The sequence below is a fragment of the Natranaeroarchaeum aerophilus genome, assembly GCF_023638055.1.
GTDB classification, from domain to species: Archaea; Halobacteriota; Halobacteria; order Halobacteriales; family Natronoarchaeaceae; genus Natranaeroarchaeum; species Natranaeroarchaeum aerophilum.
In genome coordinates this window covers 1-56,443 of sequence record NZ_JAKRVY010000004.1, presented here as the reverse complement: position 1 = coordinate 56,443, position 56,443 = coordinate 1, and the positions used below count along the sequence as shown (strand labels likewise).

53 protein-coding genes and 1 tRNA gene (1 of these 54 cut by a window edge) are annotated in these 56,443 nt (G+C 60.4%); 25 read left to right on the top strand and 29 right to left on the bottom strand.

Translation table 11 applies throughout. From position 1 onward, the window contains the following. Positions 1–1,068: the 5' portion of a type I restriction-modification system subunit M gene (locus AArcSt11_RS08845; RefSeq protein WP_250596397.1), read on the bottom strand. It extends 438 nt beyond the left edge of the window; the window shows 1,068 of its 1,506 coding nt (coding positions 1–1,068); its start codon is at positions 1,066–1,068; its stop codon lies off the left edge, out of view. A gap of 309 nt (positions 1,069–1,377) precedes the next feature. On the opposite strand from AArcSt11_RS08845, the gene AArcSt11_RS08840 reads away from it, so the two are divergent. Then, the gene (locus AArcSt11_RS08840) at positions 1,378–1,527 is read left to right on the top strand and encodes a DUF7563 family protein (protein WP_250596395.1); all 150 of its coding nucleotides are present in this window, start codon (positions 1,378–1,380) and stop codon (positions 1,525–1,527) included. Here AArcSt11_RS08840 and AArcSt11_RS08835 read toward each other — a convergent pair whose 3' ends face one another. The 6 genes from AArcSt11_RS08835 to AArcSt11_RS08810 all read right to left on the bottom strand — a co-directional run bounded on the left by AArcSt11_RS08835 (position 1,528) and on the right by AArcSt11_RS08810 (position 11,551). Further along, positions 1,528–1,824: a PadR family transcriptional regulator gene (locus AArcSt11_RS08835; protein WP_250596394.1), complete on the bottom strand. Its 297-nt coding sequence runs from the start codon at positions 1,822–1,824 to the stop codon at positions 1,528–1,530. It lies immediately after the preceding gene. 268 nt (positions 1,825–2,092) lie between these two features. Further along, positions 2,093–3,580, bottom strand: a complete 1,488-nt coding sequence (gene malQ / locus AArcSt11_RS08830; RefSeq protein WP_250596393.1) for a 4-alpha-glucanotransferase — start codon at positions 3,578–3,580, stop codon at positions 2,093–2,095. A gap of 71 nt (positions 3,581–3,651) precedes the next feature. Next, positions 3,652–8,136, bottom strand: a complete 4,485-nt coding sequence (locus AArcSt11_RS08825; RefSeq protein WP_250596392.1) for a DUF7997 domain-containing protein — start codon at positions 8,134–8,136, stop codon at positions 3,652–3,654. Between the two features lie 142 nt (positions 8,137–8,278). Continuing rightward, positions 8,279–9,283 carry a TIGR04024 family LLM class F420-dependent oxidoreductase gene (locus AArcSt11_RS08820; RefSeq protein ID WP_250596391.1) on the bottom strand — a complete coding sequence of 335 codons (1,005 nt, stop codon included), beginning with the start codon at positions 9,281–9,283 and terminating at the stop codon, positions 8,279–8,281. Beyond that, the gene (locus AArcSt11_RS08815; protein WP_250596390.1) at positions 9,280–10,056 is read right to left on the bottom strand and encodes an SDR family NAD(P)-dependent oxidoreductase; all 777 of its coding nucleotides are present in this window, start codon (positions 10,054–10,056) and stop codon (positions 9,280–9,282) included. Before AArcSt11_RS08815 ends, AArcSt11_RS08820 begins: the two co-directional genes overlap by 4 nt. Before the next feature lie 91 nt (positions 10,057–10,147). Next, on the bottom strand, positions 10,148–11,551 hold the full coding sequence (locus AArcSt11_RS08810; protein ID WP_250596389.1) for a hypothetical protein: 1,404 nt from the start codon (positions 11,549–11,551) through the stop codon (positions 10,148–10,150). A gap of 169 nt (positions 11,552–11,720) precedes the next feature. Here AArcSt11_RS08810 and priS point away from each other — a divergent pair, with 169 nt between their 5' ends. The 7 genes from priS (at position 11,721) to rbcL (ending at position 19,805) form a co-directional block, all read left to right on the top strand. After that, positions 11,721–12,929 (top strand): DNA primase small subunit PriS, encoded by a 1,209-nt coding sequence (gene priS, locus AArcSt11_RS08805; protein WP_250596387.1) that lies wholly within the window; start codon positions 11,721–11,723, stop codon positions 12,927–12,929. After that, complete coding sequence (locus AArcSt11_RS08800; RefSeq protein ID WP_250596385.1) at positions 12,926–13,873, top strand: DNA replication complex subunit Gins51; 948 nt, start codon at positions 12,926–12,928, stop codon at positions 13,871–13,873. Before priS ends, AArcSt11_RS08800 begins: the two co-directional genes overlap by 4 nt. A 61-nt stretch (positions 13,874–13,934) precedes the next feature. Beyond that, positions 13,935–14,384 (top strand): thioredoxin-dependent thiol peroxidase, encoded by a 450-nt coding sequence (bcp, locus tag AArcSt11_RS08795; protein ID WP_250596383.1) that lies wholly within the window; start codon positions 13,935–13,937, stop codon positions 14,382–14,384. Between the two features lie 97 nt (positions 14,385–14,481). Next, positions 14,482–16,083: a sensor histidine kinase gene (locus AArcSt11_RS08790; protein ID WP_250596381.1), complete on the top strand. Its 1,602-nt coding sequence runs from the start codon at positions 14,482–14,484 to the stop codon at positions 16,081–16,083. Between the two features lie 73 nt (positions 16,084–16,156). Then, the gene (trmB, locus tag AArcSt11_RS08785) at positions 16,157–17,221 is read left to right on the top strand and encodes an HTH-type sugar sensing transcriptional regulator TrmB (protein ID WP_250596378.1); all 1,065 of its coding nucleotides are present in this window, start codon (positions 16,157–16,159) and stop codon (positions 17,219–17,221) included. A 180-nt stretch (positions 17,222–17,401) separates the two neighbouring features. Continuing rightward, positions 17,402–18,487, top strand: coding sequence for a TrmB family transcriptional regulator (locus tag AArcSt11_RS08780; RefSeq protein ID WP_250596372.1), 1,086 nt, complete (start codon positions 17,402–17,404; stop codon positions 18,485–18,487). Between the two features lie 70 nt (positions 18,488–18,557). Beyond that, the gene (gene rbcL, locus AArcSt11_RS08775) at positions 18,558–19,805 is read left to right on the top strand and encodes a type III ribulose-bisphosphate carboxylase (RefSeq protein ID WP_250596370.1); all 1,248 of its coding nucleotides are present in this window, start codon (positions 18,558–18,560) and stop codon (positions 19,803–19,805) included. Between the two features lie 26 nt (positions 19,806–19,831). On the opposite strand, the gene AArcSt11_RS08770 is transcribed toward rbcL, so the two are convergent. Continuing rightward, positions 19,832–20,461, bottom strand: a complete 630-nt coding sequence (locus AArcSt11_RS08770) for a fibrillarin-like rRNA/tRNA 2'-O-methyltransferase (protein WP_250596367.1) — start codon at positions 20,459–20,461, stop codon at positions 19,832–19,834. Next, positions 20,458–21,297, bottom strand: a complete 840-nt coding sequence (locus AArcSt11_RS08765) for an NOP5/NOP56 family protein (protein ID WP_250596366.1) — start codon at positions 21,295–21,297, stop codon at positions 20,458–20,460. Before AArcSt11_RS08765 ends, AArcSt11_RS08770 begins: the two co-directional genes overlap by 4 nt. Positions 21,298–21,418: 121 nt before the next feature. Here AArcSt11_RS08765 and AArcSt11_RS08760 point away from each other — a divergent pair, with 121 nt between their 5' ends. The 3 genes from AArcSt11_RS08760 to gdhB all read left to right on the top strand — a co-directional run bounded on the left by AArcSt11_RS08760 (position 21,419) and on the right by gdhB (position 25,924). Beyond that, positions 21,419–24,262 (top strand): bacterio-opsin activator domain-containing protein, encoded by a 2,844-nt coding sequence (locus tag AArcSt11_RS08760; RefSeq protein ID WP_250596365.1) that lies wholly within the window; start codon positions 21,419–21,421, stop codon positions 24,260–24,262. Between the two features lie 178 nt (positions 24,263–24,440). After that, complete coding sequence (locus tag AArcSt11_RS08755; protein WP_434803497.1) at positions 24,441–24,623, top strand: rubrerythrin-like domain-containing protein; 183 nt, start codon at positions 24,441–24,443, stop codon at positions 24,621–24,623. A gap of 2 nt (positions 24,624–24,625) precedes the next feature. Beyond that, entirely contained in the window at positions 24,626–25,924 is a 1,299-nt protein-coding gene (gene gdhB / locus AArcSt11_RS08750; protein WP_250596363.1) for a glutamate dehydrogenase GdhB, read from the top strand. Between the two features lie 11 nt (positions 25,925–25,935). Here the strand turns inward: gdhB and AArcSt11_RS08745 are convergent, their stop codons facing one another. Then, positions 25,936–27,165: an MFS transporter gene (locus AArcSt11_RS08745; protein ID WP_250596362.1), complete on the bottom strand. Its 1,230-nt coding sequence runs from the start codon at positions 27,163–27,165 to the stop codon at positions 25,936–25,938. A 151-nt stretch (positions 27,166–27,316) separates the two neighbouring features. On the opposite strand from AArcSt11_RS08745, the gene AArcSt11_RS08740 reads away from it, so the two are divergent. The 5 genes from AArcSt11_RS08740 to AArcSt11_RS08720 all read left to right on the top strand — a co-directional run bounded on the left by AArcSt11_RS08740 (position 27,317) and on the right by AArcSt11_RS08720 (position 31,360). Next, positions 27,317–28,054 (top strand): ABC transporter ATP-binding protein, encoded by a 738-nt coding sequence (locus AArcSt11_RS08740; RefSeq protein ID WP_250596720.1) that lies wholly within the window; start codon positions 27,317–27,319, stop codon positions 28,052–28,054. A 2-nt stretch (positions 28,055–28,056) separates the two neighbouring features. After that, positions 28,057–29,490 (top strand): hypothetical protein, encoded by a 1,434-nt coding sequence (locus AArcSt11_RS08735; protein ID WP_250596360.1) that lies wholly within the window; start codon positions 28,057–28,059, stop codon positions 29,488–29,490. A gap of 102 nt (positions 29,491–29,592) precedes the next feature. Continuing rightward, entirely contained in the window at positions 29,593–30,321 is a 729-nt protein-coding gene (locus AArcSt11_RS08730; protein WP_250596357.1) for a GNAT family N-acetyltransferase, read from the top strand. 59 nt (positions 30,322–30,380) lie between these two features. Beyond that, complete coding sequence (locus AArcSt11_RS08725; protein WP_250596355.1) at positions 30,381–30,941, top strand: DUF420 domain-containing protein; 561 nt, start codon at positions 30,381–30,383, stop codon at positions 30,939–30,941. 74 nt (positions 30,942–31,015) lie between these two features. Continuing rightward, positions 31,016–31,360, top strand: a complete 345-nt coding sequence (locus AArcSt11_RS08720; protein WP_250596353.1) for a DUF3006 domain-containing protein — start codon at positions 31,016–31,018, stop codon at positions 31,358–31,360. Here AArcSt11_RS08720 and purF read toward each other — a convergent pair. The 5 genes from purF to AArcSt11_RS08695 form a co-directional block, all read right to left on the bottom strand. After that, entirely contained in the window at positions 31,357–32,799 is a 1,443-nt protein-coding gene (gene purF / locus AArcSt11_RS08715; protein ID WP_250596718.1) for an amidophosphoribosyltransferase, read from the bottom strand. The genes AArcSt11_RS08720 and purF overlap by 4 nt on opposite strands. 195 nt (positions 32,800–32,994) lie before the next feature. Next, complete coding sequence (locus tag AArcSt11_RS08710) at positions 32,995–33,171, bottom strand: 50S ribosomal protein L37e (RefSeq protein ID WP_238479897.1); 177 nt, start codon at positions 33,169–33,171, stop codon at positions 32,995–32,997. Then, positions 33,168–33,404: an LSM domain-containing protein gene (locus AArcSt11_RS08705; protein WP_250596351.1), complete on the bottom strand. Its 237-nt coding sequence runs from the start codon at positions 33,402–33,404 to the stop codon at positions 33,168–33,170. Before AArcSt11_RS08705 ends, AArcSt11_RS08710 begins: the two co-directional genes overlap by 4 nt. A gap of 81 nt (positions 33,405–33,485) precedes the next feature. Beyond that, entirely contained in the window at positions 33,486–33,668 is a 183-nt protein-coding gene (locus AArcSt11_RS08700) for a hypothetical protein (protein WP_250596349.1), read from the bottom strand. A gap of 114 nt (positions 33,669–33,782) precedes the next feature. After that, complete coding sequence (locus tag AArcSt11_RS08695; protein WP_250596347.1) at positions 33,783–34,838, bottom strand: M20/M25/M40 family metallo-hydrolase; 1,056 nt, start codon at positions 34,836–34,838, stop codon at positions 33,783–33,785. Positions 34,839–34,951: 113 nt separating this feature from the next. Between AArcSt11_RS08695 and AArcSt11_RS08690 the strand changes: the two genes are divergently transcribed. Next, a complete protein-coding gene (locus AArcSt11_RS08690) occupies positions 34,952–35,263 on the top strand; it encodes a hypothetical protein (protein WP_250596345.1) in 312 nt (103 codons plus the stop codon). Here the strand turns inward: AArcSt11_RS08690 and AArcSt11_RS08685 are convergent, their stop codons facing one another. Together AArcSt11_RS08685 and AArcSt11_RS08680 are read right to left on the bottom strand one after the other, a co-directional pair. Further along, positions 35,264–37,648 (bottom strand): heavy metal translocating P-type ATPase, encoded by a 2,385-nt coding sequence (locus AArcSt11_RS08685; protein ID WP_250596343.1) that lies wholly within the window; start codon positions 37,646–37,648, stop codon positions 35,264–35,266. A gap of 100 nt (positions 37,649–37,748) precedes the next feature. Beyond that, positions 37,749–38,492, bottom strand: coding sequence for a helix-turn-helix domain-containing protein (locus tag AArcSt11_RS08680; protein ID WP_250596342.1), 744 nt, complete (start codon positions 38,490–38,492; stop codon positions 37,749–37,751). A 95-nt stretch (positions 38,493–38,587) separates the two neighbouring features. Here AArcSt11_RS08680 and AArcSt11_RS08675 point away from each other — a divergent pair, with 95 nt between their 5' ends. Next, positions 38,588–39,541, top strand: a complete 954-nt coding sequence (locus AArcSt11_RS08675; protein WP_250596341.1) for a zinc-dependent metalloprotease — start codon at positions 38,588–38,590, stop codon at positions 39,539–39,541. On the opposite strand, the gene AArcSt11_RS08670 is transcribed toward AArcSt11_RS08675, so the two are convergent. The 4 genes from AArcSt11_RS08670 to purM all read right to left on the bottom strand — a co-directional run bounded on the left by AArcSt11_RS08670 (position 39,531) and on the right by purM (position 41,772). Continuing rightward, positions 39,531–39,737 (bottom strand): DUF8527 family protein, encoded by a 207-nt coding sequence (locus AArcSt11_RS08670; RefSeq protein WP_250596340.1) that lies wholly within the window; start codon positions 39,735–39,737, stop codon positions 39,531–39,533. The genes AArcSt11_RS08675 and AArcSt11_RS08670 overlap by 11 nt on opposite strands. After that, on the bottom strand, positions 39,737–40,111 hold the full coding sequence (locus AArcSt11_RS08665; RefSeq protein ID WP_250596339.1) for a nuclear transport factor 2 family protein: 375 nt from the start codon (positions 40,109–40,111) through the stop codon (positions 39,737–39,739). Before AArcSt11_RS08665 ends, AArcSt11_RS08670 begins: the two co-directional genes overlap by 1 nt. A gap of 61 nt (positions 40,112–40,172) precedes the next feature. Further along, entirely contained in the window at positions 40,173–40,724 is a 552-nt protein-coding gene (locus AArcSt11_RS08660) for a hypothetical protein (RefSeq protein ID WP_250596338.1), read from the bottom strand. Positions 40,725–40,800: 76 nt separating this feature from the next. After that, the gene (purM, locus tag AArcSt11_RS08655) at positions 40,801–41,772 is read right to left on the bottom strand and encodes a phosphoribosylformylglycinamidine cyclo-ligase (protein WP_250596336.1); all 972 of its coding nucleotides are present in this window, start codon (positions 41,770–41,772) and stop codon (positions 40,801–40,803) included. A 119-nt stretch (positions 41,773–41,891) separates the two neighbouring features. On the opposite strand from purM, the gene AArcSt11_RS08650 reads away from it, so the two are divergent. From AArcSt11_RS08650 to AArcSt11_RS08635, 4 genes are all read left to right on the top strand, one after another. Then, positions 41,892–43,046 (top strand): thiolase family protein, encoded by a 1,155-nt coding sequence (locus tag AArcSt11_RS08650; RefSeq protein WP_250596334.1) that lies wholly within the window; start codon positions 41,892–41,894, stop codon positions 43,044–43,046. Then, positions 43,043–43,420: a Zn-ribbon domain-containing OB-fold protein gene (locus tag AArcSt11_RS08645; RefSeq protein ID WP_250596333.1), complete on the top strand. Its 378-nt coding sequence runs from the start codon at positions 43,043–43,045 to the stop codon at positions 43,418–43,420. The genes AArcSt11_RS08650 and AArcSt11_RS08645 overlap by 4 nt, the downstream gene beginning before the upstream one ends. A gap of 108 nt (positions 43,421–43,528) precedes the next feature. After that, positions 43,529–43,603, top strand: a tRNA-Glu gene (locus AArcSt11_RS08640). A 219-nt stretch (positions 43,604–43,822) separates the two neighbouring features. Continuing rightward, a complete protein-coding gene (locus tag AArcSt11_RS08635) occupies positions 43,823–44,950 on the top strand; it encodes a tyrosine-type recombinase/integrase (RefSeq protein WP_250596332.1) in 1,128 nt (375 codons plus the stop codon). Here AArcSt11_RS08635 and AArcSt11_RS08630 read toward each other — a convergent pair. Continuing rightward, on the bottom strand, positions 44,947–45,852 hold the full coding sequence (locus AArcSt11_RS08630; RefSeq protein WP_250596331.1) for a tyrosine-type recombinase/integrase: 906 nt from the start codon (positions 45,850–45,852) through the stop codon (positions 44,947–44,949). The genes AArcSt11_RS08635 and AArcSt11_RS08630 overlap by 4 nt on opposite strands. A gap of 94 nt (positions 45,853–45,946) precedes the next feature. Further along, positions 45,947–46,327: a hypothetical protein gene (locus AArcSt11_RS08625; RefSeq protein WP_250596330.1), complete on the bottom strand. Its 381-nt coding sequence runs from the start codon at positions 46,325–46,327 to the stop codon at positions 45,947–45,949. A 438-nt stretch (positions 46,328–46,765) separates the two neighbouring features. On the opposite strand from AArcSt11_RS08625, the gene AArcSt11_RS08620 reads away from it, so the two are divergent. Beyond that, the gene (locus AArcSt11_RS08620; protein WP_250596329.1) at positions 46,766–47,401 is read left to right on the top strand and encodes an HNH endonuclease; all 636 of its coding nucleotides are present in this window, start codon (positions 46,766–46,768) and stop codon (positions 47,399–47,401) included. 723 nt (positions 47,402–48,124) lie between these two features. Continuing rightward, positions 48,125–50,338, top strand: a complete 2,214-nt coding sequence (locus tag AArcSt11_RS08615) for a DUF7983 family protein (protein ID WP_250596327.1) — start codon at positions 48,125–48,127, stop codon at positions 50,336–50,338. Positions 50,339–50,594: 256 nt separating this feature from the next. On the opposite strand, the gene AArcSt11_RS08610 is transcribed toward AArcSt11_RS08615, so the two are convergent. From AArcSt11_RS08610 to AArcSt11_RS08595, 4 genes are all read right to left on the bottom strand, one after another. Continuing rightward, positions 50,595–51,515: a metallophosphoesterase gene (locus AArcSt11_RS08610; protein WP_250596326.1), complete on the bottom strand. Its 921-nt coding sequence runs from the start codon at positions 51,513–51,515 to the stop codon at positions 50,595–50,597. 55 nt (positions 51,516–51,570) lie between these two features. Next, positions 51,571–51,786, bottom strand: a complete 216-nt coding sequence (locus tag AArcSt11_RS08605; protein ID WP_250596325.1) for an exodeoxyribonuclease VII small subunit — start codon at positions 51,784–51,786, stop codon at positions 51,571–51,573. A 47-nt stretch (positions 51,787–51,833) separates the two neighbouring features. Next, the gene (xseA, locus tag AArcSt11_RS08600; RefSeq protein ID WP_250596324.1) at positions 51,834–53,210 is read right to left on the bottom strand and encodes an exodeoxyribonuclease VII large subunit; all 1,377 of its coding nucleotides are present in this window, start codon (positions 53,208–53,210) and stop codon (positions 51,834–51,836) included. 141 nt (positions 53,211–53,351) lie between these two features. Next, entirely contained in the window at positions 53,352–54,602 is a 1,251-nt protein-coding gene (locus tag AArcSt11_RS08595; protein ID WP_250596323.1) for an RNA-guided endonuclease InsQ/TnpB family protein, read from the bottom strand. Positions 54,603–54,798: 196 nt separating this feature from the next. On the opposite strand from AArcSt11_RS08595, the gene AArcSt11_RS08590 reads away from it, so the two are divergent. Beyond that, positions 54,799–54,945 carry a hypothetical protein gene (locus AArcSt11_RS08590; RefSeq protein WP_250596322.1) on the top strand — a complete coding sequence of 49 codons (147 nt, stop codon included), beginning with the start codon at positions 54,799–54,801 and terminating at the stop codon, positions 54,943–54,945. Between the two features lie 181 nt (positions 54,946–55,126). Here AArcSt11_RS08590 and AArcSt11_RS08585 read toward each other — a convergent pair whose 3' ends face one another. Continuing rightward, on the bottom strand, positions 55,127–55,639 hold the full coding sequence (locus AArcSt11_RS08585; protein WP_250596321.1) for a PIN domain-containing protein: 513 nt from the start codon (positions 55,637–55,639) through the stop codon (positions 55,127–55,129). Then, positions 55,640–55,942 carry a hypothetical protein gene (locus tag AArcSt11_RS08580; RefSeq protein ID WP_250596319.1) on the bottom strand — a complete coding sequence of 101 codons (303 nt, stop codon included), beginning with the start codon at positions 55,940–55,942 and terminating at the stop codon, positions 55,640–55,642. It lies immediately after the preceding gene. Positions 55,943–56,443 lie beyond the last annotated feature (501 nt).

The following is a 56,443-nucleotide window of genomic DNA, read 5'->3' as shown; positions in this document are numbered from 1 at the left end:
CAGCATCGGCTTTCGGTATCGCCCCTCGTGCTTGCGGAACAGCACGCCGTGTGGAATGACGATCGCCGCCTTCCCGCCCTCGCCGTCTTTCTCTGGCGTTTTCAACTGCTTCGCGATGTGCATGATGAACGCGTAGTCACCCCGGTCGGCGCGTGGGAGCTTCTCGTGCCAGTCGAAGCGCTCGTAGGGGTCGTCTTGCAGTTCGTCTTTCGCCCAGTCCGCCGAGAACGGGAAGTTGGCGAGAACCCTGTTGAACCGCGTTAGCTCGTTCTGGTCTTCGTCGGTAAACGCCGGACTCGACAGCGAGTCCTCACGCTCGATCGAGCCGTGAAGGCCGTGGATCGAGAGGTTCATCTTCGCGATGGCCGCGATGTCCGGGTTGATCTCCTGGCCCGTGAAGCGGAGCTTGGAGGGGTCACCGCCGAGTTCCTCGCGGTAGTAGCGCGCGGCCTCGATGAGCATCCCACCGGAGCCGACTGTCGGGTCGTGGAACGTGTCGCCGTCCTCGAACTCGTCAACGAGTCGGACACAGAGTTCGACGATGTGTGGCGGCGTGAAGAACTGCCCGCCGGACTTGCCCTCTTCTTCGGCGAACTGGCGCACGAGGTCCATGTACGCCTCACCGAGCATGTCCGGGGGGATGCTGTCGCGATCGAGATCGTGGGTAGAGAGGTGTTCGACGAGTTTACCGAGCCGATCGTCATCCAGCGCGTCGGCATCGATGTAGTCCGCGCGGAAGACACCCGTGAGTTCGGGGTTCTCGTCGGTTACAGCGTCGAACGCTTCGTTGAGTGCCTCGTCTACGTTGTCGCTGACTGCTCGGAGATCTTCCCAGAGATAGCCTTCGGGGACGACGGGTACGTCATAGAGGCTGGGGTTCCGTGCCAGCTCCTCGTCGCCGTACTCTTCGACGTTCTGTTCATACTGCTTCTCGAACTCGTCGGAGATCGCCTTGTAGTAGACTAACGGCAGGATGAACTCCTTGTAGTCGGTCGGGTCGACTGCATCGCGAATGATGTCCGCGCATTTGAACAGATGAGAGTCCAGGTCTTCGAGGGAGAGCGTCATGCTCGCTACCATCCGTCGAGAGAAGTTATCTTCTGCGGTGTGTCGTCAGGACTGACTGTCGCTACAGTCGTGTCTCGCGGTCTCGATAAGTTCGGATTACCCCGTTCACACCACACGAGACTGCCACTGGCGCATGGTGGCGACGGTGAGGGTACTCACCGAACACCGGCAGCTTGATCGCACAGGCCGAAAATACTTGGATGAAACCCCATCGTAACCGGTTACCGGAGTGCGGTGTTTCGAACCGTTCAGAATCGTTCGTTCATACCCGGTTAGTAACTAAGCGGGTTACACGGCAAACGACCGAGTATGCCAACGTGCAACAACTGTGGGGCGTTCGTGACCCGAGACTTCGCTCGCGTGTTCGGTGACAACCAGGAGAACGTCAGCGGCTGTGTCGAGTGTACGACGGGGAGAGATCTCAAGTCGGGCGGGGCGACCGAAGCGGCAACGCAGTGATCAGTTCGCCGTAACCGACACCGACTCGTCGACGTACTCGGCCTCCCACTCGCGGCGCGCTTCGATCTCACGGCTACCGCGAGCGGTGAGCGAGTAGAAGTTCGTCCGTCGGTCGAGTTCCCCTTTTTCGGCGAGTCCTTTCTCGACCAGCGTGTCGAGGTTCGGGTAGAGTCGGCCATGGTGGATCTCGCTTTCGTAGTACTCTTCGAGTTCGTCTTTGATCGCCAGCCCATGGGGATCATCGAGTCCGGCAATGACGTACAGCAGGTCGCGCTGGAATCCGGTCAGATCGTACATGTGAATGTAGGGTAATAGTTCCCGTATCATGTTAAGTCTAACGCTCCGACACACACGAATCGCCATGTGTGTCTGCCGATCATCGCTCATGTGGCCGGTATGTGTAATATACCCGATTCGGGTGGAGAAAATATATTCGGGGTGGGACAGACCAAGCTATCAGCGTGGCTAAATACACCCTACATATCAGTGGTTTAATAGACATCCGGAGACGGTATCTGTCGAACTCTTTCAGCAGGAGACGGACCTGTACAATCCGCTCGGGAGCCTACCGACCCGCTTCGTCGGTGATCGTCCGCAGGCGGTCGGTCGGGAACGCCTCAAGTAGCTCGTCGGTACAGCGCCAGTCCCAGTTGCCGCTCTCGGTTCCCGGCGTATTGAACCGCGCTTCGGCACCGAGACCGTACAGGTCCTGTAGCGGGACGACCGCCAGCGAGGAGGCAGTGTGCCAGGCGCGTTCGATCATGTCCCAGTGGATCTCGCTGCCGTCGCTCCCGAGGTAGTAGTGAAGGCAGTCGACCTGCTCGTTGTCCAGCGCTTCGTACCATCCTCGAACCGTGTTCGTGTCGTGGGTGCCGGGATACGCGACGGTGTCCTCTTCGTAGGTGTGTGGAAGGTAGATGTGGTCTTCGGAACACCAGTCGGCGTACTGCATCACTTTCATCCCGGGTGCGTCGATATCGCGGCGAAGCTGGGTGATCTCCTCGGTGATGAAGCCGATGTCCTCGGCGATAAAGGGAAGCTCGCCGAGTTCCGCTTCGATCCGATCGAAAAAGTCGATTCCGGGTCCGTCTCGCCATTCGCCCTCGTCTCCGTCACCATCGGCGGGAATGGCGTAGTACTCCTTGAAGCCACGGAAGTGGTCGAGCCGTACGATATCGGCGAGTTCGAGCTGCCGTTCGAGTCGGGCGATCCACCACTCGTAGCCCGAGGCCTCGTGTTCGGCCCAGTCGTAAACTGGCGGCCCCCACTTCTGTGCGGGGTTGACCTCGTCCGCTGGGACGCCCGAGACGTCCTTCGGCGTGCCGTCCTCGTCGAGTTCGAACAGTTCGGGGTTGGCCCAGACGTCGGCGCTATCCTGTGCGACGTAGATCGGGAGGTCTCCGACTACCTGGACGCCGCGTTGCTCGGCGTGAGCTCTGAGTCGGTCCCACTGCCGGGCGGCGACAAACTGCAGAAACGCCCGATAGCGGATCTCGTCAGCCAGTTCCTCGCGGTACTCGTCGAGGGCGTCGGGCTCGCGTAGCGCGACTGGCTCGGGCCAGTCGGTCCAGGCCTCTCCGTCGAACTCGCGTTTCAGCGCGCGAAACAGCGCGTAATTCTCCAGCCAGCCCGTCTCCTCGCGGAAGCGCTCGAACGCGTCCCACAGTTCGTCGGGGCGATCATCGTCGAACCGGTCGAACGCCGTCCGGAGAAGTGGATATTTGAACTCACGGACAGCATCATAGTCGACGTACTCATCCGAGAACGGCTCGGCAGGTGTCGCTTCCTGGGGTGTGAGTAGTTCCTCTTCGACCAGCACGTCGAGGTCAATCAGGAGCGGTTCGATGGCGAATGCGGAGTACGCCTGGTACGGCGAGTTGCCGTGGATACTGGAGATCGGTCCGAGTGGGCACAGTTGCCAGAGCGACTGATCGGCTTCGGCGAGCGTGTCAATGAACTCCCGGGATGGCTGTCCGATCGATCCGATACCGTGAGTACTGGGCAGCGATGTCGGGTGCGCGAACACCCCGCTTTGACGTGAAAACCGGCTCATAGAATTACTTTCAGAGGCGAGTGTAGTAAACGTGGTGCAACCGTCTCGTCAGTGAGACGGAGTCACACCTGTCAGATGCCGACCGTCGTGAGCGTCGTACCGACCTGTTCGAGTTCGTCGGCGTCGGTCGCCGCGATGACAGTCACCGACTCGGTACTTGGGCCGACCTCGACGGTACCCTCGAAGTCACCGTCGCCGACGGAATACAGCTGCGTATCGTCGTGGGTCCAGAGGACGACGCTGTCGCCACGTGTCGTTCCGGTGACAGTCGCCGTCTCGTTCTCGATCGTGATCTCGTCGACCGCCAGCGGCGGGCCGTCCGGATCGTGCACGGTGTATCGCTCTTGCACGAACGTTGGCGTTTCAACTGGCGTGCCAGCGTCGATGCCGTCGGCGAGCCGAATGAATTGTGCCATACTCCACGCCAGCGGCGTGGCAGCGCCGGTTCCCTCGCCGAACTCCCACCCGTACTCGGTCGGGTACTCACGGTCCCAGACCTGTTCGGGAATCATCCGCGCGGAGTTTGCGAACTGCTGCATCGTTTCGAGCAGCCGCTGGGGATCCTCCTCGCCGCCATCGGTGCCGGCGAGTAGTTCGTATTCGGCGCGTTCGCCGGTGAAGATCGGCCAGAGCCGACCGGCTCCCTGTCGGTCGAGTGCCCACGGGCCACCCTCGTCCGGTTCTACCTCGCTCATTTCACCGTAGCAGTCTCCGTTGTACCGGTACCAGCCGGGGCCGTTCGGTGTCTCGACGCGAATCGTGTCGTCGGCGACCTCGATCGAGTTCTCGATGAGCTCGTAGTCGGGTTCGCGGATACCAAGCCTGACGAGTTCGAGGAATCCACCGTCGATGATATCCCGTTCGTCCAGCGTTGGCCCGTTGTTCGCCAGTTCGCGTTTGACGCCGCTGTCGGGATCCCCGTTTCGGGAGACACGAATGTAGTACGGCACATCGCCGTGTCGTTCGGTCCCCTCGTAGGTCGCACACCAGCGGTCGACGCCGGTTCGCCAGTAGTCGGCAAAACCGAGGTACGCAAGCGCGTCTGCGCGCTTGCCTTCCGCGTCCGCTAACGGTGCCGCACAGGCGATCCCGGCGATCTCGGCGGCGATCGTCGACGGCGAGTAGCCCGCTTCCTCCTCCCAGCGCTCCTGGCCGCTTCGTGGCCCCGAGCGGAGCATATACTCGACGGATCGGCGGACGTGATCGTACTCGTAGACGACGTCGTCGAACTCGATGCCGTGGTCAGCGTAGAGCTGATAGGCCATCACCGACGGGAACGCCACGTTGTCGAGTTGTTCGCCGCCCCACCGGATCCGTCCGTCGAGGTAGGTGTTCTGCGAGATGAACCCGTTCGGTCGCTGCTGGTAATCGTAGATGTACTCGGTCGCCTCGATGGCGCTTTCGAGGTCGCCGATCGCCTCCAGCGCGGTGAACACCTGATAGAGGTCACGGGACCAGGTGAAGTTGTAACCGAAGTCCATCGGGTTCTCCGCGTCGACGTTGACGCCCCACGGCACCGACGGACTGGCGATCCCAGCGCCGACGAACGTCTTGTCCTCGACGGCTTTGAGCACCATCGCGGCTGCACGGTACTGGTTCGCGAGCACCGGGCTAGACTGTACGGACTCCGGAAGCTCGATCGAATCGGTGTAGGATTGCCAGCTATCGACGTACTCGCTTCTGACGCCGACGTAGCCCCGCGAAAGTGCACGCTGGGCTTCGGTAAACGCGCGTTCGGTATCCGCGTTCTCCGCGAAGCCAAGCGCGATCGTGTCCGCGATCGATCCGGTCCGTTCACCCACCCGCCCGACGAGCACGCCGTGGCCGGGATCTGCGTGTTCGACGGATTCGATCGTCTCCCCGTCTGCGAACAGACGAGCGAGATGCTCCTGTCCCGCGCGGCCGACGGTCGCCCAGTCGAAGGATCGATGCGAGGCAAGCGCGGCAGCCACCTGGTACGGCTCGCCGTTCGGATCGACGAAGGCGGGGTCTTCCGCCGCCTCGACGTCCCACGCAGTCAGCGCGTAGCCGTCGGTATCCTCGACGAGTTCGGTCTCCGTGCCCTGCATGTAGCCCGAGAGCGCGGCGTCACCGACGACGTAGATATCGTACTGGTTGCTGTCGGTCGCGGTAAAGCCGAAGTCCATCAGGATCGTCTCTGTCTCCGGATCGGTGATGTACTCGACGACGATCTCCCAGCCGTGACCGTTCGATCCGGTCTCGGTGATGGTCTGTCGGTAGACCAGCGAGTCGGAGCCGACCATTTCGGTTTCACGCTCGATCGTCTCCAGCGAGTCGTCGGTCCGACTCTCGTTGTGGGTTCGCGCGGTATAGGTCGACTCCTCGTCGGCGTCGACGACGAGGAAATCGAGCGTCCGGAAGTTCATCAGGTCGGCCCGCGGGAAGCGTGGCTCGGTAAGTGCCCCCTCTGTCAGCGTGAACCAGACCCGCGAGGGTGATTCAGTGCCGTGGTCTGCAGCCGTCCCGATTCCGTACTTTTCGCCAGTGGTCCACGTGGATGCCACTGCCGGGCCGACCGGCTGCGTCGTCTGCGAGGTCGTACTGAACCCACCGACCTTCTGTAGCGTCGCGATCGTCCCCGATCGTTTCGCGTGTGACCATGCCAGTGGCGTCGCGCTGTCGGCACGTCCGTCATCGAACACCTGCTCGGAGAGATACCCGGACTCGCCGACAAGCTGTCCCTCCGACTCGACGGCGGCGAGCAGCTCTCTGGACCACTCGAACATCTGCTCTTCCCACTCCTCGTCCTCGACGAGGCCGCCCAGCGCCGCGAGGGCCTCGGCCCCCCAGATCGTCGCGAGGGGCCACACCTTCTCCCCGTCCTGTCCACGCTGGCGGAATTCATCGCCCTCGAACCGACAGAGGCCGAAGAGATCGCCGGTATCGTCAGTCCGTGTGAGCCGCTCGATGGTCATGTCGACGTGTGAGGCGAGCTGATCGAGCCGGGTATCGTCGACGTCGCCGACGCCGTGAGCATACTCACGGTGTGCTTCGACGAGCGCAAGCGTGCTCGCGTCGGCGGTCGTGTCGCCGGGTTTTCGCTCGAAGATGCCCTCCTCGGTGTACCGATCGTCGAGACCCTCGTAGATCGCTTTGGCCCGTGCCGATGCCGCTTCGGTCAACTCCTGGTCGATCGGTGCGCGTGCGATGGCCGAAAAGGCGAGCAGTTCCATCGCGGCCGTGTGAGTAAACCGACCGGTATCGCCCTCCCAGAGGTCCAGACACGGCTCCGGAAGCCCGTCCTTGTCGAGGAGGTCGGTCAGTCCTTCGAACCCTGCCCGGATCGTCTCTTCAACCCGGGCAAACAGATCGGTCTCGGGAGAGCCCTGTCGCAGGTAGGTCGCGAGATACGCCAGCACGCTTGCGGTTCCGTCCGCGGCGTACTCGGAGCCGCCACGGCTAACACGAGAGTTGCCCCAACCCGGTGCGAGCGCGCCGTTGTGCGCCCACACTCGCTGTGGCCACGTCCCGTCGGAGAGCTGCGTGTCGGCGTAGAGTCGGGCCGAGTCGGCGTGACGATCGGCGAGGTCGACGCCGAACTGCTCGTCGACGGAGAGCAGGTGTCGGGCGATCTCCGCATCGTCTCGGAACCAGGTGTAGCCGTAGCCGCCGGAGTAGACGTGATACGGGTCGAACTCCGGGGCCTTGATCCGTGCTCCCGTCGGCGCAGTGAGCAGGGAGAGCGCGCGCAGGTCATCGACGACTGAGTCCCGGGAAGGGATATCTGGGATCGCGATCGAGTTGTGCAGGTTCGCACGCTTGCGAATCGCACGGTCGGTCTGGTAGTGGTCTGCGAACGCCCGGACGTGTGCCAGCGCGTCGTCTCTGTTGGTCTCCTCATGATCGGCGACCAGCGTGACGAGCGTCGACTGTGCATGTCCGCCTTCGTCATCGAGAAGCGTCTCGACGACCATCGTATCGGAGAGGTCATCGTCGGTGTGAGCGTCGACTCCCAGCCCACCCGGGTCGTCCGATAGCAGTGCATCCATCCCCTGGCGGCGCTGACTGCTGACGTTCCGGATGCCTGTCGATGCGGTGATGTAATCGTGTTCGGCGTTGTGGAACACTTCGACGACGTCCTGATGCTTGAGATTGCCGACACTGCTCGACTGGCCATCGGGCGCAAACGCCATCGTGGCGACAAGTCGTGGGCGCTCTGGCATGTCCCCACGCACTTCGACGTGGGTGAGGTGTGCCCGATCCAGCGTGTAATCGTACTGGTGGACGGAGAACTCGCCGGCGTCGTGTTCCGTGACGATCATCGTCGTCTCACCCTCGTAGGTCTGCCGGGTCGTCTCCATCTCGTCGAACCAGTAGACCCCATCGTCCGAGCCGATCCCCAGACGCGAGCGTTCGATACCGTGTTTGTTCAATGTGGCACCGGAGTAATCGCGGATCGATCCGCCCCGGTCAACGTAGACGAGTCGTCCCTCGTCACCGCTAAACAGCCCATTGACCGACGCTCGCTCGCCGGGATGGGTGCCGTCCTCACGATGGTTTTGCTTGTACTCGTCGATTGCAATGCGCATTGTCATGGTGGCAGATCAGACTCCCCGCCGGAATGTTGGCGGAAATCGTTCGTCACGATGCTAGTCGGTATCGATATTTAAACTTGCTCATGCCACGGTACTGTTGCAAACAGCCAGACAGATGGTGAGAAATACCCGTGCAATCCGTTCAGTTATCTGGTGCCATTGCCGCGACGGTGGCACTGATATCAGACGCCGATGCCCCTCGTGGGAACGCAAGTGCCACAGCGTCGAGTCCCTCGATTCCGGTGAACGTCTCTAGCTGTTCGCGGGCCTGTTCGGGCGTGCCCGCAACGGCGAGGTCGTCGAGCAGTTCGTCTTCGATCAGCGCTATCGCGGCCTCCTGATCACCGCTGGCCCAGGTTGCGGCGATCTCGTTGGCTTCCGCTTCGTAGCCCTGTCGTGCGAGTGATTTCCGATAGTACGTGCCCATTGCACCCACGTAAAAGGCCAGATGCTGTGCCGCCAGATTGCGCGCGCGATCCCCGTCGTCGAGTACGCAACACGGCAAGGATAGAGAGACACGAACATCATCGGGTGACCTGTCACCCAGTTCCGCGCCGTGTCGGAGATCATCGAGTCGCTCGCGCAGCCCATCCGGTGTGAAGGTTGTCGCGTGCCAGCCGTCGGCGAACCGTCCCGCGAGTTCGACTGACTTCGGTCCCATTCCTGCGACGTCGATCGGCGGCGGGGTCTCGGGCGGATCGAATCGGAGCCGAAAGCCCGACAGCGAGTAGATGTCGCCGTCGTACTCCAGCCCCTCGCCCGCGACGACGCGCTCGATGATTTCGACGTATTCGCGAGTACGCCGCAGGGGGCGCTCGAACGATTCGCCGTGCCAGCCCTCGATCACGGCGGGGCCGCTCGGACCGATCCCGAGACGGAACCGGCCATCTGAGGCCTCCTGAAGCGTCGCCGCGGTCTGGCCGAGCAGCGCGGGCGAGCGTGAGAACACGTTCGCAATGCTGGTCCCGAGTTCGATTTCGTCCGTTCGTTCGGCGAGTGTGGTCAGCGTCGTGACGCCGTCACGACCCCAGGTTTCTGGCATCCATGCTCGAACGTAGCCCTCGGATTCGGCTTGCTGTGTGATTTCGGCGATGCCATCGATACTGCTCTGTGCGGCGACTGGAAGATGGATCTCTCGGTCTGTCATTGGCTCGGTGATTTCATGATGTCGGGTGCGCCTGCGGCACGAATCGTCTCGCCGACGATATAGGATGCTGCGTTACTCGCCAGAAACTGTGCGATATCCGCGATCTCCTCGCTCAGCCCAATCGTCCGGTCGACCGTGTCACGATCGATCTCCTCGGCAGTGACGCCCATCTGGGACTCGACGCCAGGGGTCGCCACGTAGCCGGGCGCGATACAGTTGACGCGGACATCGTCGCCCGCCCACTCGTGGCCGAGGGTCGTCGTGAGGTTGATGACCGCTGCCTTCGCGGCGGCGTAATGGCTCATGTACGGTGCGCCATCCTGTCCCGCCTCGCTGGAGAGGTTGATCACGCACCCACCGCCGTCTTTCAGGTATTCGCTCGCTGCCTGCGTACAGTGGTACGTGCCGGTCAGATTGATGTCGACGATGGTCTCCCAGCCGTTCGGGCTGATCCCGTCGAAGTCCGCCATGAACGACGCGCCGGCGTTGTTGACGAGCACGTCGAGACCGCCGAACTCCTCGACTGTCGTTTCGACCAGCGCGTCGACGGCATCCCGATCCGTAACGTCACATTCGACCGCCAGTGCGGACCCCGGTCGATCGCTGTCGGTGATCGACTCTGCTACAGGATCGACGTTGTCCTGCTCGCGTGAACAGAGCACGACATCGACGCCATCGGCGGCGAACCGCTCGGCGATCGCCTTGCCGATGCCACTGGACGATCCAGTGATGATTGCGGTCGACCCGTCGACACCGAACCGCGTCTCGCTCATACTCTCCTCCATAGATACCGATCAGTGATACACATACACACGGCTTCGTACACAGTCAATTATGATAAAGTTTCTCCGGGCGAAACGGTGCTCAGTCGTCCGGAATGTCGACCGACACTCCCGCCGCAAAGCCCACAGGGATCGCTCCGTCGAATCGACGTCCGGCTACCACCAGTTCACCCTCCTCGTACGTCGTCACGAGTACCTCACCATCGGCTTCGTGCAGCCGTTTTTCCTCGACGATCTCGCCATCCGAATCGATGACACCGAGCCACGCACTGTCATCACGTCGGCCGCCGAGGGCGTAGTATCCGTCCCCGACGTAGTCAATCGTTCGTATCGACGTCCCGTTGATCCGCTGTTCCCAGTCGAGCGACCCATCCTCTACGTATCCCAGCCAGCCACCTCCCGTGAGGGTGTTCGTCCGGAACGATCGAGCGTACTCGTAGCTCCCAACGGTTCCCGCCGCGAGAACCCCATCTCCGTTCGTCGCGATATCCTCGATTACCCGATCCCGATGGTCGCTATCGTCGTCGATCTCCCGGTCGTCGTACACCTCCCAACGTTCTTCACCGTCGTCATCGACCGCGAGGATCCACGGCTCCGAGGGAGCCACCGACGAATCCTCGCCGAGCGTCGTCGTGCCAGCTAACAGATAGCCCTCCTCGACGCGCTGAATCGTTGTAAACCGATCGTGCCGGTCGTCCTCGGTCCAGTCAGTGTGTGTGGTGTCGGCTGTATTGTACGTTTGCTCCCACTCCAGTTCGCCGTCAGCAGCGATTTTGGCCAGCCAGCCGTCGCCGTGGCGTGTGTCGACGAACTCGGAGCCGAGGGTGACACCAGCGAGAACAGCACCGCCATCAGCAGTTGCTACGCCGTCGAGGAAGACGTCCCGAAAGGAGTTGATCTCCGGTCGTGGGTACTCGGCGTCCCATTCGACAGACCCCTCCCCGTCGACGCGTTTGACCCACGCCGTCTTGCTGTCGGGCGAGATATCGTGTGTCCAGCCAACGAGCAGTCGGCCATCGTCGACCGGGAGGACGAGTTCGATCGAGTCGTGGATGGCATATCCCTCATCGAGATCCCGTCTCGACCGGTTCAGTTCGGAGACGTAGGTTCGGGGAGTCGTTTCGCTGTCGGGATCGGCACCGTCGACCAGCCAGCCGACGCCCGCGTCGTCCTCGTCGAGCTGGACGCCGCCGAGCTCGAGGCCGCTATCACCGAGGTTTGCAGCGATAAACGATCCCGTGGATCCATCACCATAGATACCGTCCCAGTCGACTGAAAACAGGTCCGGCGATTCGTCGCCGCCCGTCTCATCGTCGTCTTCAGGCGGTTCCTCACCGTTCTCTTCGTCGTCATCCGGTTCATCATCGTCGAGTGCGCTACTGGTCGCGACTATCGCCGCGGAGAGCGCAGTGAGACTGCCAGCCCCGAGGAGTCCGAGCAGTTGTCGTCTGTTCGGTCCCGGCGAGCCGGCTTCTCCGTTGGCCATCGCAAGGTTGCACGGCCCGTTCCTGATTAGTTATACAGGCTCAAACTGGGGTAAGTCGGGCTTATGCTGGTAGTGGTATCAGTCGCCACACTACCCAGATGGGCGACTGACACGAACTCGAACCGCAAACGGTACCTTAACTATCCCCGCTTGCATACGACTGTAACCGATGGAAGAGCGTACCCGAGCGTACCTCCGCGGTCGGTTTCGAGACTACTATCGGCGGACAGCGGTCTCGCCGCCGCCCGACGCGAACCTGCGCGAGTGGGGATTTATTCCGTGGACCAGCGGCTCCGGAACCACGATGGTGCGCCACCGATCACTGCTGGATATCGGGTCGATCGACGACTTTCTCGCACGAAAGCGCCCGCGTCACGTCTACTTTTCCGCGGGCCGATACGACGATCCCGGCGCGGGGACGATGCAACAGAAGGGCTGGCGGAGTTCGGATCTCGTCTTCGATCTCGACGCCGACCATCTCCCCGGCGTCTCCCCGGAAGAGGATAGCTACGAGGACATGCTGGCGACCTGCAAGGAGGCCCTGTTCAGACTGCTTGATTTTCTGGAGTCGGATTTCGCGTTTGATGACATGACGATCGTCTTCTCGGGCGGTCGAGGCTATCACGTTCACGTGCGTGACGAGGGCATCAGAGGGCTCGATCGGGACGACCGCCGTGAGATCGTCGATTACGTCCGCGGGATCGACGTCGAGTTCGAGAACCTCGTCGAGCACGAGGCGGTCAGCGGTACTGCCGGACGCTCTAGCCCGGCACACAAGCGGTCGCTGGTCACTGATGGGGGCTGGAGCGGCCGCGTCCACACGCGTCTGGTCGGTCTCGTCGACGAACTGCTCGCGCTCCCCGAGGAAGACGCAATCGAGCGGCTCCAGGAGTTCGACCGGATCGGCGAGGGGAAATCGACCGCCGCGCTGACCGCGGCGCGGAACAACTACGACGAGATCGTGGCGGGCAACATCGACGTCCATCCCGCGTTCTATCAGGTTGCACGGCTACTCACAGAAGACGTGATCGAAGCCGAGAGCGCGCCGATCGACGAGCCGGTAACCACGGACACGAACAGACTGATCCGCTTACCGGGGAGTCTACACGGTGGCTCCGGGCTGGTCGTCTCCCAGATCGAGCGCGATGCGCTCGATTCGTTCAGGCCGCTCGACGATGCCATCCCCGACCCCTTTGTCGGCCAGGAGATCCGGATTGACGTCCCCGAGCTCGACGCCCTACCGGGGACGGGAACGGAGCGTGGGGAGATCCGACTGGGCGGCGATAGCTTTACAATTACGGAGGGTGCACAGACAGTACCCGAGTTCGTGGGCGTCTATCTGATGGCCCGCGGTCACGCTGAAAAGGAAAAAGAATGAATCTCGACGACTTACGCTCCGTGCAAAGCAAAGAGCGTCAGAAAGATAGCTTGCAGCATCTGCGCGACTCGTTTTACGAGGACGTCGGGAACTACATTGCGAACCTCAAAAACGAACGCGAACGCGCCGCCGAGCGAGCCGAGGACCCGTTTTCCTCGACGGAAGTCAGCCAGCTAACTGACGAGATCGAGACCGCGGAGGAAGTCGTCGAGGCGGTTTACGAACGCCGAATGGGGAAGATCGTCAAACGTGCAAGCCTTGCCGCGGCGGGGATGCCCGCCGACGAAGAGGGGTTGACGAGCGAGGAGGCAGAACTGTTTGGCGATCTCGTCGACCGTATCGAGGGGAACAAAGATCACGTGCTCGACATCCTCGCCGGAGAGACGAGTCCGGCATCGGATGGAGACGAGGAGGGCAAGTCTACAACCGGTGATCGGTCCCAGGATCAGGGTGTGGAACAGCCCAGAGGGAAGTCGACCCCGGACCGGGCCGAACCTGCTGATGACACCCCACCGGCACCGCCGGACCACCCCCCAGAGGCCCCGCCAGAAGACGTCGAAACCGTCAACAATACCGATGTCGATGCTGCCGATCTCATGGGTGGTAAGGAAACCGGAACCGACCGCTCCGACACACCTGTGGGAGCTTCGAGCGACGGGACAACGACCCAGGAGGAGCCGACTCCGGGCGGAGATCCACCGGGGGACGACGCCGGTAGAGCACCGGAGATCCCACCAGAGGAGGGGACTCCGACGAACGGCGACGAATCATCGTCAGTAACCGATGACACCGACCGTACAACTGTCCGGATCACCGAGGAAATCGGCGAGATATTCGGTGTCGACGACAGGGAGTACGAACTGGATGCCGACGATGTCGTAACGCTCCCCACGGTCAACGCCGAACCGCTGGTCGAACAGGACGCCGCACAGCGGATCGACTGATCACGCCCGACTTGCTTTCCCGTACCGAAACTCGCTTGTTCTCCACTGGCTGACAATGTGTATGCTCGAGATCGGTGACGCTGCGCCAGCGTTCGAACTACAGGACCAGCATGGTGAGACGGTGTCACTCGAGGAGTTCGAGGGACGGGTAGTCGTCTACTTTTATCCCCGAGCTGACACGCCCGGCTGTACTACCGAAGCGTGTAGTTTCCGGGACCGATGGGAAGCGTTCGAACGGCGCGGGATCGACGTGGTGGGAATCAGCGACGATCCGGTCGAGGACCTCGCCGACTTCGCGGGGGAGTACAACCTGCCGATCATACTGTTGTCGGACGAAGACGGTACTGTCGCGAGCGCGTACGACTCCTACGGCGAAAAGTCGATGTTCGGCAACACCTTCGACGGCGTGTTCAGGAACACGTACGTCGTCGAGGACGGTGAGATCGTCGCCGTCTACGAGGGGGTCGATCCCGAGGGCCACGCCGACGAGATCCTCGCGGAGCTGGTGTAAACTGCCGACTCCGCTCCGCGAACTTCGATCGTTGCTTGTTAGCCAGTACCACAACCCTCAATAGGGTTCGGTGTCCCCAGACTACCAGTAGAGACTAATGGAACTCCGCCGGAAGTTCCTGTTGAGTCTGGCCCTCCTTGGCCTGGTCATCAGCGGGGTGATGTTCGTAACCTTCGAATCACAGCGATCGGCCGCGATAGCCGATGCACAGGCGGATGTCAACGACAGCGCAGACCAGACGGCATCGGTACTGGACCAGCAACTCCGGGAGAATCATCGAACTCTCCGGGTGGCTGCGGATGATCCGCGGCTACTCGAACACGGTTCAGAGGAGCAACGAGCAGCGATGGAGGGTGTGTGGGAACTCAACGGGATCGGCGGTGTCTCGGTGGTCAACGGCGACGGTGAGATGGTCAATATCCTCACGGCGGACGGCGAGTCGTCCGATGACGTTCTTGGAGAGGATTATCGCGACCGCGAGTACGTAAGCAGAGCACTTGCTGGTGGAGAGCACATTAGCGAGCCGCTTCTCGCGGAAACGGGGAACCGAATCGTCGTACTGAGCGTCCCTATCTACGATGACGGCGAGGTCGTCGGGACGCTGAACGCCGCGCTGTATCTGGACGGGGCGTTCTTCGAGTCGGCAGTCAGTCGTCAGGACACTGCAGAGACGGCAGTATCAGTTAGCTCAGTAAACCAGACGTTATTCGAGCGACAGGAGCGGTTCGACACGACGATCAGTGGCTCCGCTATCGTCCCCAGCACCGGCTGGGTCGTCACGGTCGACCATCGCGAGTCAGCGGTGACCGAACAGATCCACCAGCTAGCGCTCGTACAATTCCTCTCGGGGCTCGTCTTGCTCGGCGCGGTAGGTGGGTTCGGGGGGTGGATATATCGGAACCATATTCGCCAGACAGAACGGCTTCGGGTGCGTCTGGAGCGGCTCGAACGGCGGCAGTACGACCAGAAGATACCGCTTGCCGGGAGTCCCGAATGGGTCGAGATCAGCGACGCGGTCGATCGGCTCACCGCAACGCTCGCCCGACGTGAACAGATGTTGCTCGTATTAAATCGGCTGTTGCGCCACAACCTGCGGAACACGCTCAACGTCGTGATGGGTCAGGCAGAGCAACTCGACACGGACGACGACAGTGGAACAGTCGAGATTACCGAGGCCTGTGACCAGCTTCTGACGCTGAGCGACCGGGCGCGAATGACCGAAAAGCTGCTACTGAGGGGTACCACTGATCACGACGAGACCGTCGATCTCGTCGAAATCGTCGAACGGCAGGTGGCGACCTTCCAGGAACGGTACCCGGATGCCACCGTGACGCTCGATCACCCAGAGTCTGCCCCCGTCGCTGTCGGTCCCGACTTTCCAACCGCAGTGGACGAACTGCTGACGAACGCCGGAGCACACGCAGGATCGGAGCCGGCTGTTGACATCACGATTAGCCAACACAACGGGACGGTTTCGTTGACTATCAGTGATGATGGAGACGGGATACCCCCGGACGAACGGCTAGTGATCAGTGGCGAGCAACGGATCTCGCATCTCAACCATAGTGGTGGACTCGGTCTCTGGCTCGTCGACTGGATCGTGTCACAGTCGGGGGGTACAGTCGAGATCCGATGTGATTCGGGAACGACAGTGGTAATCAGCGTTCCTGCAACCGAAGGCGATGGCGAGCCTCAATAGCTACCTGGTTATATAATATAGTGCTACTCAGAATATAATAAATAATTTATCGCTAGAGGACGGCAGGAATAGTATGAGCTCCGAGGATCTGCGTGGACAACTGGAACGAGTCGGGGATCGGTTCGATCTCGGAGAGTACGAGATCGATGCCTATCTAGCGGTGCTGGAACAGGGAACACTGACTGCAAGCGAGATCGCGGAGAGTACGGAGATACCACAGCCGCGTGTGTACGACACGGTTCGGAGCCTTAGCGACCGGGGGCTGGTAGAGCTCCGGGAGTCACGACCGATGAAGATCACGGCCGTCGATCCATCCATGGCCTTCGGGGAGGTCACCGAGTCTATCGACGAGATGATTGCCGAACTCGACGCACGCTACACAGCACCGGCGCGTGACACCGAGGCGGTATCGCTTGTCAAGTCCCGGTCGACGATTCTCAAATACGTCGAGGATGCCATCGAGTCGGCCGAGTACGAACTGGCGTTATCGCTGACCCCCGAACTTCTAGAGCGGTTCGAGGACCAGCTGAGAAGACAGTGTGCAAACGGGGTCACGATCGATCTACTGCTCACCCCAGCAGCGGAGGTCCACGATCCGGAGCGCTACGAGTACCTCGACGTTGCAACTACCGTGCGGGCCAGAAACGGCATCACTACACCGATCATTGCCGTTGCGGACTGGGAGTACTCGGTCTACGCCACACAGGACGCCATCCGAAACAACGACCGGGACCGCTACGGCGTGATCTTCAATCGCTCCGCGCTCGGCTTTCTCGTGTCCGGATTTTTCGGAACCGTACTGTGGACGACCGCTTCGAGGACGCTCGCGGAGAACGGGGCGGGCCGGTCGTTTCCCCGCCGCTACGCTTCGATTCGGCGATGTGTCAAGGACCTCCACAACGACGGCGGGGAGTTCTATGCAACGATCGAGGGGCGGGACGTCAAGACGGGACGTAAACGCAGTGTGAGTGGAAAAATCATCGATGTCGAGTTCGACCCGTCGGAGCAGGTAGCGGGACTCACTGTCGATACCGGGGACGAACGGCTTGCTATCGGTGGATTGGTCGCCGCCTTCGAGGATATCGAGGCTCACGAGATCCACGTTGGACGGGAGACTCCGCCGGACACAGGACAGTAGGTGGCACAGCCGAGGATGGATCTGCCGCAGTCCCTACTCTTTTATAACTGATGTTGTACCTATATGTATGACGAGCATGATACGAGGCAAATTACGGTCGGTATCCGGTATCGGCAGCCAGCCAGTGCGGAACGGACAACCGAAAGTAACGGATACCGGCACACCCAACAGGTACTGACAATGGAGCAAGACGAGTTGACGACCGTCCTGCAGGACGCCGGGCTCTCGCCGTATCAGGCCGAGGCGTACGTGACACTACTTGAACTCGGTTCGGCGTCCGCAACGGATCTCGCTGATCTCAGTCAGGTTCCGGACCCACGAATCTACGACGTGCTCCGCGATCTGGAGTCGAAGGGGTTCATCGAAACCTACGAACAGGACAGTCTCCACGCCCGCGCCCACGATCCCGACGAAGTCCTTGACGACCTGCGCTCGCGTGCGTCGAAATTCGAGAGCGCCGCCAGCGAGATCGAAGAGCGCTGGAGCCAGCCGGAGATGGGCCAGAGCAAAGTGAGCATTGTCTCCCGCTTCGAGACTGTGATCGACAGTGCGAAGCGATATATCGGGGAGGCAGATAATCAGGTCCAGCTTGCCGTCACGCCCAACCAGTTCGAGACGCTGCGTCCAGCGCTCGTCGACGCAATAGACAGGGACGTGCTGGTCAAACTCTCGCTCCACTCCGCTGGCCGTGACGAAGTCGACGTGAACACGGTGTCCGGTGCGTGTACGGAGGCCCGTCATCGCCCGCTTCCCTCGCCGTTCGTCGTGATCGTCGACAGAAAACAGACATGTTTCGCACCACATAGCGACTCGATCAATCAGTACGGTGTCCTCGTCGACGACCGAAGCCACACCTACGTGTTTCACTGGTTCTTCCTCACCTCCCTGTGGGATGTCTGGGAGCCCCTCTATACGGTTCACGACGAGGACCGGCCAGATAGTTACGTCAACCTTCGATACTTCGTGCGCGACGTCAAGCCGATGTTCGACAACGGAGCGGACATCAGTCTCGAAATCGTTGGCGTCGACACGTTGACAGGGCGCTCACGGACGGTTCAGGGGAAACTCGTTGACATCAGTACGACCAACGAGTTCGACCAGATCGACCGCGAGCAAACGTCGCCTCCGTCGGTGGCCGAGTTCGCGGGCGTCGCCGCAGTCAGCGTCGATACTGGTGACGAGGTTATCTCGGTCGGCGGGTGGGGTGCGACCATGGAGGACGTCGAAGCCGAGCGGATCACGGTGACGAGTTTCGACTCGGAGTGAACGGCCACCTTCTATATTCGTGGCTCGTGCAAAAGGCTATACTGCCAGCCCGTGAACGGTATGATCTAGCATGACGGGCATCGAGTACGACGACTTTCTGGATCCGGAGTACGAACCGGTCGAGACGGACCTCGTCTGCGAGTTCCGTCTCGATCCGGCTGCAGGGATGAGTATGGACGAAGCGGCGAGCCGCGTCGCATCCGAAAGCTCGAACGGAACGTGGGCCCCCCTGCAGGCGGGCGAGGACGTCACCGACCTCAGTGCCGTCGCCTTCGATATTGACGCTGATCGTGCGCTGGTCGCATACCCGGCCGCGCTGTTCGAGGCCGGGAGCCTCCCGCAGATCCTCTCGTGTATCGCCGGGAATATTCTGGGGATGAAAGCGGTCGACTCGATCCGGCTGATGGACTGTAAGTGGCCCGCCTCGCTCGTCGAGGGGTTTCGTGGCCCCCAGTTTGGCTCGGCAGTCCGGTCGGAGTTACTCGACGCTGATGACCGGCCGATCACGGCAACCGTCCCGAAGCCGAAAGTCGGGTTATCGACCGACCGGCACGTCGAGATCGGCCGGGAGGCGTGGCGCGGCGGCGTCGACCTCCTGAAAGACGACGAGAACCTGACTGATCAGGCATTCAATCCCTTCGAGGAGCGCACCAGACGGAGCCTCGCCGCTCGTGACGAACTCGAAGACGAGACGGGCGAGCGAAAGGGGTATCTGATCAATATTACCGCAGAAACCGACGAGATGGTCCGGCGAGCCGAGTTCGTCGCCGACCACGGCGGTCGGTTCGTGATGGTCGACATCATCACGACAGGCTGGGCCGCACTCCAGACCGTCCGTGAGGCCTGTGAGGGGCTCGGGCTGGCGATCCACGCTCACCGCGCAATGCATGCCGCCTTCGATCGGCTCGATCATCACGGCGTCTCGATGCGCTGTCTGGCACAGTTCGCCCGACTTGCGGGCGTCGACCACATCCACACCGGGACGGCGGGGCTCGGGAAGCTCGCCAACGAGGACACGGTCGGCATCAACGAGTGGCTCCGGAGCGACCTTCACGGACTGAACGACGTTCTCCCGGTCGCCTCCGGCGGACTTCATCCGGGCATCGTTGATCAGTTGCTCGACGCCGTCGGAACCAACGTCTGCGTACAGGCTGGCGGGGGAATCCACGGCCATCCCGACGGAACGGAGGCGGGCGCACGGGCGCTCCGGGAAGCCGTCGAGGCCCACGTCGATGGCGAGTCGCTGGAGCACCGTGCGGAAACGGTCCCGGAACTCGCCGCTGCGCTGGACGAGTGGGGGACCGAGACGCCGCGATAGAAAGCTGTATTTCTGCTGCGAACGATCTACTTCGGCGTCGCGATAACCGCCAGATGGTCGTCGTGGAACGGCTCCATACGTTCGGTGTCGAGGATCTCGTAGCCGTTCTCCAGCGTCGCCAGCACTCCCTCGAAGACGTCGTCGGGATCGGCGGTGACGTCCTCGCTTCGTGCCTTGAACGCGGCGACGAGTCGCCCGTCCTCGGCGAGAAACCGCTTATTCTCGAGCGCAACACGGGCCTGACCGCTCGTCGCAACGTCCTGGACGATTGCGTCGAGGTCGTTCTCGACGACGTGGGCGTACCGCTCCGGCGTCCGGGCGTCTTTCACCAGCGGGAACAGTCGATCGCGGCTCTCGGCGACGTCGAGCAGGTCTCTGGCGGGTCGTGTAGCGAACTCGACCGCGTACGTCGGCCCGGAGAAGTCAGCAACGTGGCTCACCGTAGTCCCGCTTGCGGCACCGAGATAGAGGACGCGATCGCCGTCTTCGAGGCCCGTCTCCATCCCCAGCTCGAACATCGCGCCGAGCTTCGAGCGACGGGCATCCCAGAGCCGCCAGTCGCCGTCGGTCGGCTCGCCGTAGACCGGCTGGCCGCGAGTGGCGAGTCGGTCCTCGCCGTCGAACTCTCGGCGCGTGACGCTGTCCGGTAGGCTCATTCCGCGTCACCTCGCGTGCGAATCCGCTCGATGCGCCGATCGAGTTCGGCCTCCAGTTCGGCGTTGTACTCGCCCGAGTAGTAATCAATTCGGGCGGCGATCGAGAGCTTTCCGGCAAGCGCACGTGCAGCGGATCCGCGCTCGTCCGGGTCCGTCCCGCGGACGTACTCGTGGGTGAAGATGACGCCGTGTTTCGGCGAGGTTCCGTGCCCCCGCAGATGGGCGAACAGCGCGTCTTCCGCACCGAGGACCTGGACAGTGCCGCTTGGCTTTTTCGCCAGTGACTCCAGATCGCCAGCAAGCGAGATCAGTCGTGCGGCAAGGACGGGTCCGGCGAGCGCCGCGAGGTTCGGTGCGACATCCGGCGCACGCCGCTCGATGAATGTGCGTAGCTCCTCGGCCTCCTCCGCGAGGTCGACGATCCGCTCGGCAAGCGAGACGAGCTGCGGCTCGTGGTCGTCAGCACCCGCGATCTGGCGGGCGTACTCGACGCCTGCTCCCGCCTCGTCGTCCAGACTCCCTGCCCACTCGGTGAGACGTTCGGCGAGTTCATTGGCGACTCTGTCACAATCGTCCATCGAGCGAACGGCGTGGATCAGCTGTCGGTCGTCTGCTCGCTCTCGCTCGGTGACGGCGTCCCGGGCGGCCCGAAGTGTCGCCGCTCTCAGCGCATCGTAGTACGCTTGCTCGTCCGACACCGTACCCGTCTCGACCGCAATCGCTGGCCACGCCTCCGGCGTCTCCGCCTCGCCGGTTCGGATCCGTGTCGCGGCAGCCTCCGCGTCCGTATGGTCCACATCGGCGAACCAGCCAGGGGACGCTACGTCCTCGTTCATACCCCTGCTTGTCGGTCCCGCCCCATATCCCTCCCGATCCGTGGATACCAACTTTATCCGGGTCGTCGTGCCGCTCTCGACGCCGGTACGTTCAACACGCCCCACTGGTTACGACAACACAATGGCGACCGACTCGGAGCCGCTGGCGTCGACCCGCGTGCTACTTGCAGGGACGGAATCCTGGCTTGGGGAGTTCGAGACGGCCCTGGAAACACGTACCGGTGCCACAGTCCACTCCGCGTCGACCGCGGAAGCAGCGGTCGACGCCGTTCGTAACGAGGGGCTCGACTGTGTAGTGACGGCGCACGAACTCGAGGCGTCTACGGGGATCGCGCTCCTGCGATCAATTCGAGAATCCTCGGAGACGATCCCTGTTCTGTTCTGTACGAGTTCCGGCGACGAGTCCGTCGCCAGCGAGGCGGTCGATGCCGACGTCTCCGGATACGTCCCAATCAGTACCCTCGATGACGCCGAAATCGAGTCGATCATCGAGCGTATCGAGGAAAGCGTGGGAACACGTCGTCGAAAAGCACAACAGCACGACCGGGCGAGACAGTTCGACGCCATCTTTCAGGACCCTCGTACTGCGACGTGGGTGCTCGATCCGGAGGGGGCGCTACGGCGAGCGAACGAAACCGGAGGCGAAATGATCGATGGAGATGTCGAATCGGTTCTCGGTGAGGAGTTCTGGCGGCTCCCGTCGTGGTCCGGCGACGAAGGGGTACAGGCAGACGTCCGCCGGATCGTCGAAACGGCTATCGCCGGACGGTTCGGTAACGCAGTGGTGACTCGGACCTTCGATCCGGACGTGGAAGTCGTCGACCTCTCGGCCAGACCGGTCCACGACGACCGGGGCCAACTCCGGTCGATCGTCGTCGAAGCAGTCGATATCTCCGAGCGAGTTGCACTTGAACGGGATCTTCGCCGCTCCGAAGAGCTCCACCGGGTCACGCTCAACAATATGACGGACACGGTACTGATAACAGACGAGAACGGGGAGTACACTTACGTCTGTCCGAACGTCAACTTCATTTTCGGCTATACCGCAGCGGAGATCCGGGAGCTTGGTTCAATCGAGGCCCTGCTCGGTGAGGACCTGTTCGATCGTGCAGAGCTTGCCGAGGAGGGTGTACTCAAAAACATCGAGGTCACCGCGACTGACAAGGCGGGCCACGAGCACACGCTGCTCGTCAACGTCCGCGAAGTATCGATTCAGGACGGGACGCTACTGTATAGCTGTCGAGACGTGACGAAGCGAAAGCAACGGGAGGTGGCTCTGGCAACGCTACAGGAGACGGCCAGAGAGTTCCTGTACGCGGAGACCAGACGGGAGATCGCACAGCAGGTCGTCGACGACACTGCGGGCGTTCTTGATCTGGATGCAAGCGCAGTCTACCTGTTCGACGTAGAAGCAAACGAGCTACAACCGGCCGCAGGGTCGCCCGCAATGGAGCGACTGGACGGCCCGCTTCCGGTCGCACGAGCTAACGGGGAGGGGCTGGTCAGCCACAGCTTCGTCGAGAACGAGGCGATGTTCTTCGACGACGTCCACGAGTCACCACAGCTTCAGGATCGCGCAACCGGACTTCGAAGTACGGCATATATTCCCCTTGGAAACCACGGGGTGTTCGTCGCCGGGTCGCCATCGGTCGGCGAGTTCGACGACGTGTTGCGAGAGCTCGCGGATCTACTGGCAGCAACAGCAGAAGCGGCGCTCGACCGTGTTACCCGTGAGAGCCAGCTCCGTAGCCAGGACAGGGAGCTACAGCGCCAGAACAACCAGCTCACGCGCCTGAACCGGATCAATGAAACGATCCGCGAGATCGACCAGGCGGTCGTACAGGCCGAAACCCGTGAGGAGATCGACCACACGGTCTGTGAGCTGTTAACGGTGGATGACCGCTTTACCTTCGCCTGGATCGGCGAGGAGAGTCCAGCAACAGGGACCGTCGAACCACGTGCGTGGGCCGGAGCCGAACAGGGGTATCTGGACAGTGTGACGTTTACGGTCGATACCACTGCGGTCGAACCCGCGGGAAGAACAGTCGCCACGCGCGAGATTACGAACGTCGCGAACGTTGCAGGCCGTCTCCGGGAGGAGGACTGGCGGACGGATGCCCTCTCACGGGATTTCCTGTCGGTGATCAGTATTCCGCTGGAGTACAATGACCTCTCATACGGTGTGTTGAACGTCTACGCCGATACGCAGGCTGCATTCGACGAGACGGTCCGGGCGGTGTTACGCGAACTCGGCGAAACTATCGCGTCCGCAACGAGTGCGATCGAGCGAAAGAACGCACTGGTGACACGCTCGGTGACCAGAATCGAGTTCGAAATCGACGATCCGAGCTTCGTCCTTTCGAAGATCGCTCGGGAGGCGGACTGTGAACTGTCCTATCAGGGAGGAATTCAGCAGACTGCCGATGGAAGTTACGTGGTCGTAACCGTCGATGGGGCCGCGATCGATCAGGTCGAGCACGTCGCGGAAAGCCTCATCGCGGTCGACGAGGTTCGACAGATCAGCGGGGACGAATCCGGTGGTGTCCTCGGCCTCAGACTTGCACAGGCGTTCCTCGCAACGGAACTCGCCGATCACGGAGCCGTGTTTCGGAGTGCATCTGCGACACCGGACTCGACGACACTGGTTGTTGAAGTCCCCGAGAGTGTCACGCCACGCCATATTAGCCAGCTCATCCACGAGTTGTTTACCGGCGTGGAGATCCGCTCGAAACAGGACATAGATCGATCCTCGAGGGAACCAGTTCGTTCCCGCGTCTTCGACGAGCTGACCGACCGACAGCTAGAAGTGACCCAGACGGCCTATTACAGCGGTTTTTTCGAGTCACCACGGGAACATACCGGTGCCGAAGTGGCCGAAATGCTTGGAATCTCCCCACCGGCATTTTCTACGCATATCAGGACAGTCGAACGAAAGCTGTTTTCGGCACTGTTCGAGGAAGCGTAGCTTCGTCGAACACGCAGCCAACGGTTTGGATGCATCTGTTCGAGGAAGCGTAGCGTCGTGGGAACATCCAGACCCCTCTGACGCCCGTTCTGCCCGCCGTGGTTAATATATTAACAACACGATTGTTGATTGGGTTTTCATATTAACAAGCAGCTATTCCCTCATTCCGGCGCAACGTATGAGTACAGCACATGAGACTCGTGTGCTGGGACTACCTATGAGAGATGTCACCCAGGACGCCGGAGAGGAAATGACGTATGAGTGTTTCGAGTGTGGAAATATCGTCGTTGATCCAACCACGGTGGGGAACTGTCCGGAGTGCGGTGGTGAGCTTCGGAACCGGGGAATGCCGATCGAGTAACGATGGCCTCCGAGTCGAAGGGACGTACTGACCGGGCATCTGCGGAGCCCACCCCAGCGGAGGAATCAGCGCTCGAAACGGCCCGACGACAATTGAATCAGGCAGCAGCTAGACTGGAGATCGACCCTGCGATCGTCGAACAGCTCAGTCATCCGACCTCAGTACACGAGGTCACGGTCCCGATCGAGCGCGACGACGGCTCGGTCGAGGTGTTTACGGGCTATCGAGCCCAGCACGACAGCGTCAAGGGACCCTTCAAAGGTGGACTGCGATATCACCCAGAGGTGACGCGGGATGAATGTGTGGGGCTCGCGATGTGGATGACCTGGAAGTGTGCGGTTATGGATCTCCCCTTCGGTGGCGCAAAAGGCGGTATCGCTGTTGACTCGAAGGCGCTGAGTGCTGGTGAAAAGGAGCGACTGACGCGGCGGTTCACACAGGAAATACGCTCCGTGATCGGTCCGACGAAGGACATCCCCGCTCCAGACATGGGAACGGACCCACAGACGATGGCGTGGGTGATGGACGCCTACTCGATGCAGGAAGACGAGACGATTCCTGGCGTCGTCACGGGCAAACCACCGGTCATCGGTGGAAGCAAAGGACGGGAGAAGGCCCCTGGACGGAGTGTCGCCATCATCACACGCGAGGCAATTGACTACTACGGACGCGATATCGAGCGCACTGATATCGCCGTTCAGGGCTACGGCAGCGTGGGGGCGAACGCGGCTCGACTGCTCGACCGCTGGGGTGCAAACGTCGTGGCGATCAGCGACGTCACCGGGGGGATCTACGACCCGGACGGGATCGATACGCACTCGGTTCCCTCTCATGACGAGGAGCCAGAGGCGGTGTTAGACCACGGTGCTCCACGTACGGTTACCAACGACGAGTTGCTCGAACTCGACGTCGACGTCCTGATCCCTGCGGCGATCGGGAACGTGCTCACCGAAGCAAACGCAGGCAACGTCAGTGCCGATCTGATCGTCGAGGGTGCGAACGGCCCCACGACGAGCCGGGCACAGGAAATCCTCACCGACCGAGGCGTCGCAGTGGTGCCGGATATCATCGCCAATGCTGGCGGCGTCACTGTGAGTTACTTCGAGTGGCTCCAGGATATCAACCGCCAGTCGTGGTCGCTCGAACGCGTCCACGAGGAGCTCGAAAGCGAGATGCTTGCCGCGTGGGATGCCGTCCGTACGGAAAAGGAAGGCGGTGCCCCAACATGGCGCGAAGCAGCCTACGCGGTGGCACTGTCCCGCATCGCCGAAGCCCACGACGTCCGTGGGCTCTGGCCCTGAATTGTCTTTTCTCAGTCGCCCGCCTGTAGTTCCAGCGACGGGTTCAGACTCCCGGTTTCGGCACGGATTCCGACCAGTAGCACGACCCCGGCAACGAGCGGGATCAGCGCACAGGCGACGTAGATCGGCGCGAAGCCGATGCTCTCGCCCAGCGGGAGCGTCACGAGCGGGCCGAGCCCACCGCCGATATCACCGAGCACGTTGTTCGTCCCCATCGCTCGTCCCATCCGCTGGTCGGGGGTGAGATCCGCAAGTAGTGCCATCATGGGACCGCCGGTTCCACCCTGTCCGCCGCCGATCAGGAGGCAGGCGAGGATCAGTTGCGAGACAGAGCTAGCTCCAGCCAGCAACACGAAGCCCGCGCCGGAGACGACCAGCGAGACAAGGATAATCGGAACACGATAGCCGTACAGGTCGCTCAGCTTGCCGCCGCCGAGCATGCAGACGGAGCCAGAGAGGACAGTGACTGCCATCAGGAGTCCCGAGGTACCCTGTGCGTCCAGTCCGAACATCCCGATTTCCAGTTCGCCAAGGAAGACAACGAGCGTGGCGAACAGAGCCCCAATATACGCGAAGAAGACGCCGAAGTTGACGAGTCCGACCGTCAGCGCGGGTGTCGAGGTATCGATCTCCCAGGGTTTGACGCCACCTTTGCGACGCTCAATCGCCTCGCTGTGGGTCTCCGGAACGATCCAGTAGGCGAGCACGCTAGCGAAAAGGGCAAACGCCGACGCAAGGACGAACGCCGCCTCCACGCTGTACAGGTCGCTGACTAGCCCGCCGAGCACCAGTCCGGCGGGGAAGCCAAAGGTGATCCCGGCACGGACGATGCCCATGCTCGTCCCGCGCGACCCCGACTCGCTGACGTCCGCCGTAATCGTGTACGCCGTCGCGAAGACGAGCGCGCTGCCGACGCCCCAGAGGATTCGGGCGAGCAGGAACCACACCTCAGGAGCAGGAGCGATGACAGCGACGACGTAGCCAAGCGTCGCGATGCCTTCGATAAACAGCCCCGCGACGAACGGCGTCCGGGTGCCGATCCGGTCGATGAGTGCCCCGGCAGGAGCGTTTGCAAACAGCCGCGAGAACCGGTTGGCACTCAGGATGACGCCGACCAGAAACGGCGAGATCCCTAGCACTACCCCGAGGTTCGGCAGGATCGGGAAGATGACGCCGCCGCCGAAACCGACGAAGAACGTGCAGGCGATCACCGCGTAGACCACTCGACGCTCGGAACTCACTCTATTGACTGACTGGTCAGTCAGCCTGTTAACGGATTCGGTCTCCGCGAGCGATCAGCCGGTCGACCTCGACCGGACTACCCCCGTTCGGTGGTGGCGGGACTGCCGCGTCCGGGAGTTTATTGATCGTTCAGTGAGACTTGCAGTCGAGATGAGTGCAATCGAGATGGTGGATGTGGGCAAGCGCTACGGTGACTTTCAGGCGCTTGACGGACTAAGCCTGGCCGTCGACCGCGGCGAGCTGTTCGGTCTGCTCGGCCCAAACGGGGCCGGAAAGACGACCGCGATCGGACTGCTAACTGGACAGCTAGCACCCGATGAGGGATCGCTCTCCGTTCTGGGAACGGATCCGGCGACCGAGCCAATCGAGACCAGACGGCGGGTCGGGATCGTCCCCGAGAAAGAGTCGCCGCCGAGCTTTCTGACCCCTCGCGAGTACTTCGAGTTCGTCGGGCAGGTACGCGGGATCCCCGACGACCGCCTCGCCGAGCGCGTCGAGGAGTGGGCCGACCGTCTCTCCTTTCGGGACAAACTCGATGCGATGGCGACGGATCTCTCGCGCGGCCAGCAACAGAAGGTGATGATCACGCAGGCGTTCCTTCACGACCCTGACGCCGTGTTCATCGACGAGCCGCTCGCGAATCTCGATCCGATCATGCAAGAGCGAGTCAAGGAGTATTTCGAGCACTACCGGACGCAGGATAACGCCTTGCTGCTCTCGACCCACGGTATCGAGGTCGCCCGCGATCTCTGCGATCGAGTTGGCGTCGTCGGCGACGGTCGGCTCGTTGCGGAGCGCCGACCTGCCGAGATGAGCCCCGACGAGTCGCTGCTGGAGGCGTTCGAGCGCGACGACCCAGTAGAACCCCCGACGACCGCAGTCCGATAACAATGCTGGGGATCAACCGCATCGACCGTATCGTTTTGGTCTGGATGCTCCGCGAGGAGTGGCGACTGCATTCGTCGCTCTTTGGCGGTCGCCGCTTTGCGGCCTTCCCCCTGCTCGTTGCCGTGCTGACGGCGAGTGGTGTCTTTGCGCTCGTGGAGACGGGAACGAGCCTCGGAGCCGTGATCGCCGGACTGCACGCGCTCGTGTTCGCGTTCGGGCTCCACACGGGAACGATCGGTCTGGTGGGCAGGGACGCTATTGACGATGTCCTCGGCGACGTGACGCTGCTGGTCTTTTCAGCACGGACGCTACCGATCTCCCGAGAGCGCCTGCTGGGACACTTCCTCGCCAAAGATGCACTCTACTACTCGGCCCTCTTTCTGGTCCCGATCGTGGGGGCCTTCGGCGTCGCAATCGGCCGAACCGGTTTCGAACTCGTCGACCTCGGTCGCCTCTGGCTCTCGACGACTGCGACGTTCCTGCTCGGTCTGGTCGTGACGCTGGCCGTGGTCGGACTCGCCACCCGGGGAATCGCTGGCTCGCTGACCGTCGGCGTGTTCGGCGTCGGCAGCGGTGGGCTCTGGTACGCAAACGTCGACATCCTCGCCCTGACGCCGTACGCGCTCTACGCCGAGCCGTCACTACTGGCGGTCGTCGGGACGCTTGCGCTACTGGCTGGAACCGTCACGGTCGGGGTGCTGGCATACGACCCCGTAGATGCCAGCCCAACTCGCACCCGCTCGCCCGCGTTTACGACGTGGCGACGACGCCTCCGGGACGACACCGGCCTGACGACCAAAACGCTGCTCGACGTCGCGCGAAGTAGTGGCGGCCTCTGGAAAGTCATCTTTTCCGGCGGCATCATTTTCGCCGTCTGCGTGGGGTTGATCGAACTCGCCGAGCGCATTACTGGCGTCGAACCATCCGTCGGCGTCACGTTCGGCCCACTGCTCGGGCTCTCGGCTTATACGACCTACAACTGGATTACACAGTACGATGACCCAGCCTCGTACCTGCGCTATCCGCTCGGAATCTCGGATCTGTTCGCTGCCAAGCGGGCCGCACTGGTCCTGGTCGGACTGCCGACCGCGGCGGGTTACTACCTGCTCGCGGTGGCCCTGATCGGTACGGGCCCCGTTGATGCTCTGACTGGACTCGTCTTGCTCATCGGGTACCACCAGTACCTGTTCGGCCTGACGGCAGCACTGGCTGGCTTCGATCCGAACGAATTCCTCTTCGACACTGCACTGTTCATGCTCTTTACAGCCGCCGTCGCCATCGTACTCGTACCGGTGCTCGTTGTCGGCCTCGTCATCACGCCGCTTACCACTACTGCTCTCATCGTACTGGGCGCTGTCGGCATTGCCCTGTTCCTCGCCGGGGAACTGTGCTACCGGTACGCCGTTACCCGGTGGTCGAGCCGACTCGAAGAGTGACGGCACCGATTCCACGAACGGCCACCTGTGACCGAGAAGTCGATCTGAACACTCCGGTTTCGGCCAGTATGATTTAAGTGTTGTCAATTGGTATCGTGTGTCATGGACATACGTCACGCAACCGCAGCTGATCGGGACGCCATCAGAAAAATCGCCAGCGACTCGATGCGCAGTTCCTACTCGATGAGCCCGGATACCATCGACAGTGCCGTGTCGTCGTGGTACGGCAATGACACCCTCGACACGCTGTTAGCTGACGACCAACGAATCCTCCTGGTGGCCGAAGACGACGACACGCTGGCCGGATTCACCGACGCAATCTTGCACGGGTCGGAACAGCCGGGCGACCTGCTCTGGCTTCACGTCCATCCGGACTACCGCGGACGGGGGATTTCACGTCAGCTTCTCGAGGAGACCAGAGCACGGCTCGTCGAAGCAGGGGCCTCACACCTCCGCGGACTCGTCCTCGCGGACAACAGCGAAGGCAACTCCTTTTATCGACACTTCGGCTTCGAGAAGATCGGCGAACGACACATCGAGATCGACGGAACCCGACACGTCGAGAACGTCTTTCAGGACATCGAGCCGACGGGTCTGACGACACTCGCCGTCGACGACGAAATCGTCTACGTGGCCGACAACGAGACCCACCGAGGGACGATTGCACCGTTCAATACGATCTATGCCGACCCGAACCGTGACGAACGCTGGGCGTACTACTGTACGAACTGCGAGCAGGTCGCCGCGGCGATGGATGCGATGGAACGTATCGAGTGCTCGACGTGTGGGAATACACGTAAACCGACGCGGTGGGACGCCGCGTACCTCTGAACGGACCGTCTCCCGTTGAGAAAGACGAATATAAGACGCTTCTTTCCCAATCGCCGTGTATGCAAGCACAGGTCAGAGAGCACGTCCCCGCCGTCACGGCCGTGTTGACCGTCGTTTCGCTGATTCTCGTATTCGGAGCGGCGCTACAGGCGTTCCCACAGGAGGCGATCCCGACCGCCCCCGAGTGGGCACTCGATGCGATCCCACACCTGAACGCCGCCGTCAGTGCGGTCGCCATCGTCACGATTCTCGCTGGCGTTCGGGCGATCCGCGCCGGGGAGATTGAACGCCATCGCCGCCTCATGACTGCCTCCTTCGCGCTGTTCGCCGGGTTCCTCGTGATGTACCTCTATCGCGTCGCGCTGCTCGGCCCCTCGTCGTTTCCCGGCCCGGAGACCATCGAACTCTACGTCTACCTGCCGATCCTCGCCGTCCATATCCTGCTTGCCGTCCTCTCGCTTCCGTTCGTCTACTACGCTCTCCTGCTTGCGGCCACACGATCGATCCACGAACTCCCGAAGACGAATCACGCACGCGTCGGGCGGATCGCGGCGACGCTCTGGACCATCTCCTTTGCCGGTGGGATCGTGATCTATCTCATGCTGTATGTCCTCTTTTGAACGTGTAACCCCGTTCCAGGGGTCGTGTTCAGACGTCCACAGGTTCATATACGAACCCGCGGCCAGAGCGGTGTATGTCGTTGCATCAACGGCGCGATGTACTGGAGAAACTGGCAGCACTGTTTGGAACCGCATCGGTCGCTGGACTCCCGTTCAGGGACGAAGAGGGCGAGGTCCTGACCGGCGTCGTAGACCGAGTAGTCAACGACCTCGCAGTGATACTGCTCGAAGACGATGGGGAGCTCATCGATCAGACGACGCTCTCAGTCGACGAGCTACCTGGCCCTGCAGCAGAGGAAGGTGCAGTGCTGGAGCTAGTGATGGATGGCGATGATGTCGACCGAGTGCGCTACGACAAACCGGAAACAAAGCGCCGACGAGAAGCGGCCGAAGACCGGTTCGACGATCTGTCCGATTAGTCGTCCGCAAGCGGCGATTCGGTCGGGATATCGGGTCGTGTGACATCCCGATCAGTCGCCTCGCCCTCGATATCGTAGGGGTACTCCCCGGTGACACAGCCGAGACAGAGATCGCTACGGGAGGTCTGTAGGGCGCTCGCGACGGCGTCTATCGAGAGATACGAGAGGCTATCTGCGTTGATCTCCTCGCAGATCTCGTCGGTCGATTTCCCGGCGGCGATCAGCTCGTCACGCGAGGCCATGTCGATCCCCATGTAACACGGGGCGATGATCGGCGGCGCACCGATCCGGACGTGGACCTCTTCAGCGCCGACGTCCTTGAGCAGCTGGACGAGCTGGTTCGAGGTCGTCCCACGAACGATGCTGTCGTCGATGATCGTCACGGATTTGCCCTCGACTGTGCTCTTGATCGGGTTGAGCTTCAGCCGCACGGCGCGTTCGCGCTCGTCCTGTGTCGGCATGATGAACGTCCGGCCGACGTAGCGATTTTTCATCAGTCCCTCGGCGAACTCGACGTCCGAGCCGTCGTCGGCTGCAGCTTCGGCGTAGCCGCTGGCAAAGGATCGCCCCGAGTCGGGGACCGGCATCACGACGTCGCTCTCGATGCCGCTTTCGGCCCAGAGTTCCCGGCCGAGGTCACGTCGTACCTCGTAGACCAGTTCGTCGTCGATGACGCTGTCGGGGCGGGCGAAGTAGACGTGCTCGAAGAAGCAGTGTGCCGTGTTATCCTCGTCGAACAGTTGATAGGAGTCAAAGCCAGTCCCGTCGCTCCGGAGAACGATCAGCTCACCGGGCTTGACGTCCCGGACGAGCTCGCCGTCGAGGGTGTCGATGGCTGCGCTCTCGCTCGCGAGGATATAGCCGTCGTCGAGTTCACCGATACAGAGCGGTCGATTACCCTGCGGATCACGCACGCCGAGAACGGTGTCGTCGTGCATGATCGTCAGCGAGTACGAACCGTGTATCCGCCCCATCGTACGCTTGACTGCCCGGACGAGATCCTCTTCGAGCAGATTGCGCGCGAGGTCGTGGGCGATGACCTCGGTATCTCCGTCCGAGGTAAAGGCGTGGCCGAGTCCTGCGAGTTCGTCACGGATTTCCTCGGCGTTGACGAGGTTGCCGTTGTGCGAGAGGCCGAGCGAACCGCTCTTGAACGAAACCGAGAACGGCTGGGCACAACAGGAGTTGACGCTTCCGGCAGTGGGGTACCGGACGTGTCCGATCCCAACCGGGCCGTTCAGGCTGGCGACGTCGCCCTCGCCGAAGGCATCGCCGACCAGCCCCATCTCGACGTGGCTATGCTGCTGGAACCCGTCGTGGGTGACGATACCTGCCGATTCCTGTCCGCGGTGCTGGAGCGCGTACAGTGAGTAGTACAGTGGCCGTGCGGCCTCACGGTCTTCGAGTGAGACGCCAACGACGCCACACTTTTCGGTCATCCCGTTCCGGGAACGCCTATCGACCCGCCCGTCTGACATGGACGTGTCTAGCGAGTCATCGGGGATAAATCCTCCCAATCGTGTTCTACTCGACCAGCTCAGTGGCCAGGATATACACATACGTGGATACCATCGTGAGAACGAGAGACATAGCTATCGCTCGTCAACTGGGAGTAGAGAGAACCGTCGTGGAGCTTAGTTGTCGCCAGCTTTCGACTGCCAGGCGTAGCTACGTTTGCTCTTGGACTTGCCGAAGCCACACGACGAGCACTTCTTCTTTTTAATGTGATAGGACTTCTCACCACAGCGTCGACATTTGACGTGGGTGGTCTTGTTCTTTTTACCCTGGCTTGGGGTTCCTGCACCAGTCATGGGATGATCGAAACGACGTTATCGCCGCGTATAATGGTTGTGTCTTCGACTGGCGGCTCCGAATCGCCCGTCGGATCCTCGGGCGCGGGGACTTTCATGGCGTCTTCAAGCACGAGGTTCATGTGCTGATCGTAGCCCGTCAGGTGCCCTTCGTAGATCTCGCCGCCCTTCAGCTGAACCTGTACGTCTTCGCCGAGAGACGCTTCGAGTACGTCGAGGGGTCGTCCACTCATACGCTCATACCCTCGCGTGATGGGCATAAACGTACCGGGTTACAGTGGGATCCGACGACGAAGTCGCCGACTGCTCGCCGGTCACTGCTGTCCCGGGGGCCCACCATGGGGGTGATCGCCGTTCCCATCGCCACCAGCCAGTAGTTCGCCGTTTCCGCTCTCATCGATCAGCCGCCGGAGGACGTCGTCCGCCGAGTCGAACGTTCCGCCGAGCTGGTCTATCGCCGCTTTCGTCTCGTCGTCGATCCGGATCGTCGGAGACATCGTTTCAGGTGTTACATTGTAACATTATGTACTTTGTGCCAGATGTTACAGGCGCAAGGCTAACCGACGGCGAGAGTAGGCTCAAAAACAGCATGATTGCGACGGCGGGGCTGGCTAGACGTCGACAGCGAACGCCTCGTACTCGCTGGCGCGCTCGGCGAAGGCGGCGAGCAGCTCGACGCTCGCGGTCAGGTCCTCGGTATCGACGACCTCGACCGGCGTGTGCATGTACCGGTTGGGCAGACCGACGTTCAGCGAGGGGATACCGCCGCGCTGGACGAAGAAGGCGTCGGCGTCCGTCCCGGTACGGATCCCGGCTGCCTCTAGCTGGACGTCGACGTCGGCGTCGTCGGCCGCTTCGCGAACCGCCTCGACGACGACCGGGTGGTTCGTCGTTCCTCGCGAGACCACGGGGCCACCACCGAGTTCGACGTCCGCCGCCCGATCGGACGGCGCGTTGGGGTAGTCGGTAGCATGTGTGACATCGACCGCAATGGCGGCGTCCGGGTCGAGATCGAAGCCGACCATCTGTGCACCCTTGAGCCCGACCTCTTCCTGGACCGTGCTGACCGCGTGGATCGTCGCGTCAACGTCGGCCTCGGCGGCCGCTCGTAGCGTCTCCGCGGCCACGAACGTCCCGACACGGTTGTCCATTCCCCGCGCGGCGACCAGACTCCCCTGTAGCTCCTCAATGGTCGAGGAGAACGTGATCGGATCGCCGACCTCGACGAGTTCGCGGGCCGCCTCGCCGTCCTCGGCCCCGATATCGATCCGTTGCTCGCGGATCTCGTCGTACTCCTCTTTGCCCGCATCCCGCAGGTGGATCGCATTCTGTCCGACGACACCGCTGACCGGCTCTTCGCCGTGAATCGTGACGTGCTGGCCACGCGTCACCGTCCGATCGGAGCCGCCGAGTCGGGCCATCTGGACGAAGCCGTCGTCGTCGATCCGGCGCACCAGAAACCCGATCTCGTCGGCATGGCCCGCGATCGCGATCTCCGGCTCCCCGCCCTCGACGGTCGCGACTGCATTCCCGTACTCGTCAGTTTGTACATCGTCGGCGAATTTAGAGACGTAGTCGATCCAGACGCGCTGGCCAGCCGTCTCGTAGCCAGTCGGACTCGGCGTCGTGAGCAGTTCGTCGAGAAACTCCCGCTGTGAGTCGTCCATACCCGAACTTGTTGTCCCGGTGTTTCAAGCCTGTCGTCACGGCAAGGCTGTCAGGAGACGTGATACGTCGTGACACCCTCATTCCTAAGTTCCGTCTCGTCCAACTAGCAGGTATGGCAAAGATAACGTTGTTCGAGTTCAACCCGCGTGGACGCATCCAGATCGGCCCCAGCGGTCCCGACGACGAGGGACTGTTCTCGGCCGATATCGATCGAACCGACGAGGACGGAGGAGAGGAAGCGGAAACGGCGGAAGAAGACGATAGTGGCCTCGGCATCGCAGCAGTCCTGATCCCGCTGGTCATCCTCGCCGTCATCGGCGTCGCAGTGAAGACGCTTCTCGGGGGAGACGATGAAGAGGAGGAACTGGAACTGGACGAGGAAGAGGAGGGTCCGGTCAGCCGGTTCACTTCGACGACCGAGTGACTACTCCTCGATGAACTCTTCCGGCGTCACCCGCGAGAGCCGCATCGCGTTGCCGGTGACGCCGAGACTCATTCCCATGTCACCCACGATGACTGCCACGGCGACGCTGACGTAGCCGAAGGGGACGCCGATTGCGAGGAGGGCCTTGACGCCGAGGCTGGACCAGATATTCTGGCGGATTACGCTGTTGGCCCTCTGGGCGAGCGCGTACAGGTAGGGCAGTTTCGCGACGTTGTCGCCCATCAGCGCGATATCGGCAGTCTCGATGGCGGTGTCGGTGCCCGCCGCCCCCATCGCGATACCGACATCTGCCGTCGCCAGCGCGGGCGCGTCGTTGATCCCGTCGCCGACCATTGCAACCGAGCCGTACTCGTCCTGCAGTTCCTCGACGGCCTCGACTTTCTCCGCGGGCAGTAGACCGGCGCGGTACTCGCCGATCCCGAGTTCCTCGGCGACCGCTCTTGCCGTGCCCTCGTTGTCGCCGGTGAGCATTACCAGCGGGCCGACACCGAGGCGGTGAAGCGCGTCCACGGCGAGTCGGGCCTCGGGTCGGATCTCGTCGGCGATGGCGATAGCCCCGAAGAGCCGCTGGTCAGTTCCGACGAGGATCACCGTCTTGCCCTCGGCCTGCAGAGCGTCGATCCGGCTGCGGAGCGACGGGGAGTCAGTATCGGACACATCCTGCCCCCCCGGCAGGGCGTCCTCGCCTACCGCCGACACGCCGCCGTCGGTTCGCTGGGGGCCGGCAGCCGATCGATCGAGATCGAATCCGAGCTCCTCGAACAGTCCCGGTTTTCCGGCGTAGTAGGCCGTCCCGTCGATGTCTCCGCGGACGCCCTTGCCGGTGAGGCTCTCGAATGCCGTGACAGCTCGCGGTTCGATTCCCGCCCCGTTTGCCCGCTCCAGAACGGCCTCGGCGATCGGGTGCTCGCTGCGCCCTTCGAGCGCTGCGGCTCTGGCGAGCACGTCCTCAGGCGAGTTCTCGCCGATCCCAAGGACGTCCGTCACGGTGAGTTCGCCAGCGGTGAGCGTCCCAGTCTTGTCGAAGGCGACAGCATCGACCTCGCCCATCGCTTCGAGGTGGTTGCCGCCCTTGATCAGGACACCATTCCGGGCTGCGCTTGTTACGCCGGAGGCGACGCTGACCGGCGTCGAGATGACGAACGCGCAGGGACAGGCGATCACAAGCAGCGTCAGCCCGCGAACGAACCACACCAGTGAGTCGTCGCCGAACGTGTGCTCTAATCCCGCGAGTCCAATCGTTGCCGTGCCGTCGATGATCAATGGCGGGAGGAACGCGGTCAACAGCGCAAGCACGACCACGACCGGCGTGTAATAGCTTGCAAAGCGATCGACGAACTGCTCTTTCTCGGTCTGTTTGGCCTGTGCGTCGTCGACGAGGTCGATAATTCGGGCGAGCGTCGTCTCACCGGCCTCGCTGGTCGTCTCGATCTCCAGATAGCCCGCTTTGTTGAGTGTGCCCGCAAAGACCTCGTCGCCGCCGGACTTGTCGACGGGGACGCTCTCGCCGGTGATCGGCGACTGGTCCACCGAACTCGACCCCTCGACGACGGTTCCATCGATGGGGATCTTCTCGCCCGGCCGGACGATAACACGCTCACCGACCCGAACGTCCTCGGCGGGGATGACCACCTCCTGTGGTTCGCCGCCATCATCGTTCCGGAAGACAGTGGCTTCCTCGGGCGACAGCTCCAGCAGTTCACGCAGCTCGTCGCGGGTCTGATCCATCGCATAGCGTTCGAGCAGTTCCGCGATACTGAACAGGACCGCAAGCGTCGCCGCCTCGATGTAGAGGCCGATCCCCGTCGCGGCGACGATTGCGGTCCCCATCAGGAGATCGATATCGAGACTCCGGTTTCGAGCGGAGTAGTAGCCCGATCGGACGACTGGAACACCGGCCGCAGCGGTCGCAGCGAGCAACGCGGCGTCGGCAACGGTGAGCGTGACAGCGGTCGTCGAGACCAGCGTGGTGTTCAGCCCGGTCAGGACGAACGTCAGCGCGAGTCCGACAACCAGAAAGACTGCGCCGATCCACGTCTTGATAGCCCGGGGGCTGGTCCAGACGTCCGCGGAGTCAGCGACTCCCGACCCACTGACATCGGTCCCGTCCGACCGCTCGACAACCTCGTAGCCAGCACTCTCGACGGTGGTCACAACGTCCTGTTCGTTCGCGCGGTCCGCAGCATAGGTGACAGTAACAGTCCCGGAGGTCGGCCGAAGATCCGTCGTCGCTACGCCATCCACGTCCGACAGCGCGTTCGCTACTTTGCCCGCGCAGGAGGGGCAGTCCATATCAGGGACGGAAAGTCGGAGGGTGACATGTTCGTCCGCGACCCCTTCGTCATCCATACGACTGGCAGTCATCACTCGTCGCTACGGAGCAGATGGGGATACGAGTTTCTTGGAATACTCCAACTTTCTGTTTGGAATACTCCAACCAAGGCTGAGATTTGGTTCGACAGCTTCAGAGCAGCGCGGAACTGCTGTCGGGCGAAAAGCGGCGTGAAACGCGCTCTTTTGCCAGATGCGCCTCGGCCCGTCGGAGCCGATAGGTCAGCGTCGACCGTGGGACGTCAAGGCGCTCGGCGAGTTCGCTGACGTCGACCTGCCGGGGCGTCTCGTAGTAGCCGTGCTCGACAGCCGCCTCCAGCGCAGCCTCCTGTTCGGGAGCGAGTCCACCGTCGTCGGTCGACTCGGCGGGCGAGGGGGCGTCTGTCACGCGCCGGATCTCCAGTTCGGCGCAGTCGCCGACGATCCGTCCGAGCTCGTCGACGAAGGAGCGAACATCCGCGGGTCCGGAGTGGATGATCCGCCAGGTGTACTCACGCTCACTGTGGCGAGTCTCGAAGAGCGCGCCCTCGCCCAGATTGTCGAGGGCCGTATGGGGAACCGACGCACAGTCCGGGGTTCGCTTCCAGTAGGAGTAGAGCACGAGCGTGTCGTCGGTGTGTTCGAGGACGTGCATCGTCTGGGTCGCGCCGCAGTGGTCCGTCGCGAGACAGTCGGCGTAGTAATCCGCGGTGAGAAAGGCGTCCTCGATGGCGTCGAGCGCGTCGGGCGAACCGGTCGCGTGGTCGACGCGCCAGAGGCTCGACTCGGTGGCGTGCAAGGAGAGCGACCGGATCTCGGCGTCCGGATACTCGGCCAGCGTGTCCGCCACCGCGTTACAGCCCGGATGATAATCGAGCGTGAAGACGAGTTCGCGCATACCGGACGTAGCTGCTCGACGAATAAAACGGAACCGGGCGGGGGCTGTGGACAGGTGGGCGAACTGTTTTCCCCGCCCGTTCCCTAGCTGTGAGCGTGAACCTGTATCGTAGCGTCCGCGCGGTGACCGGGGCCTCTGGAGATGGCGCTGTCGACTGGGACGCCGTCGCCGAGGCGGCCCGCGCCAGCACCGACCCCGGATCTCTCGACGTCTCCGCGGCCGAACGCGAGGCGTACGCCGACGACGTCCGTGACGCCCGCACACAGATTCGTTCGGTTGGCGACCTGTCCTTCGACGTCCCCGACCGGATCGAGATCCAGAACCGCCACCACTGGATCGATGCGAACGCCGACACGTTTCGGCGTGTCATGCGGCCAGTCGAAGCGCACACGACCGTCGCGATTCCGGGCGTTTCTCGGGTCGTCAACACCGGGACGATGAGCTTTATGCTCGCCTTCCTCGGCCGAAACGTGCTCGGTCAGTACGACCCGCTTTTGCTCGCAGACTCAAACGATCACGCGCTTTACTTCGTCCGGCCGAACATCATTGACGTCGCCGAGAAACTCGACGTCGAGTACGACCGGTTCCGCCGCTGGATCGCGTTCCACGAGGTGACACATGCGGCCGAGTTCGGTGCCGCACCGTGGCTCACAGACCACCTCGAAGCGACGATGGACGACGGGATCGAAGCGCTCTCCAAAGGCACGCTCGACCGTGAGGCCTTCGAGGAACTCGACGCCACGATGACCGTCGTCGAGGGGTACGCCGAGTTGCTAATGGATCACGCCTTCGACGACGAGTACGCCGACCTCCGTGAGAAACTCGACGCCCGTCGACAGGGTCGCGGGCCGCTCGCGAAGTTCGTTCGCCGGACGCTCGGCCTCGGGATGAAACGTCGCCAGTACGAACGCGGGAAAGCCTTCTTCGAGCACGTCGCCGAGCAACGAGATGTCGAGACCGCGAGTAAGGTCTGGGACCGACCGGAGAACCTGCCGACAGGCGAGGAGATCGACGATCCCAACGCGTGGCTCCGACGGCTCAGCCTCTGAGCATCCAGAAGAGGTACTGCATCAGGGCCGCGCCGACGACCGCTCCAGCGAGTGTTGCCACGGCGATCCCGGTGAGCGAAGCATCGGCGTAGACGGCGGTCAGACCCCCCGAGAGCGCGATAAGAACGACGAATCCCCACTTGATCTGGCTGTAGTCGTTCGGTTCCTCGATCTCAGCTCTGGTAGGTCCGACCATTATAGCTCCCACGGCGCGCTGACGTGCATGCTCACGAACTGCCAGTCGCCATCCTGTGTCTCCAGCGTCCCGGACCACCGGGACTCGAACGAGAACCGTTCGCCAGTGCCGGTGTCAGTCCACGCCATATCGACGAAGTCGGCGAACCAGGCATGGCTCTCTTGTTCGGTGACCGTCAGATCGGTCGACTCGACGCGCCACTCCTCGGTCGTGCGCGTTTGCTCCGCCAGTGCTTCGGTGATCTCCTCGAAGCCACGGAGCTGTTCGCTGATCCCGAACTTGACGGCAGCGGGGTGGTCCGCGAAGTACGGACCGAGGGGATCGCCGTTCCGCACCGCGGCGTAATACTTACGAACCGTCGTTTCGGCGCTCATATCCCAGAAAACGTCCGGCGTGAACTTGAAGCCGCCGAAGCCGCCACGAAACCTCTGTAGCTCAGTAAAACCCTCGGTCGACGTCGCCCTCGTCTACGAGATCGTCGAGTTCGGTGTCGAGTAACTCCTCGGCTTCCTCGAACGTCGAGGCCAGGTCGTCGAGCTCCTCGGGCCGGTCGTACTGGTCGTACTCCATCGGACCGAAAGCAGGACTCTCCAGTACCTCCATCACGTCGTCGAACAGATCGCCCGGCGTCGTCGGGGCGTCCGAGTGGGCCTTCAGCACTTCTTCGAGGTTACTGACCTTCTGTTCTGCGTCGCTCTCGTCCTCGGGGGGACGCTGGACGGCAAAGCGTCCGGCGTCGTGCTGTTCGGGGAGATACGAGCCAATCTCGTCATCGATTTTCCGTGCAACCTGCGTGCCGACGCCGCGCACCTCGTAGGGGTTCTTCGCAAACGTTTTGATCTGGTAGACGCCGCCGACGGGATGTCCGATATACATGTCCTCGCCGACGCCACCGCTACGATCGCCCGCGACGGCACGCCAACCCTCCGGATCGACGCCGCTGTCGACGACGTCCTCGACGATATCCTGCCAGTCGCGTACGCGCATAGCTACAGTGTTGGCGCGGGTGCAGAAAGAACGTATCGGTTCGTGCGATCCTCCCGTCGTCGATTCTCACCAATCGCTACAGCGAGAGCCCGCGAATTTCGACGCTCTCACCCTCTTCGACCGTCCCGATGACCTGCCCATCGGTCGCGTCGGCGAGCGCGTCTGCTTGCTCCTCGGGCACGGCAGCGACGAAGCCGGTGCCCATGTTGAACGTCCGGTGCATCTCCTCGTCGGCGACGTTGCCCAGCTCCTGGACGAACTCGAAAACGTCGTGGGCCGGACACGGGTCGGTGATCTCGTAGCGGTGCTCGCCCATCCGGGTGAGGTTCGTCCAGCCGCCGCCGGTGACGTGAGCCGCTGCGCGGGCGTCGTGCTCACGCAGGGGTTCGAGCAAGTAGGTGTAGATACGGGTCGGTTCGAGCAGCTCCTCGCCGACGGATCGGTCCGGGTTCGGCGGGAACGGATCCGTGTACTCGTACTCCCGTGTCACCGCGGTCCGCGCGAGCGTCAGCCCGTTCGAGTGGATGCCGCTGGACGGGAAGCCGACGAGAACGTCGCCCGGCTGTGCCTCCCCGTCGAACGTCTGCTCCTTGTCGACGAGTCCGGCGCAGGTGCCCGCAAGGTCCAGCCCACGGATCACGTCGGGCATCACCGCGGTCTCGCCGCCGAGCAGTGAGAGCCCGGCGGCCTCCGCACCCGCTGCGAGCCCGTCACCGACCTGCTCGGAGAACTCCTCGCTTGGCTCCTCGACGGCGAGGTAATCAACGAACGCCACGGGGTCGACGCCCGCCGCGACCAGATCGTTGGCGTTCATCGCGATACAGTCGATACCGACCGTCGAGTAGTCTTCGAGCGCCTCTGCAACCAGCAGTTTCGTCCCGACGCCGTCAGTGGCCAGACCGAGGTACTGGTCGCCGATGTCGAGTAATCCGGCATACTCGCTGTCGACGACGTTGCCGACGGCGTCGAGCAGCGCGGCAGTCGCCGCCTCGCTCTCCTCGATGTCTACCCCCGCATCCGAGTAGGTGAGTCGCTCCTCGTCAGTCATACCAGAATCCGCGCCCGCGGCGAGCAAAAGACCACCGGTCTGTCGCGCGGATGAACCGAGCGAGAGGATCCGCTTCCGAACCCGCGGCTTATATTATCCCGTCGTGAGAGGGACCTCACATGGATCGCGTGGCAGTCATTGGCGCGTCGATGACACAGTTCGGGCAACGCGACGCCTGGATCCGCGAGCTCCTCGCAGAGGCGGGGGAGGCCTGTCTCGCGGACGCCGGTGTCGCACCCGACGACGTCGAACATCTGTACGTATCGAATATGGCAAGCGGCGAGTTCGAGGGACAGACCGGGGTCCCGAACGCCCTCGCTCACGATCTGGGGGCCATCCCCGCCTACACCCAGCGAGTTGACCAGACGAGCTCCAGCGGCGGGGCAGGGATCTACGCCGCCTGGCAGTCGGTCGCCAGCGGGGCGAGCGACATGACGCTGCTCGTCGGCGGCGAGAAGATGACCCACCGCACTACTGCGGAGGCCACCGACGTAATCGCCTCGCTGACCCATCCCGCAGAGTACAAACACGGCGTCACGCTGCCGAGCTTCGCGGGACTGACCGCACGGCGCTATCTGCACGAGTACGACGCACCGCGAGAAAGTCTGGCGAAAGTCGCCGTCAAAAATCACAAAAACGGCGTCGACAACCCTCACGCCCAGTTCCAGAAGGAAGTCAGTCTGGAGACCGTGATGGACTCGCCGGTCATCGCCGATCCGCTCCGGTTGTACGACTTCTGTCCGATCACCGACGGCAGCGCCGCGCTCATGCTCTGTCCTGAATCAGTCGCTGCGGAGTACACCGACAACTACGCGGTTATTTCGGGTATCGGCGGCGCGACCGACACGCACGTCGTCCACGAGCGCGAGGACCCCACCGTGATGGGTGGCGTCGTCGACAGCGGGAAAGAAGCGTATGAGATGGCCGGTATCGGGCCGGACGATCTGGACGTCGCCGAACTCCACGACATGTTCACGATCCTCGAGTTCCTCCAGATGGAAGGGCTCGGAATCGCCGAACAGGGCGAGGCCTGGAAAGCCATCGAAGACGGACGGACGGAGAAGACCGGTGACTTGCCGGTCAACACGTCCGGCGGCCTCAAGTCCAAGGGTCACCCACTCGGCGCGAGCGGCGTCGCACAGGGCTACGAGATCTACAAGCAGGTGATCGGCGACGCCGGGGCGCGTCAGGTTGACGCGGATATCGGCCTCGCGTGTAACGTCGGCGGCTTCGGCAACTGTGTCATCACCACGATCATGGAGGCAGGACAATGAGCGACGATGAGCCAGAACTGACGGCACAGCGCTACGATGACGGTACTGTTTCGTACCCCGGACACCCGCGCGGGCTGAGCGGTGCCGAGGCGACGGAGTCGGTCGATTTGACCGACCGGACCGCAAAGGTCATCACGTGGACGACCAGTACGGCGACGCCACCCGGCGTCCGCGAGCCGAATACGATCGCGATCGTCGAGTTCGACGTGGACGGTGAACCAGTGCGGGCGCTCGGACAGATCGTCGACGGCGCGGATGTCGAGATCGGTGACACGGTCGAACCGGTCTATGCCGATGACCTTCGTGAACCGGGAGCGGGGATCCGCGAACCGGACAGTCAGGAGTGGGACGGCTTCCGGTTCGAGCCTGTCTGAAAGCCGTCTACTTCTCCCCAATATCCGATCCCAAGCCACGGCAGATACCCACACGGCGCGGTGAAAACGGAACTATTAAACACATCTCCCCGCTACCGATTAGTACACGCTCCGATGGTGTAGTCCGGCCAATCATATTGCCCTCTCACGGCAATGACCTGGGTTCGAATCCCAGTCGGAGCACTCCTATCTTCCTCCCATCCGGTAGTTTTCACCCGTGAGTTACAAGTGATTAACTCATGCTCAAGGTCAATGCGGTTCAGAAGACGCGTCAAAGTCGCCGCCCTCTTGCGATCCGGGTGAAATTAAAGGCAACGAAGTTAACGGGGCAAAATCCATCGCCGTCTTGCGATCAGCGAAATCGATGGGCAACGAACCGGGTTCCAAATCGGAGGGCAGGCAATGAATAACGACGAACAGGCAACCACCCCCCTCAAAGGGGTCACTGTCGTCACGGAAAACTCAGAAGAATTACTTAATGAACGACAACTCGTTGACTACCGAACGCAGCGAGAACACTGTCTCGAATGGCTGCTGGTATTCGGCAAAGACCCAAAGCACGCTGAAGGGTATGCGAAGACAACGGTGAAGAACCGGGCGTATCGAATGGACCAGTTCTACCGCTGGGTCTGGCAAGAAGAAGGAGGCTACACGTCCAGCGTCACGCTTGCTCATGCCGACGGATACCTGAAGCACCTCGCCCGACAGGAGAACTCGAACGCTCACAAGAGCGCCTGTCGCAAGGCGGTGATGATGCTGTATAAATGGCGTCAGCACGAGCGTGGCGGCGAAGAGTGGGATCCGGAGATCACGTTCTCTCGCAAGAACCAGTCGACAACGCCGAGGGACTACCTTACACGAGAGGAACGCCCGAAGATCCGGGATGCAGCACTCGAATACGGGAGCGTACCCAAGCGTGAGAGCGTGTACGGTGATGAACGCGAGCGCTGGCGTGCATACCTTGCCCAGCGATTCGAGAAACCGAAAGAGGAACTCACCGAGGAAGACTGGGAGCGGGCGAACAGCTGGAAGATCCCTAGTCTGGTCAGCGTGAGTCTGGACGCGGGGCTGCGCCCGATCGAAGTCGAACGAGCCCGTACATCGTGGGTGGATCTAGAGAACGGTGTGTTGCGAATCCCGCGTGAGGAGTCATCGAAAAACGTCGAAAACTGGATCGTGAGTCTTCGAGACCAAACCATCGAGATGCTGGAGTACTGGCTCGAACAGCGGAAGGTGATCGACAAGTATGATGATACAGACGCGCTGTGGCTGACGAGGCGGGGGAACCCGTATCAATCGGCGTCGCTCCGGTCGGTACTGCATACGCTGTGTGAGTACGCGGACATCTCTGTCGAGAACCGACAGATGAGCTGGTACTCTATCAGGCACTCGGTTGGAACCTATATGGCCCGTGAGGAGGGTCTCGCAGCAGCGCAAACTCAGCTCCGACACCGGAGCCCTGAGACGACGATGAAATACGATCAGGCACCCGTAGAGGACCGCAAAAACGCACTGGATCGGATGGGCTAGTCGTCCGAAGTCGACGAGCGATCATCCGGCGATTCTTGGTCTGACAAGATTTTGCGGGTGATATCGACTTTTGCTTCGCTCGTATTATCGATGACGGCGTCGATGTGTACATCTCCCCCTCCAGCGTCAGTCACAACTTTATCCGCGTCGCTTGATGATCTCGATACCTGATCACTGGTGTTGTCGGCATCGTCGTCCGCGTATGGGTTGTACTCCGGATCTTCAGCAGCTCGCTTTGCCTTCCGACGACTCTTGTTGAGAGTTTGTTGTCGTTCTTCGGCAGCCGAATCACCGTATGTAGAGACGGTAGTTTCGAATGTTTCGTGGCGAAGTTGATCGTTCACTTGCGCTAGACTGCCGTCCGATTTCATATGTCTGCCCAGGGTGTGCCGGAGACTGTACCATCTCACTTCGCGGTCCTCAGTCGGTATGTCGGCTTCCTCACAGAGCTTCCGCACGATATTACACAGGCTCCCTGACTGGTACGGGTTCCCCTCTCTGTTGAGCCAGAGTTTATTGGATCCATCATACTTTGCGAGGTGTCGTCGCTCTCGTACCCAGCGACTCATCCACTCACACGATTCGTCAGACAATGCTACCTCAAACTTCTCTCGCTCTTTTGCAGCCTTCTCAGGGGGAATCTTCAAAATCTGTTGATCTGGTTTATACCAACTGACCTCTGCTTCTTCGACTTCGGCCGGGAGTAGGCCAGCGTCGTGTCCAACACTGATGAGTGCAGAGATTTTACTACTCTGGTCTGCCCGCTGCCAATCCTTTCGCGTAACAGCTCCCTTTGGTTTGCTTAGTCGCTGTGCAACGAGGCCGTTGATCCGATCGCGTTCTTCCGGTGGGGTGTCGTAGTAGGACGGGAGTTTATGGTACGATTGCGCTGCTTCAAACAACAACCCCGTCTCCTCGTATGAGAATTCAGCAGCTGACGTGTGATTCCCGTCTGTAAAATTGACTCTCGGCCGCCACTCAAAGTCCAGAGGCCCCTCATGGTATCTCCAACTGATAATACTTTCTCAGCGCGTCCGAGAACTTTCTTTTCGAGGCAGACGAGTAATCCCCGCCATTCTCTTTCTGTAGCTCATCCCGTGCCAATAGCAACAGCAGTTCGTCTGCTTGGTCGGGGGTGAGAGAGGCCTTGTCGTCTGGGTTGAGGTACTCGATCGCAGCCCTATGGAGCTGGTCGAGTCGACGATAGTAATTATCAGCATTCGATTCCGCCACCGGTTCGTGCTTGAGCGGGGATTTCCCCTTCTCTCTCATCCAATCATACCATTCTTGACGCCTTTTTTCGACGTGATCGGCGTCCTCTCCGACCATTCCTTCCAACGCGTCTGTTATCTCCTTGCTTCTGTTTTCTGTATCCATAATCGCTGTAAATGATTTTAATTAACAGTTACGTATAAATCCTCGCGCCAGACTGCCAAAATACTCGCCATCGAAGGGCAATAAATGGACATATGTGTGCCCACAATATGAACTCCCGGCTGACAGCATGACCGTATCGCCGTTCAGGTCTACACTCCACTAACAGAGGTCTCTTTTTAGGTTGCCTTCCCCAGAGTGATGGCTCAGGATGGGCTAGTTGTATGTACAACCAGTCAAAATACCCCGTTACGGAAGACGACCGACTCGAAAGAGCGGACACGATGAGTAGGAGGGATGACTATGGGTGCATGTCAAAACTGTGGATCGCAAGTGACGGTGGGATTTGTACACCACTTGAGTATAACCCCGACGGTACGCACGGAAGTCGATAGTGCATATCATGGCAAAAATGCCAAACGATAAAATAGCTCAAGACTCATGACGGGAAAAACGCCCGATAGCGGTAGGCACGCTTACACTGAGAATGAAGATGTTCAGGACGATGATCCCGCGACAGTTCGTGAGTTTCTTGACGAGGTGGATGTCGATCCTGCCGCCCTGGAGAGTGTTGACGATCTGCAGGAGGTCGTTGAGCTGGACATCTTTACGGAGGAAGAGGAGACGATCGACCCAGACGATGTCGATCTTGAGGAAGTCCTTGATGCCCCCGTAACTGTCGAAGAAAACCGGACTCAAACGGGGGTCGTCCGCCAATCGACGCAGGACTACCCTCCTGATTGGGATCGGCGTCGACAGCGAGTGTACAGCCGTGACGACTACCAGTGTCAAAACTGCCGTCGCCGAGGGGGGCCGTATGGTGATGTCGAATTACATGCTCATCACATCGTTCCGAAATCACGTGGTGGGGTTCACCGCTTCGAGAATCTCGTTACGTTGTGTGAACCATGTCACGATGCCGTTCACTCGGGAAATGCGATCGCACCGACGGCGATTACGGAAGCCGAAGCCGAACCGTCTACTTTCGCGGAAGTGCTCGCTGGGATGAAATCTGCGAAAACGGCGTACCGCCGATGGAAGCGGATGTACCGAAAGTTCTCCCGGCTAGGTCCATAACTCACGATAGTTCCGATTCAGTTGTACTGACAACCTCGCCGAGACAGGATACCGCGTCGAAGCGTCGGTCAATAGCAACCTTCGACGTGTTGCTATGACTGAACATCACGTTTTCGGTGAAACATACTCGACAACCGTGGACGTGACCGAGGGGTGGCCTATCGCCCTCAAGTGAGCTGGTCTATAACCTGAATTCCCGGTACTGGTCGTTAGATTGCTTGGTCAAGATTGTGGACGAGACACGCAAGAGGAGCACCGGAACACTGGATTGAGCGGTCAGTCGCTTAGAGTATGGAATCGGCCAACGCAGCGTCAATTCGGTCAACGGTGTTTCCGTCGTCAGACCCAGGTTCCGATAGCTCGTCAAACAAAGCTGCGAGATCGGCTATGACATCTGGATCCAGTATTCGTGGGTCAATGACCTGCACATTGCCGAGTGATCCGGACGTTCTGCCAGACTGAACTACGTGTCCGCGCGTAGAGCGTTAATCAAGAAATCACATAAATTCCTGTCGTTGATACTACTTACTGAGAATCAACTCGTTAGACAATTCGGCTGGTTCTCTACCAGTCAGGTTTAACAACCCGATCCAATCTTGCGACATCCTCTACTCGATATCGACCGAATCAGGTAGTGACCCACCGCACGGCGATCGACAAGGTTCTTAATTAGACCATTACATCAAAATGTTTTTCACTAGTATTGACATTATACTCTAATTCATGGCAAAGCCACCTAAGTTGGTCCGCAGCACAGATGACGAACTTCGGATCAAGGCCTCTTTTCCAAATGGCCGGTATACGTTCTCGCTTCGTCCAGAGGCAAAGCAACTGCTGACCGAGTTAGGATACAGCTCCGGCGATACCTTGCCTTGGTATTTGTTCAAAGCGTTAGCCCTCATTGGAGACGCCTGGTTACCGAATACGGGTGGCTCGTTTTCTGATGATCTCGCGGTCCCGGACGCGCTGACTCCCATGCGGAGTGAGGAAGCGGCAGCTCTAGCTGATCATCTTCAGGGACGCCGTGTTGGCAGGGATACCCGAGAACAGCTATCTGACGTAATTGCCGCCTCAGCCTTGGATCAGCATCTTTCAGTTGCTGATTTTGAATTCAAAGAAGACTGGATAGCGCAGACCGACTCCTTGGTCTCTGATACAAGTAACAGTGATCCGATTGAGCAAAAGAAGAAACATCCAGCACCGGATAAGCAGTCGCCGTCGCTTTCACTTCTCCACATAGGAAAAACGACGCTTGGCCGTAAGAACATGGGTAGAGTTGCGCGCAAGTCCGATTATCTCGACGCTTTTGCCCAAGCTGTTGATACTGCTATCGACAGACAAGTCGATGCGGTCCTCCATACAGGCCATCTATTCCAGAGCCGAAAGCCTGACCGCGAGACTGTCTCTAATCTACAAACAGAGCTGAAAAAGCTCAAAGACAACTCTATACCGTTCTATTTTGTGTGCGGGCCAAAAGAAGCCGAGATTCAGTCAACCGTACTGGAGAGCCTTGCAAGAAGCGGCTTCCTGAAGCCAATCGGGGGACAGACTGTCGAACTGGACGATGGTCTGACGCTGGTCGGCATTGACGACGCTTCACAATCAACTGTGGAGGAGATCGCTTTCACGGAGGTCTCTGAGGACGAGACACTGTTAGTTGCGTGTGGCGGCACCGATGTGGGCCGCTCCAACAACCGTGTGATCCAAGCGGTCGAGCGTCGGGCACCTTCACAGCCGATAGCGTTCTTTGCCGGCAAACGGGCACATCCAGTCTGTAAAGAACATGCTGGAAGGCATCTCCTTGACCCTGGAAGTGTCGAGCATATTCTATCGCAATCGACAATAGAACAAGCCCCACCGGAGTGTGGGGTCAACGAGTACTCTATCTCGGATGGCACCTTACAGATGACTCGACACGAACTCGATACTCGCTCATTCAGTACGTTCGAGTTCGAGGTCACAGGGTCCACAACTCTCGATTCAATCCGGACAACGATAGAACGCCACGATTTGCAGAATCAGGCTGTACTCGCAGTCTTAACCGGATCTGGGTCTGAGGTGAAGAAGCCATCTCGGAAAGCGGTTCAATCTCTCATTGGGGACCACGCATACTGTGCTCGGGTCTATGATGACCGAGCAACCTCTGACAACGAAGACGAGAAAGAAGAGGGTCCACAAAGCGCAACTGCGGACGATAGTCAGGGGGCTGCTCTGCAGGAAGTTCTGGAAACAGTAATGGGATTAGAGACGGAGCACCCCTTCGATGTTTCAGAGATGGAGACGGAGACACTCGCGGATCGCTATGCATTGTTCTCCAAGGCAAAATCACAGATTGACGACCTTCGGACGGACGTACGAGATGAGCTAGCATCACGAGTCGGGCCGGACGAAACGGTCGCGGGTGAGTTTGGGAAAGTAGTAGGGACGGAAAGTCGCCGGCGTTCGTTACGAGATGATGAGACAGTCACCGAGGTACTTCGTAACCACGGCGTCCCAGCTGAGCAGGTTACTGTCGAAACATTTGATCCAGAAAAAATAGACCAGCTTCTTGAGAACGAAACTGTCCCAATCACAGAAGAGGAGATCTTTGAGATTACAGAAAGCAAGTATATTCGCCGGCAGGAACTTGATTTGGAGGACGGCGTCGACTCAAAGACAACGACAGGGCAACGAGAGGCTAAAAGCGATCACGAATCGAAATCACACAAGGTATACTTGGGGAATGGAGCGCCAATTGGTGGATGGATACCGGTTGAGAGATCGGTAGTTGAAGACGAAATTGTACCCCTAATAAAGAAGCATAGGGGGGCGGGTAGCGATGGGACAATCTCAGTGAACTTCAGCAGTGATGTCTCAATTAGTGGATGGAGTCATGTCGATGCAGATGTCGTCACGGAACAGGTGCTGCCGCTGGTAAAGCAGTACCGTACCGACTAATTCGTACTAACAGAATCGCAATTTCAACTTGACTTTGTCTTCTGATACGCCGTGACCAGTAGTAGTACGCATATCGTTGTGAACGTAGAATTTTGTTCCGGCGCCCTTACGCAGGCTGGTGAAAAACATCGTCCGCACAGCAGCCGATAATTTAATATACCAGAGTTATACTCCAGAAAAATCCATATTCAGACGCCCCGGTCACAAATGTAGTTTGAAAGATAGTACAGCACTCTATTCCTTACACATAGTCCGTCTATTCCACTTCTGAAAAGAACGTACACGACGCTGACTCGTCCTCTTTCCGGACCACAACACCCACGTCATCAGGCGTTTCGACAATGACGCCCTCACCACCGATAGAGCCCTGGTTTTTCCGGATGACGTTGCCACAGATCACGTTCCCATCGCGGGTGGGCTTTCTCTGTCGAGTATGTCCGACAATTTGTTGTGGAGCATCGTCGGACAGGTACTGGTAGTCGAGCCAGAGAACACCCGCACCTGGACCACGTCCGGATGTCCCACCGGTTCCAAACACTGTCGGATATTGATCGACGAGCTCCTGTTGTACCTGTGCCCATTCGCCATCGTTCATTGCAACGAGTAATTTCTGTGCAGCGTCCTGCAGTGATTGATTCAGTGACGAGACATCGATCGGATCGTTGGAACCCGCGTGCGCATACGTGTGCTCGTACCCCTCGAACGCTACGGAGACGCGCCCTTCACGGATTGCATTGTAGTACATCCGGCTGACCGATGGGGGCTGGTTCCCGACGTACCAGTGAGGCCAGTGAAGCACATCGGGAACCAGTAGTGCCATTTCGTGGTTCCCAAGGTGATACCGGACATGCCCAGGTGGTGCCTCAGACTGGAGACGCCACACTAGGTCGAGACACTCGTCGCTGGCAGGCCCGCGGTCAACCATATCACCATTGAACACAAGAACATACTCGTCACCACAGGCCCAGTGGAGGCGACCCTGATCATCAGCTTCGACGATTGGATCGAACTCATCAACTTCTCCGACAGCCAACAGTGCACTGCGAGCACTCTCCAGGTAGCCGTGGATATCGCTAATTTGGACGATCGTCGGAGGGGCTTCTGATGCTGAGTTTCTGAGATCTGCAACGCTGTCGACGTGACACGACCCGTCTGTTGCTGCCGTCGGAGATCCCATTCTTTACACCACAGTGTAAGCAGTCTCTCAAAATATATTCTCGGTCCCCAACTGCTCAGTGATCTTCGGCTGTGCTACCAGCACCGTCTATTTCGATTAATTCCCCATCATCCACATCCAGTGCCTCCCGCAACGCCACGAGGTGGTCATCCGCCTCCTCGCGGAGTTCCCTGGCGGTTTCCAGCCCAACGTCGCCGTCTTCAAGTGTCTCAGCAATCTCTTCGAGACGGTCGATCCGCGACTCGATATCGACATCCTCGTATGCGGCCATGGCGGGAAGATGATAGTCCAGCAACTTGGCTATGTGGATTTCATAATTTAAATCAAGAACAACACAACCAGTGCAGCTCCGAGGAGTAACAGCCCGACTAGAATAGCAACGACGATGCGGAGTCGCCGTGCTTCGGCCGTCCCAGCTTCGATCTTGGCGTCCGCCTCCATCTCTCGATACGCGTTGTCAATTCGGGCATTAAATGCTGAGAGTTCCTGGTCGACGCGATGCTGGTACGCTCTGTCGATCCGTGCTTCAAGATCACCGACACGCCCTTGGACAGCCTGAGCCGTTACAGCATCCGTTTCGGCAGCATGTTCGATGTCTCGTAATGCTGTGTCAATTCGCTGGTCAAGCGTCGTCAACCGAGTCTCGACGATGGCGGTGTATGCTGATGCAATGCGCTGATCGAGATCGCTAAGTCGTTGCCGTGTCGCCGTCTGTGCTGCAATTTGTTGCTCAAGCGCTGAATACGCGGTCTCGATGCGGTGCTGGTACTCAACAAGTCGTTCCTCGGCAAGTGCTGCATACGCACTCTCTACACGGCGTTCTACCTGCCTGACGGACTGTCGAACCGAGTCCATATTCGGCGTCGTCGCCACACCCGCATCGGTCGGCGTCATCGCTCGCCGGTCGGCGACGGCTTCGGCGAGCGTCTCATCGTCCTCGTGACCGATGGCAACCACAACGGGAGTCGATGCATCAGCGATTGCACGGACGACCGGTTCTTCGTTGAAACACCAGAGGTCAGCATCGGACCCGCCACCACGCGTGACGACGATTATATCGACCGAAGAGTCGCGTTCGAGTCGTTGGATCGCGCCGACAAGCGATGGAACAGCGTTCTCTCCCTGGACTGTCGCGCCGCACAGTTTGATCGTTACCCCCGCTGCGCGCGCTTGAACGCTACTCACGAAGTCTTCACGCGCGGACCCCGACAGCGACGTTACGACACCGATACACTCCGGATACTCCGGAAGCGGACGCTTTCGCTCCTCGGCGAGCAATCCCTCCGATTCCAGTTGGGATCGCAGTTGTTCAAGTTCCTGTGTGCGCGCGGAATCACCGGCCGGCCAGTAATCTGCTACGACTAGTTGCGTGTTCCCTCGTTCTGCATGAAAATCAACCGAGGCCCGGACGATCGCTGCGGTTCCCTCTTCGAGTGGCTGCTCGAAGGTTGCAACTGATTGGGACCACGCGATACACGAAATCACGGCCTCGTCGTCGATATCCCGCAGCTCGAAAAAGGTCCCAAAATCGTACGAGTTGACGTCCGAAATTTCTCCGTAGACATACGTGGGAAACCGATCGATGGCGTCTGTCAGGACTGCGTCGAGTTCAGCGTTGAGTCGCGCGACGGACCAAGCACTCCCTTCCAACGCGTCGACATCGAAATCGGTCGACTCCTCGTCTGTCCCAGCCATTGTAAGACTGGTTCTGACACAGTGGGTAAAGTTCTGACGAGACACTTGTCCCTCAGGCAAGACGAACCCAGGAGTAACGGTGACATCCTCCCCACCGTGAACGGTGGGGCTTCCCGTACCGCAGGTGGGATATTTGCCGGTTTACGATACGACCTGTTCTCTCGTGTTGAACGTCCCGCTCTCGCGGTCGAACAGGTGTACCGATGGCTGTGCCACACAGCCGTTACTCCTATCCTCACCATGAGGACTCGGAGTTATCTTCTGTCGCATGTTCTCCGCCCCGTTGCAATCCGCGTTCCCGACCAACTCGCACGACGAACAAACGTACAGGCCACGTTCGACACGGTTCGACTTCGTGTCCTCACCACACCGGGAACACGTCTTCGAGGTGTCCCACTCGTTCTCTTTCAGCACCTCAACGCCACGCATCTCGCCTTTGTATTCGAGGTACTGGTAGATGCGGTCGAACGCCCAGGTGTGGAGTTTCTTGTTCCCAGTCTTCCCCCAGTCTGACTTTCGCACGTCTTCAGGCCAACTCACCGCGAGCGTACCGACACCACGTTCGACACACTCCTTAATGATGGTGTGCGTAAGCGTGTGGTAGAAATGCGTTTCCCGATCTGCGAGTTTCCGACGTGCCCACATCGACTTCTCTGACGGACTGTCCTCGCCCTCAGTATCGTACTCAGTTCGGGTGAAGTAATGTTTGTCCTGTTTGAGCGAGTTTCCGGGGTACAGCACGTATTCGTCGGGGAACGCGACCGTGGCGATGTTCGTGATTCCGAGGTCGATTCCTGCAACGCCGTCGCCCGCGGAATCGTTGGTTTCGAGTTCAACCTTGCAGACAAAGTGCAACTCCCACTCGTCACCGTTCCAGACGGCGCGAACGTTTTGCACTCGGTTGACTTCCGAGAGATGAACGTCTGGGCGCGTCTGGTATTCACAGAGAATGAAGTCCGACCAATTCTCCTTGAGATTCGAGCCTTTACTGAGTCGGACGCGGTTGTTCTCGGGGTCGTGTTTGAACCCGTCTTCTTTGAACGTGACTGTACTCTTGGGGCGTCTGTCGCGGTGTTTGCGGTAGCCGGGCGGATTCGCCTCATCAAACTTGTGTCGCAGGTCGAACCACGACTGGAAAGCGTCAGAAAGTTCTTCGATGACTTTCTGACTGGATTGTGCGTTCAGATCTTTCCAGCACGGCTGGTTCTTCATGTAGGCTTTGAGCGTTCCCTCATCTGGAATGTCCCCAGTCTCATCCCAGATGCGGTCGGCTGTCCATCGTGCAACGTTCCAGATTTTCGAGGCAGAGTCTCCAAGCGAATCAAGGCCATCACAGACCTGTCGCTGGTTCTGGATGGAACCAACGTAGGTGCGAGTAGCCTCAATCGCCATACATAGCCTATGTAGATAAATCCACTTATTGATTCGGATTACCGTTCAATATCCGGTCTGCTATCGACGGTGGATCGTGTAGTTGGGTGACGCGATTCACGCCCGGCGTAAACGCCGGGATTCTCTCGCTGTAAGAAAATAGGTCATCCGATACACGTCCTCGCATTCATATTACAAGCCGAATCCAACACCGCTGATGGCAGAATACACTCGGCTTGAACGGATCATCATCGCTGTAGCACTAACTGAATTTTCCGCACAGCACGAACAGACGGACCCTGAACTAGCAGAGTATGCCGAGCGGCTCGCCGAAGAACGGCTCGACTGGCACACAGCGGAATAACGGTCGAGTGGAAGAAGTGGCAGGAGTTCGAGGTCAAAGATATCGGTAGCAAATGGTAGCTCATGGGAGTGAACCTGGTAGTATGCGTGTTCGGGTATCGATTCCAACGACATTCACAGAACATTCCATCATCGTGATCTTCGACGTAGCAGACCGAGAACAGAGGACGATAGCATCGATGTCAGTGCTCCTCGAACAACGATCGGGCCCGTTGCACGTAGCTGTTTGTGCCCCAGCTACGGGCATCGCTGATTGTATCGAGAAGGAGCTGTGCATCGGCTGCTGATAGCTGTTCAGTTCGGACGAGCATCGCGAGGAGCGTTGGCGTAGTGACGAGCCGTGTGTCAGCAAGCGAGGCGTGAATCAAGCCAAGCTGGTTGAACTCGTCACAGAGGAAAAGCGCAGCATCGAGGTCGTTTGCGAGAGTAACGGCCGCGTTCTCGCCATCGTCAAGCGGAAACTCGGCGTCAAGCGCAATTGACCGTGTCTCGTACGCTTCGGTTCGATCGAGGGCTATAGATGTAGCACGACCGTGCGCGTCATCATACGAGGCGATCTCGTTGAGCTCCTCAAGGACTTTTGTTGGGACGACGACCTCGTAATTGGCGAGACAGAGCGCGAGCGGATCAGGATCACTGTCAGCAACGATTCCGAGATTGACGAGTGCGGAGGCATCGGCAACGAGCGTCGACATCTATGCGTCAGCAACCTCGTCGATGAAGTCCTCGTCTAACTGCTGTTTCAATACACGAAGATTTGCTGCCTCTTCAGCACCAACGAGTGATTTGAGTTGCTCGACGGTGATATCGTCGTCGTAGTAGGCGGCCGCGATCTCCTGGGTCAGCGCGTCGTCGTGCGTGGCCTCTTGTAGATACTCCCGGAGCGCGGTCACGAGGATGTTCGTCCGATCTTCGCCGAGCACCTCCGCGAGGGCGTCGGTCCGGTCGATGAGCCGGTGGGGTGCCCGGAACTGGACGCGCTTCTTATCGCCACTCATAATGTGTACATTGTGAGCCAGCTTACTTAGCCCTTGTCGTGTGTACAACATGAGCCAACGGGGCCGGGCTGTGGCGGGTGTCAGTCGGACACAAAATATATCGAATACGCGGCCCTGTTGAAATCCTTAGCCAATGATAAGTTCCAGTGATTGTACGGAATACAGAGTGTCAACCCAGCAGGCGACGAAAGTTCTATTCACGTAGAAGCAACTGAATCAGCTGTTAGGTAGCCGTGCGTACTGACCGCTGGAGTCCTGTCGTCTTCAGATCATGTTTGGCTATCTTGTAAGATTCAACCTACTTTGGCGGCCCTGTTGTTTAATACTATAGTTTGGGACGGTCAAATAGTCCAATATCACCGACTTGTTTAGTAAACGGTGGATGGAAGATGCATTCATTATTGGTAGGATCTGCGGCGAATAATAACATAAAGAATACTATTTTAGAGCGTGTCATAGAATCAATCACAGGGTCTTGAGCTTCGTCCGTCCGGGATTGTG

Coding starts and splice junctions, on each gene's coding strand:
- AArcSt11_RS08840 (WP_250596395.1), top strand. CDS start 1,378: ATGCCAACGTGCAACAACTGTGGGGCGTTCGTGACCCGAGACTTCGCT.
- AArcSt11_RS08835 (WP_250596394.1), bottom strand. CDS start 1,824: ATGTACGATCTGACCGGATTCCAGCGCGACCTGCTGTACGTCATTGCC.
- malQ (WP_250596393.1), bottom strand. CDS start 3,580: ATGAGCCGGTTTTCACGTCAAAGCGGGGTGTTCGCGCACCCGACATCG.
- AArcSt11_RS08825 (WP_250596392.1), bottom strand. CDS start 8,136: ATGACAATGCGCATTGCAATCGACGAGTACAAGCAAAACCATCGTGAG.
- AArcSt11_RS08820 (WP_250596391.1), bottom strand. CDS start 9,283: ATGACAGACCGAGAGATCCATCTTCCAGTCGCCGCACAGAGCAGTATC.
- AArcSt11_RS08815 (WP_250596390.1), bottom strand. CDS start 10,056: ATGAGCGAGACGCGGTTCGGTGTCGACGGGTCGACCGCAATCATCACT.
- AArcSt11_RS08810 (WP_250596389.1), bottom strand. CDS start 11,551: ATGGCCAACGGAGAAGCCGGCTCGCCGGGACCGAACAGACGACAACTG.
- priS (WP_250596387.1), top strand. CDS start 11,721: ATGGAAGAGCGTACCCGAGCGTACCTCCGCGGTCGGTTTCGAGACTAC.
- AArcSt11_RS08800 (WP_250596385.1), top strand. CDS start 12,926: ATGAATCTCGACGACTTACGCTCCGTGCAAAGCAAAGAGCGTCAGAAA.
- bcp (WP_250596383.1), top strand. CDS start 13,935: ATGCTCGAGATCGGTGACGCTGCGCCAGCGTTCGAACTACAGGACCAG.
- AArcSt11_RS08790 (WP_250596381.1), top strand. CDS start 14,482: ATGGAACTCCGCCGGAAGTTCCTGTTGAGTCTGGCCCTCCTTGGCCTG.
- trmB (WP_250596378.1), top strand. CDS start 16,157: ATGAGCTCCGAGGATCTGCGTGGACAACTGGAACGAGTCGGGGATCGG.
- AArcSt11_RS08780 (WP_250596372.1), top strand. CDS start 17,402: ATGGAGCAAGACGAGTTGACGACCGTCCTGCAGGACGCCGGGCTCTCG.
- rbcL (WP_250596370.1), top strand. CDS start 18,558: ATGACGGGCATCGAGTACGACGACTTTCTGGATCCGGAGTACGAACCG.
- AArcSt11_RS08770 (WP_250596367.1), bottom strand. CDS start 20,461: ATGAGCCTACCGGACAGCGTCACGCGCCGAGAGTTCGACGGCGAGGAC.
- AArcSt11_RS08765 (WP_250596366.1), bottom strand. CDS start 21,297: ATGAACGAGGACGTAGCGTCCCCTGGCTGGTTCGCCGATGTGGACCAT.
- AArcSt11_RS08760 (WP_250596365.1), top strand. CDS start 21,419: ATGGCGACCGACTCGGAGCCGCTGGCGTCGACCCGCGTGCTACTTGCA.
- AArcSt11_RS08755 (WP_434803497.1), top strand. CDS start 24,441: ATGAGTACAGCACATGAGACTCGTGTGCTGGGACTACCTATGAGAGAT.
- gdhB (WP_250596363.1), top strand. CDS start 24,626: ATGGCCTCCGAGTCGAAGGGACGTACTGACCGGGCATCTGCGGAGCCC.
- AArcSt11_RS08740 (WP_250596720.1), top strand. CDS start 27,317: ATGAGTGCAATCGAGATGGTGGATGTGGGCAAGCGCTACGGTGACTTT.
- AArcSt11_RS08735 (WP_250596360.1), top strand. CDS start 28,057: ATGCTGGGGATCAACCGCATCGACCGTATCGTTTTGGTCTGGATGCTC.
- AArcSt11_RS08730 (WP_250596357.1), top strand. CDS start 29,593: ATGGACATACGTCACGCAACCGCAGCTGATCGGGACGCCATCAGAAAA.
- AArcSt11_RS08725 (WP_250596355.1), top strand. CDS start 30,381: ATGCAAGCACAGGTCAGAGAGCACGTCCCCGCCGTCACGGCCGTGTTG.
- AArcSt11_RS08720 (WP_250596353.1), top strand. CDS start 31,016: ATGTCGTTGCATCAACGGCGCGATGTACTGGAGAAACTGGCAGCACTG.
- purF (WP_250596718.1), bottom strand. CDS start 32,799: ATGACCGAAAAGTGTGGCGTCGTTGGCGTCTCACTCGAAGACCGTGAG.
- AArcSt11_RS08710 (WP_238479897.1), bottom strand. CDS start 33,171: ATGACTGGTGCAGGAACCCCAAGCCAGGGTAAAAAGAACAAGACCACC.
- AArcSt11_RS08705 (WP_250596351.1), bottom strand. CDS start 33,404: ATGAGTGGACGACCCCTCGACGTACTCGAAGCGTCTCTCGGCGAAGAC.
- AArcSt11_RS08700 (WP_250596349.1), bottom strand. CDS start 33,668: ATGTCTCCGACGATCCGGATCGACGACGAGACGAAAGCGGCGATAGAC.
- AArcSt11_RS08695 (WP_250596347.1), bottom strand. CDS start 34,838: ATGGACGACTCACAGCGGGAGTTTCTCGACGAACTGCTCACGACGCCG.
- AArcSt11_RS08690 (WP_250596345.1), top strand. CDS start 34,952: ATGGCAAAGATAACGTTGTTCGAGTTCAACCCGCGTGGACGCATCCAG.
- AArcSt11_RS08685 (WP_250596343.1), bottom strand. CDS start 37,648: ATGACTGCCAGTCGTATGGATGACGAAGGGGTCGCGGACGAACATGTC.
- AArcSt11_RS08680 (WP_250596342.1), bottom strand. CDS start 38,492: ATGCGCGAACTCGTCTTCACGCTCGATTATCATCCGGGCTGTAACGCG.
- AArcSt11_RS08670 (WP_250596340.1), bottom strand. CDS start 39,737: ATGGTCGGACCTACCAGAGCTGAGATCGAGGAACCGAACGACTACAGC.
- AArcSt11_RS08665 (WP_250596339.1), bottom strand. CDS start 40,111: ATGAGCGCCGAAACGACGGTTCGTAAGTATTACGCCGCGGTGCGGAAC.
- AArcSt11_RS08660 (WP_250596338.1), bottom strand. CDS start 40,724: ATGCGCGTACGCGACTGGCAGGATATCGTCGAGGACGTCGTCGACAGC.
- purM (WP_250596336.1), bottom strand. CDS start 41,772: ATGACTGACGAGGAGCGACTCACCTACTCGGATGCGGGGGTAGACATC.
- AArcSt11_RS08650 (WP_250596334.1), top strand. CDS start 41,892: ATGGATCGCGTGGCAGTCATTGGCGCGTCGATGACACAGTTCGGGCAA.
- AArcSt11_RS08645 (WP_250596333.1), top strand. CDS start 43,043: ATGAGCGACGATGAGCCAGAACTGACGGCACAGCGCTACGATGACGGT.
- AArcSt11_RS08635 (WP_250596332.1), top strand. CDS start 43,823: ATGAATAACGACGAACAGGCAACCACCCCCCTCAAAGGGGTCACTGTC.
- AArcSt11_RS08625 (WP_250596330.1), bottom strand. CDS start 46,327: ATGGATACAGAAAACAGAAGCAAGGAGATAACAGACGCGTTGGAAGGA.
- AArcSt11_RS08620 (WP_250596329.1), top strand. CDS start 46,766: ATGACGGGAAAAACGCCCGATAGCGGTAGGCACGCTTACACTGAGAAT.
- AArcSt11_RS08615 (WP_250596327.1), top strand. CDS start 48,125: ATGGCAAAGCCACCTAAGTTGGTCCGCAGCACAGATGACGAACTTCGG.
- AArcSt11_RS08610 (WP_250596326.1), bottom strand. CDS start 51,515: ATGGGATCTCCGACGGCAGCAACAGACGGGTCGTGTCACGTCGACAGC.
- AArcSt11_RS08605 (WP_250596325.1), bottom strand. CDS start 51,786: ATGGCCGCATACGAGGATGTCGATATCGAGTCGCGGATCGACCGTCTC.
- xseA (WP_250596324.1), bottom strand. CDS start 53,210: ATGGCTGGGACAGACGAGGAGTCGACCGATTTCGATGTCGACGCGTTG.
- AArcSt11_RS08595 (WP_250596323.1), bottom strand. CDS start 54,602: ATGGCGATTGAGGCTACTCGCACCTACGTTGGTTCCATCCAGAACCAG.
- AArcSt11_RS08590 (WP_250596322.1), top strand. CDS start 54,799: ATGGCAGAATACACTCGGCTTGAACGGATCATCATCGCTGTAGCACTA.
- AArcSt11_RS08585 (WP_250596321.1), bottom strand. CDS start 55,639: ATGTCGACGCTCGTTGCCGATGCCTCCGCACTCGTCAATCTCGGAATC.
- AArcSt11_RS08580 (WP_250596319.1), bottom strand. CDS start 55,942: ATGAGTGGCGATAAGAAGCGCGTCCAGTTCCGGGCACCCCACCGGCTC.